The following is a 55,918-nucleotide window of genomic DNA, read 5'->3' as shown; positions in this document are numbered from 1 at the left end:
ATATATTTCTGATATAACTATATTTCCTAATACAAGTAATAATCCGTATTTAGCAAAATCTTTGAACAAGATAGTTTTATTCTTAAACTGCGTGAGCATTGCAAGCCCAATAATATTAGCTGATGCACCAATGGAAGTTGCATTTCCACCCAAACATGCCCCCATCGCAAGCGAATACCACACTGGACTCAAATTGCTAAAAATACCTGGTTGCACTACTTGTAAATGTTGAACAACGGGAATCATAGTAGCTGTAAAAGGAATATTATCAATGAATCCCGAAATTAAACTAGCAACAGGTAAAATAAACATAGAGAAAGATTTAACTGAATTGCCTGCAACTTTTACCATGATATTGGATAAATCAGCTATCACTCCAGTTTCTTCCATCGCTCCTGTAATGAGAAATAAACCAAAAAAGAACAAAAGGCTTTCCCATTCAACTTCGTTCAAAGTATCCCTCACCTGATTTGGTGCTAGTATCAGTAAAGAGAAGAACCCTGCTATTATAGCAATAGTGGAACTTTCTACACCTAAAAAGTGTTGAGCCGAAAAAGCAATTATTACTGTTACAAAAAGGATTATAGAGAGGAAAAAACTTTTTTTATCTTCAATTAAATGAGAAGTATCAAAACTTTTGATAGTCTCTTTATCAAATTTCATTTGAAGATCATTTTTAAAAACTAAAATAAAGAGCATATCCATGAATAAGAGATTAATTAATGCTATTGGGTACATAACTAAAGCGAATTCTGAAAAAGAAAATCCTGCAGCTGAAGCTATCATTATATTAGGAGGATCACCAATGATGGTTGCCATCCCTCCAATATTCGATGCAAAAATTTCACCTAAAACATAAGGGAAATAATTGACTTTTAATGAATCCGTTATAGCAAAAGTAATAGGTATAAAAACAAGTATTGTAGTAACATTATCAATAAAACCTGATATTATTGCAACTAAAAAAGTCAAGGAAATAAACAGCATATATCCGTTTATTCCAAATATTCTCAAAGTCTTAATGCCAACATATGAAAAAAGGCTGGTTCTTCGAATAACGTTTACAAAGAGCATCATCCCAAACAGTAAAAGAAGGGTGTTGAAATCTACATAATTTCTTATAGCTTCAATCTCGTCTGGGAAAACCCCGAATATAATAAGTACCGAAGCTCCCAACATAGCAACAATGGTTCTATTTATCTTGTGATTGATAATAAAAAACAATACTACTGCAAATACTATAAGGGTTATTAGTTCAGTTTGTGGCATAAATTAAAACTTCCTCCTGATGTTATTATTTTACTGTCATTAGAAACTTTAAAACTGTAAAGATAGCGGCCCTTTGCCCCACTCCCCTCCCCCTAAGGATGAAAAGAGTCTACCCCATTCGCCCCGCCCATCTAAGGAGAGAGTTCTGGACCCTTTCATCACGCAGCCCGTCCATTACGTAATCAGAAAAAAAAGAAATTTACATATATTCCTGAAATTACTATATTTCCCAATAATATTATCAAACCGTATTTTCAAAATTCCCAAAATGAAATTGTTTTTCCTTTAAATTCTGTTAAAAGACCTAACGCTATAACGTTCGCTGAAGCAGCTATTGGAGTTAAGTTCCCTCCTAAACAAGCACCCAAAGATAACGAATACCAAATGGGATCAAGATTAATAAATATGGAAGACTCAGAAATAGATAATTTTTCAATGACAGGTATCATTGCAGCCGTTAAAGGAACATTATTTAAAAAACCAGCAAAGAAGGAAGAAATTGTTAGAATCAAAAAGCTAAATATGCGTAACGAATTACCGGCAAAATCAACAAGCATATTAGAAAAAGCGCTAATGATACCTGTTTCTTCAAGTGCACCAGCTATTAAAAATAAAGCGAAGAAAAACAAAATGTTTTCCCATTCAACTTTAGATAATGTCTCCTTTAAATCCTTCGGTCTAAGAATAAATAACGAGAAAAAACCTGCAGCTAAGGCAACGGTTGAACTTTCTAAATTTAACTCATGTTGTAAAGCAAAAGCTAGGATAACTGCTCCAAACAAAAGTATAGACACGATAAATTCTTTTTTGTTTTCTACTATGTGAGATACATCAAAGTTTTTAATCGCTTCTTTGTCTATTTTAATTGATAAGTCTTCTTTGAAAAAATATATCAATAAGAGAATGGCGAATATTAAATTGATCAATGTAACAGGATACATAATAAGTGCGAACTCTGAGAAAGAATAACCTGCCGCAGAAGCAATCATAATATTAGGAGGATCACCAATTATTGTTGCCATACCTCCAATATTCGATGCGAAAATTTCCCCTAAAACAAAAGGTAGATAATTAATATTTAAGGAATCAGTAATGGCAAAAGTCATTGGGATAAAAACTAAAACGGTCGTAACGTTGTCAATAAAACCAGAAAATAAAGCAACCAAAAAAATTAGAGAAATGAATAAAGTGTAGGTGTTATTTCCGAACATTCTCAACATAGAGAGGCCTAAGAATGTAAATATACCTGTCTTTCTTAAAGTTTCCACAAATATCATCATTCCAAGCAGCAACAAGAGGGTGTTATAATCCACATACTCTTTTATTGCACCAATTTGGCTAGGAAATACCCCTGTTCCTAATAGAAAAATAGCCCCCAACATAGCGATAAGTGCTCTATCTATTTTCTGAAAAACCATTCCTACCACGACTATTATGAAGACTATTAATGATGTTATAGCATATATTGACATATAATTCCTCCGAAACGGAACCATTCTTTTTTACAAATGTTCTGAAGGGATTAGATATCCCCAACTAATTATAGTTTAAAAAAAATCTAAAGTCAAATAAATAAAAATTTCTTTATAATCCATGTTGCACTTCTCAATGACATTGATGGAAGTTAAGCATACTAATATTGTATAATTAAATTGAAGATATATAAGAAGGGTGGGCAGCGTTTGCTGCAGTATGCAAACTATGTTTTAAATGGGTTTGATTTTAGTTTGGGGGTTTTTAAGGGGGTTCCCCCCTTAACGTCCATAAAAGTAGGTGAATAAATGGCTTTTATTAAATTTATCATTTTAATTGCTATCTACTATTTATTAATATATGCAATAGGTCGACTTCTCCTAAAAAGAAAAGGTATTTCTTTGGGAAATGTAATTTTAGGAATATTCGGTATTACCATTTCAATCTTTCTTATCTATCTTTCACGAATAAACTTCCAGCAGGCAGGATTTCAAACTGGGAATTTTAAAAAAGGGTTTATTATGCTTCTAATCTCTTTTGTTTTAATATTGGGATCTTTAGGTAGTATGAGAAAGATGTCCTTTTCTGATCTCATGAAGATTCCCTACGGAAATTTTCGAAATAACAAAATTATATTATTACATGTTTGGATGGTTGTAGGCCCTACCGAAGAATTGTTTTATAGAGGATTTATCCAAGGAAATTTAAGAATGTTTTTACCAGGTTCAATTTTTTCTATTGAATATGCAACCATCATAGCAACAATAATTTTTGTTTTCGCTCACTTAAACAATCTTTTCTTTGGCAGAGAAAGTATAAAACAATTTATAAGTCTTTTGCCAGGAAGAATCATAATGGGATCGATTTTGGGATATACCTTTCAAATTTCAAATAGTTTGATCTATCCAATCATAATACATACCCTCTCAGATGGGTTAACTATAACTTACTTAATTATCTTAAAGAAACGATTTTTAAATAATTATCACTCTTAAATAACAAGTGATTAAATATTTTATTATAATTAAATTTAATATTAATATAAATCTTTTATTATCAATTAAAAACAATCATAACCATTTTTAAAAACGCTCTTGACATTATCGATTTTTTTGATATATAATTTTAATGAAAATAATAAACAACAATAGACAAAAATAAGAGTGAGGAGCGGGGCAAAAGAGCGCAAATTTTAGTAAAATAAATATTTTAGAAACTCTATAATCTTCAAAAAGATTTCAGTTTTAAAAGGGTTCAGGGCGCTAAAACAAGTTTTCAAGTTTCTAAAGATGGGAAAAACAGTGAAAAAGGAGGCGATAACAAATGTTGGAAAGAAGAAGAGACGATAGAGATAACAGAGAAGATTTGTTATCTCCTTTTGATTTCTTCAATAGAGAGTTTGAAGATTTCTTTAGATCATTGCCTTTTGGAACGACCTCTCGTGGTGAGATGGATGTTTATGAAACTGACGATGATTACATCGTAGAGTGTGAATTACCTGGTTTAAACAAAAAAGATATAAAAGTTCAATTGAACAATGATCTATTAACCATATCCGCAGAAAAAAAAGAATCCGATGAAGTAAAAAGAGGGAACGTATATAGGAGAGAAAGATACTTTGGTAGGATTGAACGAACTATAAGACTTCCAGAGTATATCGACAAAGACAAAATTAAAGCTGAATATGAAAATGGAGTTTTAAAATTAACTATACCAAAAGTTGAGACAGCTAAAGGTGAAGGAAAAGAGATCAAAATTGAATAAACATCATAATATTTAAGAAAGCAGGCGCAAGCCTGCTTTTTATAATTTTAAGTGCAAAATATTGCAAATAAATTTTCTTAATAAATCTTAATTATGGTATAATAAAAAATAAAAGCAACAACATCTAGCTAAAAGGAGGAGATACCCATGGAGCACATAGTAAAGTTCAACCTTGGAGAAGAGGAAATTGAAATAACTGATTTAACCCCTTTTCCAATCTTGCTTTGTGAGTTCTTGTATGAAGGAGATTTTGAGTTAATGAAGGCTGATTTAAAAAACAACTCAAAATTTATTGAAGAAACAAAGAAAATCGAAAAACTTGTAGAATACTTGCCCGGTTTAACTTCCAGCTTTGTGATTTATCCCTTCGTTCTTTCCGAATTTTTGTCTTATTTTTCTGAGTTTCAAATTAATTACTCCGACTTAACACATATATCTTTGAATGGACTATTCGATACGGTTTTATTGGAAGCTGATAAAAAGAACTTCGATTTCGTGAAAGATGTTGTGCATTTTATACTCAAAATTGATCCGAGTTTCGCTCCCGCCTACGAATTAATGGGTTCAGTTTTAGTAGAAAAAGGTGAGATGGAAGAAGGAGAGGAGTATTTAGAAAAAGCTGTTAAATTAGATCCTTGGAATATAGCTGCTTTGTCTGAATTAGGAGAATTATACTTTAATTTAGGCGAATACGAAAAAGCAGCTGCTATTTGGAAGAAAGAGTTAGAACTCTCTCCTAACAATTATGTAACCTACTTCATGATTTCAGATGCTTACATGCAAAAAGGGGATTATGAAAAAGCCGCTCACGTTTTAGAAAAATTTCTTAATAGATTCCCTAACAGTGTATTGGGTAAATATGAGTTATGTACTATTTATGAAAAATTATCAAGAACTACTGAAGCGAATGAACTCAAAGAGGAAATTCTCAATACGACACCTGAATATTCAACCGACATAGAGGTATGGGCTAAAGTAATGTTTGAAAATGGTAAATATAAAGAAGCTCAAAACTTTTTAGAAAAATATATAGACCAAGATAAAGAAAATGAACATTTTAAATTGCTATTGGTTATACCTTATTTAAAGGTTAAAAAATTTGAGGAAGCCAAAAGTATATATCAAGAAATAAAAGATAAGTACATGTGGTACATCTATGGGCTTGAAGAAATTCTGAACAAAAATTTGACGAAAGAGGAAATGGAAGTAATAGAAAAGGTGTAAAAAACACTGAATAAAAATAAAAAGGTTCTAATTATCGTTTTGTCTTATATAGTTGTAAATATGTTTGTCATACTCACCTCTTTTAACTGGCAAAATCTGCTTTTTGCTAATAGCCTTTTGTATATAGGGCTATATGATTATTTTACCTTTATCATTCCTGATTTAGGAATAGTAGCTATTTTGGTAATTGCATTACTCAACTTTGATTACTTTAATCTTTTTTTTACTATCATTATCTTTTTAATTACCTTTTATTATTGGCGAAATGGGAAAATGGGTTTTGGAGACGTGAAGTTTCTATCAGTCCTTTCTCTTCTTATTGGTATTTATATATTTCCCGTCATAATTGTTAGCATAATTCTAATTATTTTATCGAACATAGAAAAGAAAATCAAGAAGGTTCCATTAGGATTTTATGTAATGTTGAGTACATTCACTTTATATATTTTTAGGGGGGTTTATCATATTTTATGATATTTTTACATCTTTTATAGAAATTCCAGGTATTTTTATCTCACTCGGCATAATATTTTTAATTATCTGGTTAATAAGGAAGAAGAAACTATCTTTTCCTCTTTTAACCCTTTGCGTTGTAATCTATATATTTTCTTCTGGATGGTTTGCAAAAATAATCGTTTTACCGCTGGAAAATAGATATCCTCCAGTGGATGTTTCTCTGTTGGATAATACACAAGAAAAAGGGGTAATAGTTGTACTTGGAGGAGGAATAATTCCCGAAACTCCAAGAAAAGGATCTGGAGAATTATCTGATAGTGCTATGAAAAGAGTATATGAAGGTTTCTTGCTTTACCAAAATTTACAGGTTCCCATAGTTGTAACAGGTGGGAAACTACTAGGCACCGAGATACCTGAAGCTCAAATAATGAAAGAAGAATTGTTAAAAATGGGAGTCAAACCAAACGATATCTATGTAGAACCACTTGCCAAAAACACCAAGCAAAATGCGGAGTTTACGCTTAAACTATTGGAAGATTATGAAGTACAAAAGATATACTTAGTCACCAGCGCAATACATTTAACAAGAGCTATGAATTATTTCGAAAGTTACACAAACATCGATGTTGTTCCCGTTCCTACAGATTATAAGATTTCGCGAGAGGAATTGAAATGGTATGATTTCTTGCCCAATATGAGATTCCTAGAAGCAACTTCGTCAGCTTGGCATGAATATTTGGGATTGGTCAAATTTAAGATCAGTGACTAAAATTCAGACCGAGCCGGGCGAAGAGGGGAGTTTTTTTATCCTTATAAGTTTGACTGCAAAGTCTAAGGGACCGCAGGCCCTTTCCTTAAATGGGCGGGCTGCGGGGCGAAGGGGCGCTGTATAATAAACTTTCAAAGGAGGATCACAAATGGTTGAAAACAACAAAACACCTTACGAGTTTACTAATTATATAGTAAACACATTAAAATTATCTCCTTCAAATACTGCAATATTGTGTGTTGATTGTCAAAACGGATTTACCGAAAGATGTTCTAACGAACTTCCAGTAGTTGGAACAAATGAAGAGTGGATAGATCAGGTAAACGAGTTTTTGACTTTAATGAAAGAGAGAAATTTTAAGATTTTTGCAAGTATGGATGATCACCCTGAAAATCACATATCTTTTGAAAAATGGCCTCCTCATTGCATAAAAGGTACTTATGGGAATCAACTATTTATAAATACTTATGATTTCGTTATAAAAAAAGGCGAAGAAGTGGATGGAGATAGCTATTCAGCATTTTACAAAGACAGTGAAAGAAGAATTGAATCAGAATTAGACGAACTTTTGAGAAAGCATAAGATAGAAAATTTAGTGGTTTTAGGCTTAGCAGGAGACGTATGCGTAATAGCAACGATAGAAGATGCGTTAAAACGAGGACATAGGATATTCCCAGTAAGCCAATATATAAAAGCTGTGAACAAAAAGGATATTAAAGAAATCGTTGAAGAAAAATTTGGTAGAATAATAATCTAGGGTTTAAAAAAATACGGGGAACAACCCCGTATTCTTGGTCGGAGCGACTGGATTTGAACCAGCGACCTTCAACACCCCATGCTGACGCGCTGCCAACTGCGCTACGCTCCGGTTTACTTCAAAAAAATTATATCATATTTTCGAAAGAACGTCAAATTTTTAGGAAACATTCCGTTTTTTCAATTGATTAGGTATCACTAGGTAAAATATTCCAAGTATGCTAGTTATTATTCCAAACACAAAGAACAAACTTTTCAATGAAAAAAATGTTGCCATTATCCCAGCAAAAGCATAAGAAAAAGGCCTTAACGAATTATCTATCGTTGATCGCAACGCAAAAACTCGTCCCCTTGTGTTTTCAGGGGTAATTCTTTGAATCAAAAGATTTTCATTAATATTTCCTATCTCAGTCATAACACCTAACATCAACAAAGCAATCAATACGTAAATATAACTGTTAACTATACCAAGAGAAGCCAGGAATACTCCTGCCAAAACTGAGGATAACATTAGTGCTACGTACTTCATTTTTATTTCTTTAATGGATGATAGAACTAGGGCGGAAATAAAAGAACCTGCTCCCAACATCGTTTGCATAATTCCATACTCACCAGGACCTACTTTCAGTATCTCACTAGCCAACACAGGTAAGAAAACGAATATAGTGGTTCCAAAAAAATCATCTAAAGTTTCTAAGGTTATCAACCCTTTAAGTTGAACATTGGACCATATCACTTTAAAACCATCTTTTATATCCGAAAAAACCAAACCAGTTTTCCTAACTTCCTCTTCTTTTCTGCCTTTTTCTTCCGCTTTTATGAACATTTCAGAGACTGCCGAGAAAATAAAAGTCATCCCATCGATTAAAATTGCCCATTTTATTCCCACTAAAGACACAATCACACCGCCGATAGCCATCCCAATAAGTTGTGAAAGTCTATCTGTCATTGAAATCATGGCATTAGCTTGAGAAAGCTCATTATCGTTTACCATAATCGGGATTAAAGACAACAACGCAGGACCAAATAAAGTACCACAGATCTGTAATCCAAAAATGGTTATTATCAATACCCAAATTTGATAGAAATATGTTCCAAAGAAAATACCCAGCAAAATAAGGATTCCGCCACTTATTAAATCAGTTATAACAAGGATATTTTTCTTTTTCCATCTATCTGCCCAAACACCTGCAAAAGGAGAAAAGATAATATTCGTAACAGCTATAGTACTTAAAACAGTACTAACTGCACCTACCCCGCCTATCTCAGCTGCAGCCGACCAAAGAATAGCTATGATAAAAATAGCAGATCCGACACTGGATACTAGCCTACCGAAAAAAAGAAGTAGAAAATTACGGTTTTTTATTAAAAGTTGTAACCCGCCGGTTGAATTTGACATTTTATCTCCTCCTTTAATATTTTCAATATAATAATAAATATTCTACAAGAATTATATTATATAACATTAAAAAAGTCAAGTATTTTATTAAAATTTTTAAAGTTATTGATTAATTTGCATAAAAAAGTAACTCCCGCATGCTGCTTCGGGAGTTACCTCATAAGAGAAATTATTATTCCAATTCTTCAAACCTTGTTTCAAGCTTTTTTAATACTCCTGGGAGGGTAGTATATTCCATTTCTTCAGGTGGAAGCCTGTGTGGTTCGAAAGGACCTTGTAACCTTAGGTAATCTGCTAATTCTAAAGCTTTTTTCCGAGAGAGGTCAAAAGCAGGATCATCAAACAAATCTATAGGACCGATAAAATTACCGTGACTTATCTGGAAGCCTGCTGCAATTACACGAGGTGGCCCATCAAATCGTGTACATTGAGCATTTTTGAAAGAAACGGACATTAAAGGGCCGTTATGTGAACCACGCATCCATCCACTGACTAAATAAGGTACGCTAAAGGGTTCTAAGACCTCTCCCAAAGCTGGTAAACCCGATTGTGCTCTTACCAATGCTACTGGATCGTCTTTCCCTACATATTTTTCAGCGATAAAGAACCGCTTTTCTGTGCTTACTACTGCAACGGGTTCATCTTTAGGTAGAGGGCTAGAATCCTTGGGAAAAACCCTTTTTATAACATATTTGCTTTTTGCACCTATCAAAGATAATAAAAGATACAAATCTTCGGGACATTTGAGAAAAATTCTTTTTCTTTCTTTTATATTCCACACTTCAAATATAAATCCATCAATTAGCAAAGGGTCAATAATCAATCCTGCAGTATTGAATGGATCCGCAAAAATTTTGTATATGGGGAAGTTAAAAGAACCTGGTTCTGTTTTATCCATCATAAATGCAACTAAAGTTTCAGACCCCCGTTCTGTAAATTCCATTTCTGCTATGCCTGGCCCCATTCCTTTAATATTTCCGGTTGCCCACTCTTCTAAGCTAGGGACCCGCGGTCCCTTAAACCAAGGGGGAGTGATTTACACCGTAGTTTGAGATCTTTTTATCCCTTGGGAGATATCCTTTGATTAATTGATTTTAAAATATTTTTATAAGTAAAAATTTAATTAAAAAGACGATTTTTCATGATATATTGGTATAATATTCACTGAAGCTGATTAAATATAATTAAGCTCAATGGAGGGAATAAAATAGTGAAGTTTAAAATAGTAGTTGACAGTTGTTGTTATTTAACAAAAGAAATTAAAGAAAGATTTGATATATCGACAGTTCCATTATTTATTGATGTTGGTGATCAGCATTTTATAGATGATGAGAATCTAGACCGTGAAAAACTACTGGAGGCAATGAGAAACTCTACCGAAGTCCCTAAAACTGCCAGCCCGGGGCCTCTTCCATTTCTAAATTTATTCGAGAAATATGAAAATACCTTTGTAGTTACATTATCTAAGGAGTTAAGTTCGAGTTACCAGAATGCGGTTCTCGCTAAGAATATTTTATTGGAAGAAGCTAAAGACAAATTCGTGAAGGTGTTCAATTCTTTTAGCGCTTCTGTCGGTGAAACAATGATTGCTTACAAAATTGGTGAATTAATTGAAGCAAAACTCGGTAGGGAAGAAATAATAAAAAAAGCAGAAAAATATATAGAAGAGATGCAGACCTTATTTGTGCTTGATTCGCTAGATAACCTTATCAAAGCAGGACGTATGGGGAAATTGAAAGGTCAATTTGCCTCTTTTTTGAATATAAAACCTATTCTGGCAGGTACTAAAGAAGGTACTATAACTTTATTGGATAAAGCACGAGGAAGCAAAAATGCGATTAAAAAGCTAATTGATAAAATAGGAGAAGTGGGGAATAATTTGAAAGATAAAGTTTTAGGAATTGCTCATTGCAATGCTCTCGAGAGAGCCGAGTATATTAAAAAAGAGGCAGCTAAAAGATATAATTTCAGAGATATAATTATTGTGGAAACTGCAGGGATAAGTACAGTTTATGCTAATGAAGGCGGAGTTATACTTGCTTTTTAAAGTGAATTAGATGTTGAAAATTCCCGTCATTATTGACGGTTATAATATATATGTGGTTTTTTTGCATTTATCTTCATTTTATACAGCAAGAATAAATGCCTGTGAAAGTTTCTTTCGGTTCTAGATAAGAGATTCTTGGTTATGAACTAAAAGGGTTTTCTTCGGCATAAAAGGCTGCAGATGCTGCCCCTAAAATGCCCGCATCTTCCACTAAAGATGATTGTTCTATGGTGTAAGTGTCGACGAAACTGCTCATAACATATTTTTTCGTCATTTCTCTTAAGGGAACAAAGAGAGCATCTCCAGCTCTACTTAATCCCCCGCCGATTATTATTTTTTCAGGATTGAAGGCATGAACATAGCCTCCAATAGCCCTTGCGAGTGCATCGATGGCAAAATTACAAACTACACTGGCAAGGGGATCATTTTTTTCATAAGCCTGAAAAACGTGTTTTGATTCAATTTTTTCTTTTTTTCCGGCTAATTTTAATACAAGGCTATCCGGATATCTATCTATCAAATTTTTGGCTTCTAATGCTATATATTTGGCAGAAGAAGTAGCTTCTACACATCCTCTATTACCACAACCGCATTGTGGGCCATTTGGTACAACTACAACATGTCCCAATTCTGGGGCTAACCCATCTTTACCCGTTAAAAATGTGTTGTTACAAACAACGCCTGAACCTATGCCTGTTCCTATGGTTAAAGCGATGAAATCGTGCAAACCCTTTGCTTTTCCAAAATACCATTCTCCAAGTGCAAAGGCATTTGCATCATTTTCTAAAAAGACGTCAACTTCTATATTTTCTTTTATCAAACGAACCAATTCAAAATTGCGCCAATTTGGAAAGTTTGGGGAAAATCTCACAATTCCATTTTTTCTATCTATTGAACCTGGTGAACCTATTCCGATTGCGGAAAATTCAGTTTTTTCCGCTAATTCTTTCACCGTTTTTGTTATATTAGCTATTACCTGGGCATTTCCCATTTCAACTTCTGTAGGCCTAGAAATTTTTTTAATTATTCCTTTTTTTTCATCGACTAATCCAGCTTTTATTTCAGTGCCTCCCAAATCGATTCCTACTACCAACATTGCCATCACTCCTTGAAAGTGTATTTGCTGTCTTCTATTATATTAGCTCCCCTTCGCCCAGCAGCCCACCCTTGGACGTTAAGGGGTAAACCCCTTAAGATCCCCAAGTTCAAAATCAAAGTTTATTTTAAAAAAACTTTTTGCACAAATCTGCAAAAGGGCTCTGTCCTGTGACCTATTTTAAAACAATTTTTTTGTAGGTTTTTTGTAAGCTGTGCTTAGACTTTGTTAGCGCCCCTTCGCCCCGCTGCCCGCCCAGAAGGAAAGGGGAAAAAGGATCCTTCGCCCTGTGACCCACCCCGCACAATTCTGCCAAAAATATATTATAATAAGTTTATCAATCTATTATATCAAATGTAAAATTAATTGTTTAAAAAAAAGATGAAGTTCTACTAAACCTATCTTTTAAAAATACAAAAAATAATAAAGGGTGGAGAAAATGGTTTATGCAATTATAGTAGCAGCTGGAGAAGGAAAAAGAGCAGGATTTGAAATTCCAAAACAATTTGTAAAATTAAAAAACAAAACTATATTGAGTATGTCGGCTGAAAAATTCCAGAATTCAAAATTAATAGATAAGTTCCTCGTCGTATCTCATAGAAACTACGTAGATTTAACAGAAAAAGAGGTTAAAATCTTCTCAAAATTTGAGAATGTGGTAATTGGCGGAAGCAGTAGACAAGAAAGCGTTTATAACGCCCTGTTGTATTTGAATAAAAAAGATAATAAGCCTGATTTAGTTTGCATTCATGATGCCGTAAGACCTTTCGTTGATATTAAAAAAATAGATGAAAGCATCTACAAAGCAAAAGAAATAGGAGGGGCTGTTTTGGCAGAAATGGCAGAAAACACGGTTTCTCAAGTCAATAACGGTCGGATTTTAAAAACTTTAGAAAGATCCCAGATTTATCTGCATCATACCCCTCAAACTTTCGATTTTGCCAAATTACTTAAAGCTTATCAAAATGTGGAAAAGATCTTATCTTCCTTCACAGATGACGCATCTATATTTATTCATGCTGGTTATGAAACATCGATTGTGGAAGATCACAAAAATAACATCAAACTAACGAAAAAAGAGGATTTTGAACTAGCCAGATGTTTTTTTGAATTGAATCCTTAATCTAAAAATGTTTCAAAAACCTTGATCCCAACATCTATTACCTCATCGGGAGGCAAAAATTCAGGGTTATGAAGACCGTGGTGTTCGCCTTTGGAACTCCCTAACCAACACATTAGTGCGGGATATTTTTTTGATATAAAGCCAAAATCCTCACCCGTCATTTTTAGGCCACAGTCAATAAAATTAAATGTTTTTGAGAGTTTAGGAATAAATTTGTCGTATAGCAATGAATCGTTAACGACTTCCGAATAGAAAGACCCTTTGCTTAACGAATAATCAACCCCTGTCATGGTCTTTATCCCTGACAGTATATTTTTCATATCTTCGAAATATTTTAGGCTATTTTCGGAATTAACACCTCTGATACTTCCTTCAACATGGGAGTTCCCTGGTAGAATGTTGATCGCGCTACCAGCATTTACTTTACCAACGCCAATTACAAAAGGCTCCATAGGATCTTTTGGTAGTTTATCCAACACATCTAAAAATATGCGAAGGGCGTTCAACGCATTTTTAGATTGATGAGGAAAGGCAAGATGTGAGGAAACCCCTTCAAAATTCACAAAGAACTCAAGGGCTGAAGCAAAAAGTGTACCACGCGTTGAAGCGATGGTCCCCAGGGGGAAGTCATCGTTGACGTGTAGTGCAAAAGCCGCTTTTATATTGAATTTATCCAATATTCCACTTTCGATGACCTTTTGGGCTCCACCCTTTGATTCTTCTGCAGGTTGAAATAAAAATATTATATTTTTCTTTACTTTATTTTTTATTACGTTGATAAAAAAACCATACAAGATAGCAGTATGAACGTCATGACCACATGCGTGCATGTATTCGTTTTTTGATTTGAAATCAACGTTGGTCTTTTCTTTTATGTTTAAAGCATCGATATCTGCCCTAAAAAGAAGGTACTCATCGCCACTGCCACCACCATTATACTCAACAATAAGTCCAGTTTTTAAAGGTTTATATACGTTAATATCAACATTGTAAAAGGAAGCGGCTTCTTTTATGGTTCTTTCCAATAATTCTGTAGTTTGATACTCTTCAAGAGATAATTCTGGATTCTCATGTATTTTATGTCTCAATTCGTACGGTGAAAGGATCATTTTAAAACCTTCTCTAATTTTGTCAACATCTTTTTGATATCGTTATATTCAATATTTAAAGGAGGCAGTAGACGAATCACACTATTATGAAGTACATTCAACAAAAGGCCCTCTTGTAGACCTTTTTCCCTCATTTGAGGGTCCTCTTCTTTTAACTCTATGCCAATCATCAAACCTTTACCTCGAACTTCTTTTACTTTTTCAAAATTTTTCTCTTTTAAATATTGCATTATGTAATTTCCTTTTTCTTCAACATCTTTCAGAAGAGAAGGGATGTTTTCCACAACGAACCTAGCTCCCGCAAGGGCTACAGGATTTGGAGCAAAAGTTGAGCCGTGTTCTCCTTTTTCAAAAGCCTGAGATAGATTTTCAAGAAATATCGTACCTCCCAAAGGTAAACCGCCGCCTATGGATTTCCCAATGGTTATAATATTAGGAGATAGCCCAAAATGCTGGTATGAAAAAATTTTTCCCGTTCGCCCAAGTCCAGCTTGAACCTCATCGCAGACTAAAATAAAATTATATTTCCTTTTTAAGTCCTCTATCAAAGATGCAAATTCTGGTTTGATTGATACTATTCCGCCTGATCCCAGAATCGGTTCTACAAAAACAGCCAACGTTTCTTCTCCAAATAGATCGAAGTATCTACTTAAATCCTCAACATCGTTATACTTCAGTTCTATAGTGTTGGGAAGCAAAGGTTCAAAGGGCTTTCTTAGATCTTTAAAACCGTTTATAGAAAGTGCACCTAAAGTTCTACCGTGAAAACCATTCTCGAAAAAAACGATCTTATTCCTTCTATCTGTTGCTCTTTTTTTAATAGCTTTTAAAGCAGCCTCTGTTGCCTCTGCTCCAGAATTACTGAAGTAAACTGTACCATTCTTCCCCGTGAAATTAACTAGTTTTTCTGATACGAAAATGGCATCTTCATCGAGAAAAAAATTAGAGGTGTGCATATATCTATCCATCTTTTCCTTCAAAGCTTGTAACAAAGATGGGTAAGAATGCCCAAAACTCATTACCCCTATTCCAGCAAATGTGTCCAAAAACGCTTCCCCTGTTTTATCGTAAATGTAACAACCTTCCGCTCTATCTATTTTTATTGGAAATGGGTTGTAGACTTTTAGTAGGCTCATAAATCAAACTCCTTTGCTAAACTTTCAACAGCTTTTTGTTTATACTCTTTTGGAATCAAACATGAAATTTTTATTTCCGAAGTAGTCACCAAAAAAATAGGGATATCTTCAATAGCCTTAAAAAACCGGGAAGCCACCCCTCTTGCCTTTTTCATACCTATTCCGACTACTGAGATTTTAACTAAATCATTTTTAAAATCGATAAAATTCTCTTGATAATTTTTAAGGGATTCATTTAAAAGTTCTCTAAAATTATCGATTACACTGTCTACGATGCTGAAAGAGATATCAACTTTTTCATTGTTTTTTATGATGGATATCATGTCTATATTTAAGTTTTTGTTGGCGGCGATTTCAAAAATTTTATTAATAAAAAAATGGCCCGTTGGAAGATTAAAAATAGTGACTTGAATTTGATTTTCATCCACACTTAAACCGGTTAAAACAGGTTCTTCTATATATTCGTTGTAATTATCGACCACGTAACTTCCCTCCTCATCTGAAAAAGACGATGCACAGTATAACTCCACATTAAACTTTTTAGCGATTTCTACCGACCTTGGGTGCAATACTTTTGCTCCTAAAGCCGCCATTTCTAGCATTTCATCGTAAGTAACGTACTTTAATTTTTTTGCTTGGGGATAAATCTTTGGATCAACGGTATAAATACCGGCAAAATTACTGTAAATTTCACATTTAACGTTTAAAGAAGCGGCTAAAGCCACCGCGGAAGTATCAGAACCCCCTCTTCCCAAGGTTGTTAAATCTCCTTCTTCTGTAACACCTTGAAATCCTGTAATAACTAAAACATCATTGTTTGTAAGGTTTTTGTGGATTGTTTCTTTATTTATTGCTTTGATCTGAGCCTCATTATAGTCAGAAGTAGTCAATAAACCTAATTGAAAGGCATTCATGGATTTTGATTTGATACCTCTATCGTTCAACATCATCGATAACAGAGAGGCACTGATCTGTTCTCCTGTAGCTAAAAGCATATCCAATTCTCGTGGCTCAGGATTTTTAACTGTTTCTTTAGCTAATGCTATCAACCTATTGGTGGTCTCTCCTCTTGCAGAAACCACAACTAATACTTTAAACCCTTCTTCTACTTTGTTACATATTCTCTTGGCAACATTGTTCAACCTTTCAGAATCCCCAAGAGAACTTCCTCCGTACTTTTGAACTATCAATTTCATTAATAATCCACCCCGGTAAATTTATATAAATAAATTATTTCAGTTTTCTAAGCCCTTCTATAAGTTGCGTTTTGGCTTTTGTTTTATCGTCAACCTTCTTAATGAATTTTGCAGGGACTCCTGCTACCACAGAGTAAGGTTCGACATCAGAAATTACAACAGAACCTGCTCCGATTATTGATCCCTCACCTACTTTGACCCCTTCTAATATCACTGCGTTAGCTCCAATAAGAACATTATCCTCAATCACCACTGGTTGAGCACTTGGTGGTTCTATTACTCCTGCTATAACTGCTCCTGCACCAATATGGCAATTTTTACCTATTTGAGCCCTTCCTCCTATAACAACATTCATATCTATCATGGTGTTTTCTTTAATACAAGCTCCTATATTGATGACGGCACCCATCATAATAACACAACCGTCGCCTATCTCCACAAGATCCCTTATTATAGCACCTGGTTCTATTCTCGCGTTGTATTTAGATAAATCTGCCAAAGGTATAGCTGAATTCTTTCTATCTCTTTCTATCCTGTAATTAATTATAGAATCTTTATTATTCTCATAAATTGTTTTGAAATCTTCTTCTTCGCAAAACAAAATTCCGAATTCATCGTTACCATAAAATTCTACATTGGAAAAATCTACTTCTTTGAGGTTACCTTTAATGTAAACCTTTAAAGGATTCTTTTTCTTTGAGGTTGCTATTAAATTTATTATTTCTTCGGTGTTCATGATGACCTCCTATTAACTGTTTTAGCGCCCTTTCGCCCCGCTCCCCACCCATTTTATGGAAGGGACCTGCGGTCCCTTAGACCCTAGTGGGGGAGGGCTCCGCCCTGTGACCTGATCCGCTTAAATTACATCTGTAAAGGTAAAATACCCATTCTTTTTGTTGGTTACAAACTCTGCGGACTTAAGGACCCCTTCTGCGAAGGCTCTTCTTGATAAAGCCCTATGAGAAATACCGAGAACTTCGCCCAAGTTCGCCATGTACAATACATGATCTCCTGCTACATTCCCCAACCTTAATGAGCTTATAGGTACATCTTTATCCAAGCTTTCTTTTATCATCTTGGCTGTTCCAGAAGGCTTATCTTTTTTAAATCTATGATGTGTTTCAACTATCTCAATATCCCACCCGTCGATTTTATCTTTCAAAAAGTCCACCATCTTTAGAAACAATTGTATGCCGATCGAAAAGTTGTAGCTTTGAACTACAGGTACATCTTTAGCTAAAGCCTTTAAAGCTTCAATCTGCTCATCTTGAAGCCCTGTTGTTCCAATGATCAATGGAACTTTAAATTTTTTCACGTAATCTTCAGTTTTTTCAAAAACTTCGGGAAGTGAAAAATCGATAATAATTTGGGGTTTTTCTTGAAAATGCTCACCATCTTTATCGTATCCCCAGACAAATTCATGGTTCTTCTCCTCAAAGAGGTCTTTTATCTCTTTTCCCATTCGTCCTTTGTATCCGACTATGCCTATCTTCATAGGAGATTCAACCTTTCCATCTCTTCTTTGAGAAGTTTCTCTGTTTCTTGGCTTGCTTTTACCAATGGTAATCTCACGACATTTTCACATAAACCTAACAAAGAAACGGCGTATTTGACAGGAATGGGGTTGACCTCTTTGAACAATAGTTTGTTGAGTTTCATAAATTGATTGTTTAATTTTCTTGCCTTTTCTAAATCGTTGTTAAGAATGCTATGAGTCAATTCAACGAAAGATTTTAGGGCAACATTGGATGTAACTGAGATAAGCCCATCTCCACCTAAGCTCATTATAGGAAGAACTTGATCATCGTTTCCGGAAAATACCTTAAGAGAATCTGGTTTTATTGAAAATAATTCTACTATTTGTGATATATTACTGCTCGCCTCTTTCACCCCTATTACATTTTTACAGTTTTCGTGGATAGAAACGGCTGTTTCTGGATTTATATTCATGCCAGTTCTCGAAGGAACGTTGTACATTATTATTGGTAAAGTTGTTCTTTCAGAGATGTACTTAAAATACTCTACCAATCCTTTTTGCGTGCTCTTATTGTAGTAAGGGGTGACGATTAATAAACCATCTGCACCAGCACTTTCAGCCAATTTATTGTTTTTCAAAACGTGATTCACGTTATTTGTCCCCGTTCCCACAATAACGGGAACCTTTTTATTGACAATTTCTACTACGGTGTTGACTATTTTTTCTCTTTCTTCCTCTTCAATAGCAGGTGCTTCTCCAGTAGTTCCTAAAACTATTAAACTGTCAACACCGTTATCAAGCTGATATTTAACAAAAGTTTTTAATGAATTATAATCGACGTTTGTTTCCTTGTCGAAAGGTGTGATAATAGCTGTTCCAACACCAGTAAACATTTGGAATTCCTCCTTTAAAGTTTTATATCTCTGTTTATAGCGCCCTTTCACCCTGCTTCCCACCCGTTTTAAGGAAGGGACCTGCGGTCCCTTAGACCCTGGTGGGGGAGGGCTTCGCCCTGTGACCCTTTTAAAACAATTTTTTTGTAAGCTGCGCTTAGACTTTGTTAGCGCCCTTTCACCCCGCTTCCCACCCGTTTTAAGGAAGGGACCTGCGGTCCCTTAGACCCTGGTGGGGGAGGGCTTCGCCCTGTGACCCTTTTAAAACAATTTTTTTGTAAGTTGCGCTTAGATTTTGATAGCGCCCTTTCACCCCGCTCCCCACCCGTTTTATGGAAGGGATCTGCGGTCCCTTAGACCCTGGTGGGATAGGGCTCCGCCCTGTGACCCTTTTAAAACATTTTTTTGTAAGCTGCGCTTAGTCGTTATTTGCGCCCCTTCGCCCCGCAGCCCACCCATAAGGAAAAGAGATCTTTCCCTTTCACCCCGCGGCCCGCCCGTTTTTAAGGAAGGGACCTGCGGTCCCTTTAACCCAGCTTGCTTACCATTATGGAAGGGACCTGAGGTTCTTAAAATCTGCTCCCCACCCACAATTGGATTAGAAATTGAAAGTTGCAAAGTAATCATCCAACGTTTCGGCTCTTCTTATCATTTTGAATTCTCTATCTTTGGTGAACAAATACTCAGCAGATCTTAATTTTCCATTATAGTTATATCCCATGGAGTATCCATGTGCACCAACATCATGAAAAACTAAGACGTCTCCTCGTTCCAATTTTGGTAATAATCGATTTGTTGCGAGTTTGTCGTTGTTTTCGCATAACGATCCCACTACATCGTACAACTCTGTTTTTTCATCAGAGTTTTTATTTAAAACCGTTACATGATGATAAGCCTTGTACATAGCGGGTCTCAATAAATTTGCAGAGTTAGCGTCAATTCCCGCATATTTTTTGTAAGAATCTTTTATATGCAAGACTCTTGTAATGAGGTAACCATTAGGACCCGTGATGTATCTCCCATGCTCCATATATATCTTTGGAGGTTTTAGTCCATTTTCCAGTAAAATATCCTCATACATTTTTTTTATTTGACGTGATATGTAGTATATATCAAGTTCCTTTTCTTCAGGTTTATAAGGTATACCAAAACCGCCACCGAGATTAATGAATTCAAAATCTATCCCCAATTTTTTATTCACTTCCACAGCGGTTTCAAAAAGAAATTGGGCGACTTTTATGATATTTTGAGGGTTCAATTCGTTTGAGATCAACATCGCATGCAGTCCGAATCTTTTAACCCCATAATCTTTAAGTCTCGCGAAACCATTTATAAGATCTTTTTTTGGTACTCCAAATTTTGATTCCTTTAAATTCCCTATTATCTCGTTCCCAAAATCCCCGCCTGGATTATATCTGATGGACATCAAGTCAGGCAACGCATGCTTTTCTTTTAATAAATCAATGTGACTTACATCGTCAAGATTCAAAATAGCGTTTAAAGATAAAGCCTTTTCATACTCTTGCAATGGGGTATCATTGGATGTAAAGAGAATCTCACTATTCACGAACCCGCTTTTTTCTGCTGCCACCAGTTCTGCCATTGAGCTGCAATCTACTCCACAACCTTCTTCTTTTGTGATCTTTAATATGTTGGGATTAGGGGTTGCCTTCACAGCAAAAAACTCTTTGAAATCAGCCCAAGAAAAAGCATCTTTTAATGTTCTTATTCTATTTCTTATACCTTCTTCATCGTAGAGATAAAAAGGTGTTTGTACGCTCTTTAATAAAGTATTTAACTCTTTCTCTGAAAAGGGAAGTTCTTTTTTCAATCCCTGCACCTCAGTTCAATTCCCTGTGTTTTTGAAGTATTCTAATTGCATTGGTAGCAGCACCAACTCTTATATTATCCGCTATAACCCACATCAAAAAGGTTTTTTCTTCGATCTTTCTTATTCTAGAGACAAATGTAATATCACTTCCCGCAACTTCTACGGGGGTGATTTTTTCCTCGTTGTACTCGACGTTTGGAGTTGATTCAACCAATTTTATAATATCATCAACAGAAGAATCCAACTTTGTTCTGAAGAAAATCGATTCAGAATGTCCGTAGAGTACAGGCACTCTAACGGTGGTTGGAAATATTTTCATCTCTTTATCAGAAAAAATTTTTCTAGTTTCGTTTATCATCTTTTCTTCTTCAAAAGTAGACCCATTCTCTTTTTTTTCTCCTATCAATGGTATAACGTTGTTCTTTATAACCCTTGGAAAATGTTTCACTTCGTTTATCCCTTTTTCTTGGTTTAAAAGTTCGATTATACCCTTGTTTCCAGCGCCAGATACTGCCTGATATGTAGAGACAACTATCTCTTTTAAACCTAACTCACGATGTATGCCATTAAGGGCCAAAACCATTTGAATGGTTGAACAGTTAGGGTTTGCAATTATTCCTTTATAATTTTTCAACAACTCTGCATTAATTTCTGGAACAACAAGTGGAATCGTTTCGTCCATCCTAAATTGTGAAGAATTGTCTATTACAACATTTTCGGATTTTTGTGCTATGGGAGCGAATCTTTTTGACACCGAGGCGCCTGCCGAGAAAAAAAGGTAATCAAACTTCTCTTTCATATTTTCTTCTTGTAGCTTTTCCACGGTATATCTTTTAGAACCGACCTCGATCTCTTGCCCTTGAGACCTTTCCGATGCAAACAAACGCAATTCGGAAATTTCGTTTATTAGTTTGTATTCTTCAAATAACTTTAAAAATGTTCTTCCTACCTCACCGGTAGCTCCTACAACTCCGACTTTCAAAAAAAGCACCTCCAAAAAATCGAAGACCTCTCACAGTGGAGAGGTCTTAATAATAAGAAAATATTTTTTCCCATTTTCAGCGGCTCTCCACGTTCTTCACGTGACAGTTATGTAGGTATTCCCCACATACCCAGAAGTCAGAAGATGAGGGCTTTCTTCTTACTTCTTCGGCAACCTCGCCTTTCGCTTCTTCTAAAATACCCTCTACAAACAGAAGAAGTTACTCTTCTCGGTTGCGCCTCCGCTTTAAATAATTAACTTTGTTATAAGATAACATATTCAAATAACACAAAGAATAACAAAAAGTTACTTTTTGATTATTGTTGAAATTATTGTTTTAGTTTATTCCAAGCATACTATCTATTTTGTTTTTATCAAAACCGATTATATAATGATTTCCAATTTGAATTACCGGTGTCCCCATTTGATGAGTTCTTCGAACTAATTCTTCTGCCGCTTTTGCATCTTTTGAAACATCAACTTCTTTAAATTTTATTCCTAAACCTCTAAAATACGATTTGGCTTTTCTACACCAAGGACAACTTGGAGTTGTATAAACCTTTATCTTTACATGTTGCATGTTGTTCTTCCACCTCCTATACCCTATATAGGTATTTTTTATTATAATAACAGAATTTTATAATATTTCTTTTAAGAAGAAGTAAATATAATTTTGTAAAATAGAGATATATAAATATCAATTTCACGTTTAAAACACGAGGTGATGAACAACGGACTATATTTTTAATTATCCTAAAACCCCAATAAATTACAAAGTAAGAGATGAAAACGATTATTCTGTTTATACTTTCGACACGGTATATACTGACCCTATCTACAAAGAGAACGAAACTCAGGTCATTCATATGTTTAAACCAGAACAAAAAGTTAAAGGAGATATAGTCTTTCTGCACGGTATTGGACCCAACAACGTTCCATACCTTGAATGGTACGGGAGGTATTTTAAGAAATTTGGCTACAGAACAAGTGTTGTGATCCTTCCTTACCATCTAAGTAGAAAACCAAATGATATAGAAGATGGTGACCCTTATTATTCACCCGAGCCAAAGGAATGCACCATACTTTTTCACAATTCTGTAAAAGACGTTCGAAGGACAATAGATTTACTTGAAACCTTCGATGATTTTTCCGAAAATCACTTGTACTTAATGGGGGTATCTTTTGGAGGAATCATTGGTACAATGGCTTTAGCTCTCGATAAGAGGATTAAAAAAGGAATCTTGATGATCACAGGTGGGAATTGGAGATGGATAAACTTTTACTCACCATATACGGAAAAAGTCAGGGAAAGATACGCAAAAGAAAAAAATTCTTTTGGTTGTGATTCCGAGGAGTTTTGTAAAAAATTTAGAAGTGATGCGGCAAACTTTGTAAAAAATAATATCAATTCTATAGATGATATATTCCAAAAAACACCTATCACTTGTTATCATTACGACTCTCTGAGTTATGCTAAGTTCGTTAATCAACCTGTCCTTTTTATAAAAGCTCTTTTCGATAAGATCATGCCACATAAAGCCACAAATGACCTTCAACATTTATTACCAAATAAAAAAGTGAAAAGTTTATTGGCAGGACATAAATCAAGTTATATATTCAAAAGAATCGTGGGGCGTTGGGTGATTAATTTTATAGAAAAAGACCAACCCCAAGAGATTTGGGAGAAAAGTAATAAAAGAGAAGAAGTTTTAGAATCAAACCGTTAGATCCAAAGTTAATCCTAAAATAAACTCCAAATCTAAAGAAGAGCTGTTACTTTTATAAATTTCTAAAGAGTGAAGGGTGTTGAGTAACTTTTTTATTTTTTCAGGGTCTGTTTCGGCTCTTAATTCATTCATTATTTTTTGAATTTCTTTTTCGATCCTTTGCTTTATATCTTCCGTTTCGTTGACTTTTTTCTCTGTATTTTGCAGTTCATAAGCGGAATCTTGTGGAGTACTTTTGCTTATTTCTTTTCTATACAGAATAACAGCTTTAGATTTTCCTCCAACGGCGGCCAAAAAACCCCCTCTTCTTTTAAGATTAAGGTCGATGTCTGTATATATAACAATTCCACCTTTTTTCAGAGCCTGAGATTTAAATTGATTTATATTTCCCAACTCATGGGCCGCCACCCTAAGTATACTCAAAGATGCAGGAGAACTATTAGACAACCCTGGTTCACCTGGGTCTAATTTGTAGCCCAAGTATGGGTTAAAATTCTCTGGTTTGATGGAATCAATCATAAAATCACCTTTCTCTTGGAGGGATAGAGACGAATAAAGGATCTTACATTTTACTGATTGAGATAAAAAAAGATTGTATAGTAAACTTACATCACAAAGAGATAAAGATCAATAAAGGTTTGTATGCCTATATAGGTTCCGCTATGAAAAACCTCTACCAAAGAGTGGGTAGACATATGACTTTCAAGGAGAAGGCATATCAAAAACACTGGCATATAGATGGTATTTTAGAGAACAAAGCAAACAAAATAATATTTATCGCTATGCTACCTTCACACAAACGCCTTGAAGAAGATATCTCCAAAGAATTTGCCCAGAAATTTCAGTTTATTGAAGGTTTTGGTGCATCTGATTTAACTGTAAAATCAAATCTTTATCTCATTGATAATATCGACTATTTTTTTGAAATTATTAAAAACTTTATTCTCTAAGGATAGTCTTAATCGTCATTCTTATTCTTACTTCATCTATTATATCGAAAACAATATCAATTTTACCTTTTTCCGAGTTGTTTTTTAAATTTTGATAATTTCCTTCTATTTGCATTTCATCTATTTCGATATTGGGTGTAGACATACTCAAGTTAACGATTTGTTTGCCTTTACTGAAGTTTTTCACACTGATCAAAAGGTCTACTATTCGGGAATTTGCCGATTTAACTTCAACATCAGACAATTTTTCTATTTTATACTGTACATCCCAACTCTCACCTAAGTTTATCTTGAACGTGTCTCCAACGGGAGTATCATTAATGTACGCTAACTTTATTGGAAAACTTTCACTATCGAATTCCTCATGGATCCAAACCTTTCCCGAAGGTAACTCTATTCCTAAACCATTGTATTTCGTGTTTTCTACGTGTCTGATTATCTCGGTTTTTGTATAATTTGTTATATTGGTGTACAAAGAAAAATTAATTACGTTTCTGTCTTCATATGACAATATATCGTTTTGGGATATCCTAACGTTCATTAAACTATTTTGAAAATTGACTCTTCCAAGATTCATTGTATAAGTTTGACTTAGAATTGCTTCTTGTGCAACTATTTCAAAATCATCTTCACTTGCCATACGTGTGTTACTCAATAACTTTGTACTCTCTAAGTAATCGCGAGGAGACAAGTTAAGATATTCGTTGACTAAGTATAGATTGGTTTGCCCAACAGGAACACCGTTGATTTGAACGTTTTTGCTGAAAGTTCCGTCATTTTTCATTTCATAGATAATTTCCCATGAACCCTCTCCCTTTAAAGCAATTACGGCGTTCTTAGGGTTTTTCAATAAAATTTGAGTAGGGGGTTGAATCTTATCTTTATTCTTTTCATCGGTAACGCACCAACGATTTAATTGAGGATTGAAAAATAGAATTTCATTTGTTCCAACAATCTTGTAAATGTCCTCATCTATAGCTTCGATAGATTTTTGAGTGTAATCTTCCAATGAAGTGATCTTAAAAGGGAAATGTTGATACACCTTTTTGAGTTCCCAAGAATCCACTCCACTGATCCAAAGCACGTCAAAACCCTCAGGAACAAAGAATGAGGTTTCGTTAGAAACTGTATAGAACAGTTGAACATCTTTAAAGATAAAGGTATAATTCTCAGAAAGAACCGTTATACTTAAAAAAACGATGAGCATAAAAAATACATACATTTTCTTCATGAAATTCATCTCCTTTTGATTTATTAAAAGGACCTGCGGTCCTAGCCCAGTAAGGGGAGAGCTCCGCCCTGTGATCCTTTTTTAAAAGCAGAATTTTCTTTATAAAACTATCTATATCTATAGCGCCCTTCCCCCGCTCCCCACCCATAAGGATAAAGGAGCCCTTACCTCTTCGCTCCGCATCCCGCCTTTTTTTATTGAATATGATATTTTTCAACTAGATCATCGAGTATCTCTCTAGCAATAGGTGCTGCACCAGTGGATCCCATCCCTCCATTTTCTATAATGACCACAATCGAGTACTGTGGGTTATTTGCTGGTAAAAAACCAGCGAACCATGAATGAGCAGGTTTTCCACCTCCTACTTCTGCGGTACCTGTCTTTCCGGCTACAGTTATGGGGAAATCGCTAAACGATTGATAAGCAGTACCTTCTTCACCAGGTGGTCCACTGAATGAGGTTACTTCTACCATACCTTGGTAAATGTATTTCAGATATTCTTCGTTCATTTCGTAAGAATCTCTAAGTAAAGGCACATTTTGATTTATGATATTTCCAAAAGCATCTTCTTCCTTTTTAAATAAGCTGAATTGATAATATTCACCTTGTGTAGCAAGAATATTATATATTCTTAGAATTTGAAGGGGAGTCATTGTGACGTAACCTTGACCTATATACGTTAATAATGTTTCTCCTGGATACCATATGGTATCGAATTTCTCATATTTCCATTCTGGATCTGGAAAGATACCAGCTTTTTCATTTGGTATTTCTATGCCTGTTTTAGAGGTAATATCAAATCTATCCGCAACACTATTCAAGTAGTCTATCCCCAACTTTTCTCCAAGCCAATAATAATAAGAGTTAACCGATGCCCTCAGGGATTTCACCAAATCGGTTTCACCATGTCCCAATGTATACCAATCGTAATAAGATGCGATAATGTTACCTTGAGAGTTTTTTAAATCGTATCTTCCAGTCGAATTTATGGTTGCTTGTGGAGATATACCCCCTTCAAGGGCAGCATATGCAACAAAAGGTTTTATAATAGACCCGGGTGGATACAATGCAGATGTAGCTCTATTTAACAAAGGCATATTATTATCATTCAAAATTCTTTGAAACTCTAAATTACTCATTCCTTGAGCAAACAAATTAGGATCTACGGAAGGATAACTAACAAATACTAATATTTCTCCGGTTTTTGGTTCTGAGATTATCACCGAACCATTGTAGTTATTTTCTTTTAAATAATTGTATGCCTTTATCTGTAAATCTAAATCTAATGTCAAATAAATATTGTTTCCATTAATAGAATGTGCGTTGGCTATAGTAGGTGAAACGGATTCATTTGTTGCAATATTGATCATTTTGTACCCTGGCTGACCCTGTAATTTTTTATCAAACACCAATTCCAATCCTGACCTTGGAGTACCTTCATTGTCAACATAACCTAAGACATGGTATAAAGATTCGTGGGCATACTTTCTTATATATCTTTCTTCAACTTGTAGATTTTTGTCAATATTTGCTATCTTTTGAGCTGTCACTGAATTTATTTCCAAATTCACTCTTTTTTGAAAATTTAATTTATCTATTACGGTATACGGATTATCTACCACACCTTTTAGAACTTGGTACAATTCAGCTTCTGTTTCTTCACTCAACGTTCCTCCTAAATTCGTTAAATTATATATCCTTTGGTTCCATGCCAACAAATTCCCATTTCTATCGTATATATTTCCTCTTTTAGGAGAATCTTTTACAATTCTTGTTGATAACTCTTGAACTTCCATCGTGTATTTATTCCAGTTTAAAATCTGCAATTGAAATGATCTAGCAAAAAGTAATATAATACCCAGAAAAAATAAAGAAAACAATATTTTAACTCTTTTTTCTTTCATCCAAAACCAGCCTCATGTTCATAAAATATAATACAAAGATGATTATCATGTCTAAGAAAAAAGGATAAAGAGAAGAAGTAATGACACTCATATACAATGACAAAACACCCGTGTATATCAATGCTTTAATTAAAGTCATTTCCAACTGATGTAAGAAAAAGTTGATGAGAAGGAATATAGCGAAAAATATTATCGCGAGGAATCCCAATTCAAACCTTGAATTGAAATAAAAAATAGTATATATAAATACGAAAAAAAGAAGTCTATGGTCATCTTTTTCAAGATTTGACACATATAAGACAATTATAGGAAAGACAAAAAAAAGAATTTCTCCTAACCATCTATCAAATGAAGCGGTAATTAGAGCTAATAAAAAATAAATCAAATACATCATATATTCTCACTTCTTCTGTTTAGTAAGGAAAAAAGTACACTAAAAAATCATCAATCACCAGAGGGTTGAAAAGATAAAGGTCTCCATATTTAGAAACAATTTCACCTGATAAAAATATACCTTCTTTTTCTACGCTCTTTACATAAGCCGGAAGATCTATGTCTAGGTGTTCTTTCATTACAACATTATAATTATCAGGTATTTCGACCAATAAATTGCCTTTATCTTCTTTTATTAAAACATCTACAACCCCTATTTTTCCAAAAAATTGTTGGTTCCCCCAACCTAATTTTCTCACCACTACTCTATCTGAGAATGTATTTTCAACAAAACCCAAAAGATTTCCATCTGTAGAAACAGCTAAATAACCTTTTTCTAAATTACCTTCATTGTTCGTTAAAACGTTAAAAGAACGATTAGTTTCATTTAAAATTATACCTCGAGGGATCGTTAAATTTATATTTTCACTACTTTTACTTTCAATTATATAAAGAGGCTCTTTTTTGAGTTCATCTAAGATACTAGAAATTTTTTCAGCGCTTACATTCCTTTCCGAAATTTTAGAATGAAACAGTGAAAAAACCATATCAAACGAGTATGTTAGCGGATCTAAAATACCACCTAAGTTCTCAAAAGTATTAAATAATATTGAAATAAAGATCAAAATTACTAAAAATAATATCCCAAAATATCTCATATTAAGCTTTTTGAGATATACTTTTTATAAGATTAATCTTGTCAATAACCATTCCAGCCCCTCTAGCCACACAAGTTATTGGATCATCCGCTATTACAACTCTTATCAACGTTTCTTTTTCTAGCAACTCCTTTATACCTTTAATCATCGCTCCTCCACCAGCTAAAAATATACCTCTATTAACGATATCATACAAAAGTTCAGGTGGAGTTTCTTCAATGGCCAATTTAATATTTTCAACTATCTTGGAAACAGGGACTCGCATTGCATTTCTTATCTCTGAGCCTGTGATCGTAACACTCTTTGGAAGTCCAGATAGAACGTCTAAGCCTATCACTTCCATACTTAAATCACTGTATTGGGGGCTATCAAAAACATTACCAATCTCAATTTTTATCCTCTCAGCGGTTTTTTCTCCTATTACCATATTGTATTTTGATTTTATGTGATTGATAATTTCTTGATCGATCAGATCTCCCGCTACCCTTATAGATTTGGATAATACAATATTTCCTAATGAAATTACAGCTATTTCTGTGGTACCTCCACCTATATCTACAATCATATTACCGGATGGTTCTTCTACATCTAAACCAGCGCCAATAGCCGTTGCCATAGCTTCTTCAATTAAAAAAGCTTTACTAGAACCGGCATCCAAAGCAGCTTCTCTCAGAGCATTTCTTTCTACTTGAGTTGCATCTGTAGGTATTCCCACAACTACAGATGGTTTAAAAAAGCTAAAACCATTCAATGCTGTGTTTATAAAGTATTTAAGCATAGTCATAGCGACATTATAATCTGCTATTACACCCTCTTTTAGTGGTCTAACGGCGATTATATTAGCAGGTGTTTTTCCAATCATTTTCTTAGCTTCTTTTCCTACTTTAAGCAATTCTGACGTTTCTTTATTGATAGCTATAACGGAAGGTTCATTTAGAATTATCCCTTTACCTTTCATATAAACTAAGGTGTTTGCTGTTCCCAAATCGATACCAAGATAAGGCCTCAAATACGATCGCATTATATAAAAGTCCTCCTTAAAAGTATATTATGCTCTCTTTAGAAACTCTAAAAACTGTGTTAGCGCCCCTTCGCCCCGCAGCCCACCCATAAGGAAAAAGAAGGTAAGGTTTCGCTCCGATGCCCACCCATAAGGATAATAAGGGTTTGCCTTTCCCTTCTGCAGCATACACATTTTATTTAGAATATTCCTAATCAGCTAACTAATAATTAGTATAACACAAACAACTCATTATTGATGTTGTGGAAACATAAATGTAAATTCTCGTAATTGACAAATATAAAATAAAAATTTATAATATTAACCGACTTGTTTAATTAACTGTGCATTTTTGATAGTTTATTGGAGGAACCTTGAATGCAAATAGGTGAAAAGATAAAAAGTCTTAGAATAATGAGAAACATGACCCAAGAGGAACTCGCAACTAGATCTGATTTAACAAGAGGTTTTATTTCCCAAGTTGAAAGGGATTTAGCTTCCCCAACTGTTGAAAATTTGGAAATGATACTAAGAGCCTTAGGAACAGATTTGAAAGATTTTTTTTCAAATCTTGAAAATAAGGAAAAGATTGTTTTCACAAAAGAAGATCGAATACCTATATATGATACACCAAAAGGAGTTAAAGAAGAACTTCTTTTAACAACGTCGGAACCAAAAAATATAGAACCTTCTTTAGTGGTTTTGCAACCAGGTTGTTCGACTGATATCGAAAAACCCCATGAAGGTGTGGAATTGGGATATGTGATCGAAGGAGAGATAGAGTTATACCTCAACAAAGAAGTTTATCTAGTACGTAAAGAGGAAACTTTTTTTTATTCAGCCAATAAGAAACATTTCATAAAAAATAAAAGTACTTCAAAAACAGCAACTCTAATATGGATAGAAATATTTTAAAGGAGGATTGAGAGATGGCAAAATCCCTAGGAAGACATTTAATATCAGAATTATACGATTGCGATGAAGAGATACTAAACGATGTTCAACAAATAGAATATTTAATGAAAAAAGCAGCCATTGAATCGGGGGCAACAATAGTTACTTCTACATTTCATAGATTCTTACCACATGGGGTAAGTGGAGCAATAATTGTTTCTGAATCTCATTTGGCAATACACACTTGGCCTGAATATAATTATGCTTCTTTAGATATATATACTTGTGGAGATTCTGTCGATCCATGGAAAGCTTTTTACTATTTGAAAGATGCTTTAAATTCAAAAAGACAGGAGAGTCAAGAATTTAAGCGAGGAGTCTTTTCTACTATTGGAATTCCTGAAAATTCGTTGCATAAAGTTGAGGTGAGTTGATGGCTGAAAATAATTATACCTTTCCACATACTATTTTTACCGAGTATGATAAAGCACATAATGTGGGAGTCTTTACAGAAACAACTAATCATATTTATACCGAGCAAACAGAATATCAAAGAATAGATATATACGAAACCCCCGCGTTTGGAAAACTATTCTCGTTAGATGGAGTCATTATGACGAGAGATTCAGATGAATTTGTTTATCATGAAATGATCTCACACGTTCCTTTGTTCATACATCCTAATCCCAAGAAGGTTTTGATAATCGGTGGAGGGGATGGAGGAACTGTCAGAGAAGTATTGAAACATGATTCAGTAGAGAAAGTGGTTCTTTGTGAATTGGATAAAAAGGTTATAGAAGCTGCTTTAAAGTATTTACCTAACATTTCTTATGAGTTAAAAAATCCAAAGGTGGAATTGGTTTATGAAGATGGGAGTAAATTCGTTTCTCAATTTAAAGATGAATTCGACGTTATATTGATTGATTCCACAGATCCCACTGAAGGTGAAGGAGGACTGCTTTTCACCGAAAAGTTTTATCAAAATTGTTTTGAAGCCTTGAATGAAAATGGAGTTTTTTCCGCACAAACCGAGGAGCCTTTTTTAAAGAAAGAATGGATGGTAAGAGCGTATAGGAGAATCAGCAATACCTTCAATATAGCACGATTGTATATGGGTTATGTACCTCAATATATGCCGGGTACGTGGACATGGACGTTTGCCTCAAAAAATTTGGATCCAATAAAAGATTTTGACCCTGAAAAAGTTAAAGAGTTTAATAAAGAACTTAAATACTACGATGAAGAAGTACATGTTGCATCTTTTTCTCTACCTGTTTTTGTAAAAAAATTAATTAGTGAATTCAGTAAATAATGACGGACAATTGTCCGTCTATTTTTCTAAAACAATCAAACTACGTATATATTTGTCTTATTATATATTTTTTCTAGTTCTGAATAGACGAATTCGATCATTTCACTTTTTAATTCCTCAGGGTAGGTGGATACACCATTTGTGGTTTGATAAGGAAAAAAAGCAATCGGGGATTTAAAAAACTTTTTAAATCTTTTTAGATAGTCAACTGGAATTCTAAATACTCCTAGTGTAATTGCGTTAATCTTTTGTAGGTTAATTTTTTTAGATATCGAGTTAATAAACTCCTTGTATTTCTCTTGCCAATTTTCTCCGATATAAAGTATAGGATCCAACGCTAAATTGATTTTCCACCCTTTTTGTAGCAATTGAGATATAGCCATTAACCTTCTTTCTAAAGAGGGGGTGTTTTTTTCATATTTTTCTATTACTTCCTGTGGGGATATGCTCCATGTAATGATCAAATTTTCTAATGGAGAGTAATTCAGGAATTTTTTATAATTGGTTGATTTAGTGCGGATTTCTATAGTTATCAGAGGGTTTGCCTCAGCAAAATCTATCCATTCTTTTAAAAATGGATAGATTCCTTCAAAAAGAAGGATGTCTGAATCATACGATATACTTAGATAAATTTTTCCTTGACCCCGTTCGGGGCGTTCTTTAATCTCGTTTATCAATCTGCTTAATTCATGAAAGTAATCTGAGAGATTAACAAAGAATAAAATGTGGGAAGAGAAGTTCATGCCTTTCAAATAACAGTAATCGCAATCGAATAGACAATTAACTATGAAATTTGTGTAGTAGAAATTTTGTTGTTCAAAATCATGGCACAAAGGTGACCCTTTATAGATAAAATCACCCTTGTTAACTGCCAGAATCAGAGACGGTGAGAGCTTTTGTAGAAAAGGGTTTTGGTTTTTCCTGGAGAATATTTCATTGTAATTATCAATATAGACTATCTTACTTTTGTTGAGTTTGCTTGTAATTTCATTGGTTAGTGGATAATTTAAAGCATCTTTTTCGATGTAGATGTGTGAGAAAGTTTCATTTGTATAGTTTTGTTTTGAGATCTTCAAAAATCGCATCCCTTTCTTTTTTACTTTTCGGAATGTAGTTAAAATATTCTTTTAAGAATAAAGGACTTACTTTTTTATTCGATTTGAAATATGCATATGCATTTTCAAGTTGTTTGGTCTGTGAGAACGTTAGTTTCAAAGTAATAGATATCTTTTTTATAATTTCTTCGTCTTGTTGTTGAAGAATAGGTTGAAATAACTTTAGTAGAGAACTCACCAATTTTGTGAAAGAAAAAATTTCTTCTAATTTATCGTAAATCAACTCATCTATATATTTGTTAGTCAGTTTTTCTAATGGTTGATTTTTACTCACTTTATCAGAGACTATTTTTAGCACATATACCTGATGCACAGGCAAAAATTTTGAAGCAATTTCAAAAAAAGCCGATGATTCCATATCGACTAGATCTTCTTCAAATTCATAATTGCTGTGGAGAGTATCTATACTTTGTATAGAGCCTTCTTTTAGGTTGTGTTTGACTAAGATATCCGTATAGTACTTTCTTTTTTTCTCATAATCTACTACTTTATTAACTAAAACTAGATCGCCTACATTAAATTTGTTATTTAAACTACCGCATATTCCTAAATTTATTGCATAATCACTATGGTTAAGATCCTTTAAGGTATCTTTCAATAAATAAGATGTAGCTCCGGCTGCATTGATTTTTCCTACCCCTGATATTACAAGATGAACTTCTTCGTTTTGATAAGTCTCAAAAGGTCTATCTGTTGTTTTTTTTAAATTTAAATATTTTATTATCGCTCGTGCTTCAATGTCTATTGCAGAGATTATATAAAGCATGTAATTCCCTCAGAACAGTTTCTTTTCTCTCAAATTGGCTTTTTCTTTTTGCTGGGTCAGACTTTCCACCTCGCCACCTTCGAGAGAAAAAGTGATTTCGTACGATCCATCGATCAGTAAAAATATATTCACTTTTAATTCATCTACATACTTTTTTAGAATCTCAAATTCTAGCTTTTGGTCTGAAGAAAATTTGAAGTGTATTTTATCGTTTTCAATTTCTGGATTTGAATAAAGCAAAGCGAAGTATATCGCCATGTTGGACTTCTTTTCATGTGGGTCACTGAAGTAATCAAGGATTTTCTTCATAATTGGGTGTTGAGTTTCGTTGGGAACGGATTCTGTGGCTACTTGTTTTCTATTTGGAGTTTTTTTATTTTCATGGGGCAAAGGCACGGAAGTAGTTGAATTTTTGTACATGAAATCTAAGATCTCCACATCGAAAATCAACCTTTTATTTTCACTGTATTTTAAATCTTTAAGTATATTGTTGAAGGCACCCATTAGTTGAATTAAGTTATCTTTTTTATTAGTAATTAGTGATTCAAATATGTATTCTATGGCCTGCTCCAAAAGAATTTCTGGATCTTTTCCTAAATTGAACAGATCTTCAGATTGTGCCAAAAATTCATCAATTTTTGAATTATAGACATTTTCTACGAATTGAGCGATAAAATTTTCATCGAACAAACCTAATATTTCAAGGGTATCTTGATGGGTGATCTTCATCTCTCCAAATTTTTCTACTTGTTCCAACATAGATATGGCATCTCTCATCCCACCTTTTGCCCTTTTAGCTATGATCTGCAGGGCATCTAACTCATATTCTATACCTTCAGAGCTTGCTATATTTTTCAAACCTTCTACTATATCTTTCTGACCTAAATTTTTGAAGTTTATAATTTGAGCCCTAGAAATGATGGTATCAGGAACTTTTTCCAAATTTGTGGTCGCTAAAATAAAAACGACATGTGAGGGTGGTTCTTCTAACGTTTTTAATAGCGCGTTGAATGCTTCCCTTGTCAACATATGAAATTCATCGATTATATATACTTTGTATTTCCCATAAACAGGTCTGTAATTGGAGGAGTCTCTGATGTTTCTAATTTCGTCTATTCCTCTATTCGAAGCCGCATCCATTTCTATTACATCCAAAAAACTGTTGTTGTTTATAGAAATGCAGTTCTCGCATTTATTACATGGATTGTATCCTTGAGGATCCTTACAATTTAATACTTTGGCGAGTATCCTGGCTGTAGTGGTTTTTCCTGTACCCCGTGGTCCCGAAAAAATATATGCATGAGAAACCTCTTGCTTGTTTAAAGCATTTTTGAAGTATTTTACTACATGAGGTTGTCCTAAAATTTCATCAAAATCTAAAGGTCTGTATTTTCTGTATAAATTGTTGTTCATAAAATTCCCTCCGAATTGCCAACAAAATTTAAATTGTACACCTTGTTTTTCAATAACGATAAAACAACATCTTTGTTATTTTCTGATATTTCAAATATAAAATAGACTTCGTCTGAAAATTTTTGTTTGGTTATTTTGAAGTTATTTTGTTTTTGCATGAGGTTTTGTATGAAGGAAAAATTACTGTAATCACATTTTGCCTCGTAAATAAATGTCTTCTCATAGGTAACCACTTTAGAAGCTTTAACAACCTCTTCAGAAGTTTTAGAATATGCATCTATTAAACCCCGAATCCCTAATTTCACTCCTCCAAAATATCTCGTAACAACTAGTGCTACGTTTGATAGACCAAATTTTTCAATTACACCGTAAATAGGTTTACCCGCGGTGCCTGATGGTTCGTTGTTATCAGAGTAATTAGAGATTTCTCTTCCTTCCTCATGCACTTTATAAGCCCAACAGTTGTGTGTGGCGTTATTATATCTTTTAGAAATTTCTTTTACAAATTTTTGTGCTTCATCGATCGAGTTAACCTTTGCGATATTTCCAATAAATTTTGATCTTTCTACAGTGTACGTAACTTCGATCGGATCTTTTATGGATTTATAATTCAAAATTTATCTTGATCTTCCCTTCAAAATCATCGGTAATGTTAAATTTATTAGCCGCATTGGATTGGTTGGCAGAAACCTCATAGAATCCTGAGCTATCAACATGCAACAATAATTCGCCTTTTTTAACTTCAGAGTAGTTCTTCACGAATCTAACGACTTCTTTTATACCATTTATTTCAACAGTTACCTCTTTGCCTATATCTAAATGCTCAAGATAGTTGGAAGATAAATTAGTTTCTATATTACCAAAATCATCTGAATATAAATAATCACATATTACTTTGTTATCTTCAATGATAGGTTTTTGCACATCGAAAGTTATTAATTTTTCAGTTTTTGGTCCAAAATGATCAATACTAATACCTTTAGAAATGTATGCAGCTACTGGAGCAAATATATCACGCCCGTGAAATGTTGATGAATAATCAGTTTTATAGAAAAATCTATTGTCGGATAACTCAACAGATTCTTTAACTCCGAACTCTTGCATCAAAAAAGTAAATAACCCGTTATCTGGTCCAACAAAATAATAGTTGTACTTTGACGTTTTTAAAGCGATCGGTTTCCTGGAGCTACCTACGGTTGGATCAACAACACACAAAAAGACGGTCCCTTCTTCAAAATCTCGAGCAGCTCTTAAAATTAGAGCTGCATATTTCCTTATGTTAAAATGTCCTGCACTATGGGTTATATCAATTATATCAGTATTTTTATTTATCCTTTTTATAACGGATTTACACACGGAGACATAATACGAAGAAAGCCCCCAATCCGTTAAAAAGGCTATATGATTCATCGAATTATACCTCCCCTATGTTTCTTGTGTAGCTCGTAATAAAAGTAATGATGCCACACAGAAAACAATTCCAAAACCTAATAATATTAGAATTTCAAAACCTAGATCACTTAAGCCATACCCTAATACCGTTATTTTTCTCCAGCCATCTAAAGAGTATTTAACAGGAAATAGGTTCGCTATCTTTTCAAGAATACTTCCTGTAGGTATTGGGATCAAAACACCACCAAATACCAACATTCCTCCTATCATTGCCGTTACAAGAAAAGAAGCAGCACGAGCCGTTTTTAAAAAAGAAGATAAAAACAAACCAAAAGAGGTGAAAGAGAATACAGATACTAAAACGAGTAAGATCAAATTCCATGGATTAGCTTGTGATTCAACACCAAAAATTCTGAACATATACCACGAGAACATCCCGGCAACGAAACCTATTATTATGTACGATATTATTTTTGATAAAATGAATTCCCACGTTTTTAATCCGTTTGATATATATAGATCCAGTAATCCAACTTCTCTAGCTTGACCGATGGAAGAGGCTATTCCTATCATAGATAACAAAAGGATTACAACCACCGCTACGATAGGAGCAAACATATCATTAATCCCTAAATTTGTGGTTGGAGAAACAACCAAAGAACCATCCGAGGCGCTTGGTATAAGCATTTTTATCTCTGGCTTGGGCCTCGTTTCATCGATTCCAATACCTCCTTGAAGTAAGAACTCGGTAGTGGAGCCCACTTTTATTTCGGGTATCCCTGCAAGCTCATCAAAAACAGCTTTAAAACCGGTATAAACCATCATACTATTCTGAATTTTGTGAGGATTTGGTATGATGTATAAAACCGTTTGATTACGATCGATCAGATCTTGCGTAAAACCCTTTGGAATGATCAGTATTGAATCATAATTTGCCTCTCTAATTATTTGATTCAATTGTTCATCATTTTTAATTTCGATGGTGTTCTCAAAATTCAAAAATTGTTTTATCAAAATGAAACCGAAATTACCTAAAAGACTGTTATCTTCATTGTATAAGGCTAATTGGAAATCTTGCGCCATATCAGCAGGATAGAATGAAGAGCCAAAATAGGCTAAAATAACAGGTATTATAATACTTAAGATTAATACTCCTCGATTTCTCAATACTTTCTTTATCTCATACCATGACATCTTTAAAATTTTCATTGTCTATCTCCTCATTTCTTCTAAATGCTCGGATATTTTAAGTATGATACTTGGTGCCTCGTAAAAAGTCAGGGACTCATCTCCCACCAAAAGATATAACCCATAGGTGTTTATATACGGTTTATGCATCGTACTCATATTACTTGGCCAGATGAACATATCTCTTATTTTCGGGTAGTACAACTCTTGTTTCTTTTGCAATTTGAACATTCCGAAATCATCTATTTCGTTATAATCAATGAACCTCGTGTAATTCCCACTTCCCAACTTAGTGTTGAAAGCTATACCTTTGTCTGAAAAACCAAATGCGGCAGTAGATAAATTAGTTAATTGGTCGATGTTTCTAATCTGCCCCATTCCAAAAAAACATATTTCAAAATCCCAATCTTCCTTGGAATGGCCAGTTTCTTTTATATAATCTTTCAAATCGTCAACTATTTTTTCATCTCTTGAGGCAACGAAAATCAAAATTGCTGCGAAAGAGATATATAAAAATATCGGTATATTTGATAGCCCAATTATATTCATAAAAAGTTGTGAGATTAATAAGAGCGCTCCTTCTGTGATGAATGGTTTTGATCCCCTCTTTTTAAGTATAAAATATGAAATAATTAATGCAAGAGATGATATCCCAAAAAAGTACCATCCTTTTATGAAAAATTGTGTTAAAGGGATTAGCCCAAAGAAAATAGAAACTAACCGATACATATATTTTACCTCCTACTTTCCAACGCAGAATGTGGAAAAGATTTTATCAAGTAATTCTTCAGTATAATTTTCACCAGAAAGTTCGTAGATCTTTTCAAGTGCTTTTCTTACGTCGTACATAATTACATCGTTAGAAAAACCTTTCTCAAGCGAATTGATGGCGTTTAAAACGTATTCTTTAGACGATTCTAAGGTCATCTTTTGCCTTTGGTTAGTTAGAGTTGGCTCTTCTATGTTGACTTTCTCAAAAAACTTTTCATATATCTTATCTTCCAAAGTTTTAATCTCTCCGTTCTTTGCAGAAATCATAACAAAATCATTTGGATTTTTTTGTTTCAAAGGGAGATAATTACTCTCTTTAAAATTAGGAGAATCCGATTTATTCAATACAATTATAACAGTTTTTTCCCCCAATTCATTTAATTTAGTATAAATTAGTTCATCTTCCTGTGTGAAAGGTGTTGTACCATCCAAGACAAACAAGATTAGATGAGAATTCTTTATGGAATTTATGGTCCTTTCTATTCCAACCCTTTCCAACGTGTCTTCCGTGTATCGTATTCCGGCTGTATCTATAAGTTTTAAGTATATACCGTTTATGTTCAGATTTTCTTCTATTGTGTCCCTAGTTGTTCCTGGAATATCGGTTACAATCGCTCTGTCTTTTCTCAGAAGGGCGTTTAATAAGGTGCTTTTCCCAGAGTTCGGTTTTCCTGCTATAACTGTTCTGACACCTTCAACGGCTATAATACCGTTGTCAGCCTCTTTTAGTATTTGATCCATTTGATTGAAGATATAAACTAATTTGTTTTTTAAATTGTGATCTTCCAGTTCTATTTCATCGGGATAATCCATTTCTACCTCGATCTGGGCAGAGATATTTAGCAAGCTGTTTTTTATGTCATTGATTTTTTCGGAAAGGGCATTTTTAAGTTGGTTAAAGGACGCTTTTAAAGAGATTTCAGTCTCTGAAGTAATTACATTGTTTACAGCTTCCGCTTTTATGAGATCCATTTTACCGTTTAAAACAGCACGTTTTGTAAACTCCCCAGGTAAAGCTTGTCTTGTCCCATATTTTATAATTGTATTCAGTACAGCATAAGTGATAAGTTTACCGCCATGGCAAAATATTTCAAGCATATCCTCTCCTGTGTAAGAGTAAGGTTGAGCATGGTAAACCCATGTAATCTCGTCGACTTTTTCTCCTTCTTTATCGTAAAGCCAACCATAGTACATCTTCTTAGGGGTATATTTTTCCCTTTTTAATGCTTGGTCTATTATGTTTTTAACGTGATTGCCTGAAATTCTTACCACCCCTATGGCCCCTGTACCAACTGGGGATGAAATAGCAGCTATTGTATCATTCAACATCTTTGTCACCTCTTATGAAAAAACCTTTTCCATATATTTCATATGGTCTTTTGGCCCATAACTTATGAGCTCTTTCGTTTCTGGATAAAAGGTAATCTTTCTTGAATATTTGTTGTATTTTTCAATGATAGGATTTACATCATTTTCGAATTTAAAAGATATGTATGTATCTCCTATTTCTATCTCTCTAATCCCTTCCATATTGGCTTTAACTTTTATCAGTGCATACTGAAATAATCTTTCTACCTCTTGTGGAAGTTTACCGTATTTATCGCGTATTTCGGATCTTATATCCTCAATATCATCAGGTGTTTTAGCTACAGACATCCTTCTATATATTCGCATTCTTTCAATAGAATTAGGTATATAAGATTCAGGAATAACTATGGAACCTTTTATACCTTTTATCTCCGTGTAGGTTTGAGGTCGTTGAATCTCTTTTTCCTTTTTGATTCCAAATTCGAATAAAAGTTTATTCAACATTTCATGGTAGAGATGAAAACCTATCGCGTTTATATGACCTTTTTGCTCTATTCCCAATATATCCCCGTAGCCACGAATTTCTAAATCTCTCAAAGCGAGTTTTAATCCACTTCCTGGTTCGTTATATTTTTTGATGGCTTCCAGCCTTTTTTTGGTTTGAGGAGTGATTTCTTTTTTAAATAGAAAGTAAACGAAAGCTCTTCTGTTAGATCTTCCAACTCTTCCTTTAATTTGATATAACTGAGAGATCCCATATCTTTCTGGATCGTCTAGGATAAGGGTATTAACATTAGGTATATCTATCCCATTTTCTATTATTGTCGTTGATAAAAGTAGATCGATCTTTCCATCATACAAATTGTTTATAGATTTTATAAACTCCTTTTTTGATGTTCCTCCATGCACCATTGTTATCTTAACTTCAGGAACGAGGCTTCGTAATTTTTTGTACAGTTCATTCAATTCTCGCACTCTGTTGTGGATATATATTGTTTGTCCACCTCTAGATTTTTCTCTCAAAATAGCCGTACGTACTAACTTATCTGAATATTTCCCAATAAATGTTTGAATGGGTAACCTACCCAACGGAGGGGTTGATATCGTGGATATGTCTCTTAATCCGCTAATAGACATGTATAAGGTTCTGGGGATAGGAGTGGCACTCATCATAAGGAAGTTTACTCCTTCGCTTAACTTTTTGAATTTCTCTTTTTGAAGTACTCCAAATCTTTGCTCTTCATCTACTATGACTAACCCAAGGTTTTTAACCTGTAGTAAATCCGATAATAAGGCGTGCGTTCCTATTACTATATCTATTTGGCCCTTTTTTATGCTTTCAAAAAGTTCTTTCTTTTCTTTCTGAGTTTTATGACGAGTAACTAAAGCTATCTTAATTCCAAAAGGATCCATTCTTAATTTGAAATTTTCGTAATGCTGTTTAGCAAGTATCGTTGTAGGAGCTAATAGCAGCACTTGATAGTTCGAAACAACCGTTCTAAAAGCCGCTCTCATAGCAACCTCGGTTTTACCAAATCCAGAATCACCTGACAACAATCTATCCATAGGTTTTTCACTTTCTAGATCTCTCATAACTTCATTGATACTCTTTTCTTGGTCAGGTGTCTCAACGTAAGGAAAGGTTTCCTTGAATTTTGCTTCCAATTCAGAATCTCCGAATAGTTGAATACTTCGTTGATTTTCTCTTAGAACATAGATTTTTTGAAGTTCTTCGATCTTTAGTTTAATTTCTTCTTTTACTTTTTGCTTAGTATTTTTCCACCTTTTGCTATTCAAAGAAGATATTTTAACTGATTCAGGGTCTCCGATGTACTTGGATAGTTTGTCTAACCTACCTACTGGGACATAGACCTTTGAATTATCAGAATATTCTAATGTCACAAACTCTCTCAAACCCAAAGTGGTCTCAACTTTGTTAACGCCATGATATATTCCTATTCCATAATCTTCGTGTACCACCAAGTCCCCTTCATTTAGATCTTCCCAGTCAAGAAGAGGTATATATTCCAACCTTTTGTCTCCCTTTTTGGGTTTGATAAAATAAATCTTTTCCAGTGTAAGTTTTACTTCTTCGTAATTTATTTTGTTCAAAATTTCAAGGTTATGTCCTGAAAACATTTTATATATTTTCCGCTTTAGTTCCGTGTCACACATTTCATAGTTTTCTTTTTCTTTTTCCGAGTAAGAGTTTATAATTTCTTCTTTGTTTATTAAATAAATATCTCTGTCTTCATTTAGATAACTTAATATTGTATTTTTGTCTTTGTAAAAGATTCCTGGAAGGGCATTGAATTGATCAAGGGTTAAAAACTCTTCTTCATTTGTTACAGAGGTATATTTTTTTAACCTTCCCTCATAAATTCTTAAGTTGCGTTCAGATTTGAGAATTTCAGATCCAGGAATTATCTCTATTTCTTTTAGATTTTCAATAGATCTTTGAGAATAAGTATCGAAAAAAGATATTCTATCTATTTCGTCATCCCATAACTCTATTCTTACAGGTTGTTCGTAAATTGGAATAAAAAAATCCCTTACAAAACCTCTTTTAGAATATTCTCCAGGACTAGTTACCTCTTCTGAAAGGTTGTATCCTAAGTTGTAAGGAACATTAGATTCAAGATCGAACGTATCTCCAACTTTGATCTTTTTGCTTACAAATTCATTTTTAGGTAAGGTGTACTTTATTAAAGATGAAAAAGTAGTTAAAACGGTGACGTTCTTTTTCGTTAATAAGGCATATAATGTTTTCATCCTATTTGCTTTGATGTTTGGAGAGATATCCAAATTTTCAAATGGAAATATGTCAAAACCCGGATAAATGAAAATTTCTCCATCCTCATCGAAATCTTGGAGATATCCATCCGGTAAAACTAAAATTTTCTGTTTGTTGACTTTTTTTATCGAGTTTAGAAAATTTACAAGTTCTTTTCTAATCAATTCAACATTACCTCCTGATAAACTTCAAATACTTCTTATTGTTCTCAGAATCAAAAAAAACGGCACAATCAAAGTAGTCAGTAATGTCTGCTTTATTATTTTTGAGAAAACATATTAATTTTTCACCTTTCCAATAGTAATTTATCTCTTCTGCTATGGGAACTTTAACATAAAAACCTAGGAACGATAGTTTTATCTTTTGTAATTTTTTTGATGATGCAATCTCCTGTGCCAACTGTAGAATGTATTCCTTCGAAACAGGCCTTTTTAAAACTCTTCTAATTGGTTTAATTACTATTTTTTGAGGTGTGCTTTCTTTAATATTAAATTCTATCATTTTTGTCGTATTTAGGGTTGTATTCGTTGACATTGGCACGTTTATTAAACTAACCCCTATCTTGATTTCACTATCTTTTATATTTATACCAGATAAAGAAGAATTTTTAATTATACTAATCTTAATAAAATCAAAATTAATTATTTTTTTTGGTAAAAGTTGATCTGTTTCTTCAATAAAGGTTATTCCCCCTTCAGCCCAAGGGAGTTCTTTTATCTTTACTAATTCATTTATATCAATGGTCTTTATTTTAAGGTTTTGAGTTTTTGAGGATAGAAGTTGATACTTTATACTCTGGAAAGATACGAAATTTATATGAATATCTAAAGAAAGGTTAGCTTGGTTGATAGTTATTTTTCTTTGGAAGAACATATATACACCAAAGCCTCTTTTAAGCGAGTGAATGGTTCAAAGATATCAAAAATTTCTATATAGGATTTGAGTTTCTTCAATGTAAGTGAATCCAACAGTTTCGAAGAGTAGAATCTTAAGCTCGTATTTTGATTTATAGGTATTATACCTTCTTTTTCTTTAACCTCAAAGCCTTTACCACTGGATACTTCCATTATATACATTATAACTTTGTCAATATCAATATAATTTATTAGATCACTATCATCCGTTAGTATTAAGTCTACATCGTGAGGGGAGTATAATTCTTCGTTACTTAATATTTGAAAGGCTAAATAATTTTTTAGGTTTGATCCATAAATTATTTTTTGGATTTTGGAAGGTTTTATTGGTTCCGTGTATTTAAAGGAAACAGGGATTCCATTTTCATTGAGAACCAATAATCCGCCGGAAAACATTTCGTCTTCTGATTTGTATATTGTAAAATAACCTAGCATATATTTCTCCTTCCATACCTGGACGTTAAGGGGTAAACCCCTTAAGATCCCCAAGTTCAAAATCATTTAAAAACATAGTTTGCACACTACGGCAAACAGAGCTCCGCCCTTTGACCCTTTTAAAAACAGACTCTTCTTTTGGAAACTTAATTGTTTATAGGATTTTCCTGTAAGCTGCGCTTAGTCTTTATTAGCGCCCCTTCGCCCCGCCGCCCACCCATATGGAAAGGGCCTGTCGCCCTTAGACCGCCAGGTAGGAGGGCTTTACCCCGCTCCCCACCCATAAGGATAGATACTTATAACCTTAAATCCAAAAGTTTACCTCTGTATTCATCTACCACATGCCTCTTTACAGTACCTTTGTTTTCATTACTTAAAGACCTCTGAGAGGAAATCCCAGTGGATGATTTATTATCAACATTTTTCTTTTCAACTTGGTCTTTATTTTTTATCCTTTTTTGTAGGTTTTGAGAATATTCACTCGCTTGTTTAACTAGTAACATATTTTTGGCTGCATCGTAAGAATGAGATATTGCTTGAACATTATTTGCTACATCTATAGATTTGGTTACCAATATTTGTAATTCGTGAAGTGAAGCCATATTTATTCACTTCCTTGAATCATTTTTTTTAATTTAACCAATATTGCTGAATGCAACTGAGAAACCCTCGATTCGCTTATTTCCAACACACTTCCTATTTCTTTAAAGGTTAATCCTTCGTTGTAATATAGAGAAAGTATAAGTTTTTCTCTTTCTTTTAATTTGTCGATGCTTTCTTTTAATTTGTCATGTAAGATATCTTTATAAGCCAGTATTTCAGGATCGTTTTCTTCTTGTGTAGCTTCAACCCAGTTGTCTTCATCATTGTTTAAAAAGTATTCATCCAGCTGAAGAATCTGCCTTTTACTCAAGGAGAACTTTATCTTGTCAACATCGTGTTTCTCAATACGAAGTTTTTCTGCCACTGAATTATCGTCTATGTACTCATTATCTTTACATTCATAAATTAAATCTTCATACTTTTTTACTAAACTCCTTATCTCTTTTGGAAGCCAATCTATCCTCCTTAGATAATCATACATAGAACCCTTTATCCTTTTTAGTGCATAGGTGTAAAAAGAAGTACCTTTCTCCGGATTGTATCTCTTATATGATTGAAGTAATCCTATAATCCCCTCCTGAATCAAATCCTCTACGTCTATATTTTTAGGTAAAGTGGTTTTTAAATTCAAAGCTATAATCTTTATTTTAGGCAAAAATTCCATTACCAACTGTTCTTCATTAATCTTGTATTTCATTCATTTGCCACCTTAAATTACTGTGATTTCTACCTTTTCTCCTCCGCCAACCTTCTTAACCTTTAGTTCCCCATTAGCAATGTTAAATTCAACACTTCGGGCTCTGTTCCCCCCACTGTCCTCAGCAATTATTTTTATGTTGTTTTCTTTTAAAATCTTTCTAACCGCATCAACATTCTTACTTCCTACATTTAAAGAATTATTTGAGTTTTTGAACATCGCCGCTCCTCCCGCTATCTTGGCTTCAACGTATTTAAGGTTCCCACCTAAATCTACAATTCCATCTATTATCGCTTTTATGCCTGTGTCTGCATATTTACCGATCTTTTCATCCTTTTTGCTGCTTCTGCTTTCAGGAAGCATGATGTGGACTAACCCCCCGATTAGGTTTTTTTTATCTCGTAAACATACAGCCACACAGGAACCTAAACCTAATGTGACCAAAATAGCCGGATTTTTATCTACTATGTATTCACCAATGCCTATTATTTTCTTCTTGCTCTCAGTCATTATTCGTCCCCATTCCTAAGGTTTTTAATAATTTTATAATATTTTTTTCGTCTGATAAATATATCAAGAAGCCCTTTACGTTTCCTTCATACTCTTCAATACTTATATCTGTTCGAATTAGGATTACAAAATCGCTACCTTCAGTAACCATAAGAGAAGATTCAGAAACTATCGCCGTTAACATATCCACGGTAATTTTTGGGGGCAAAGAATGTATGTTCAAACCTGTGAAATTAGAAATGGCAGATATATAAGAGCTACACATAATATTGCCAACTTCACCAATGGCCGAAGATGTCATTTCATCAATTTGGGTTAAATCTTCAGGTCTGGGTAGCATTAGCAGCTCTAAGATTTTTTTTGTTTCTTGGGTTCCAAGTAGAAATAAAATAGCTCCATGGAGTTCTCCACCAATTTCTACCATAGACCCCGTTGTTACGTCTTCAGGATCACTAAACTCTTTCCATAATTCTGAAATAGGTATGATTTCAGTGGAGGGAACCGTGATATCAATTTTCTTGTTCAACATCGTTGAAATAGCCGTCGCTGCATTCCCCGCACCTATGTTTCCTAATTCTTTCAATGCATCCAATTTTTGTTCGCTGATTTCATCATAGATTGACATTAAACTTCCCCCTTTTTAAACAAAAACCGTCAAAGATTACATTAGATCTTTTTATATGACTCACGCTCTAATTTGAAAACGAACCTCACCAGCTCTTCTTCTTTTTCTCTTGTTAAGTTTAAAAACTTAATTCCATAAATGTATTCTCCACTTGTAGTTTTCTCAATAAATCTAACAACCTCTGATTCAGTGTCTTCAAGTCTTACCTGTTTTTTTAAAGCTAAATTTATTACTATCTTTTGCCCGACTTTCAACTCTTTAGAGGTAACGATAGCCAATCCTCCTGCACTAAAATCTTTAGTTATAAACCGGTATTGGGTGGGTTGAACGTTCTCCTGGTTTTTACTATTTTCTTGTCCCTCTTTGAGATAAAAGGTACCCTCTTCAGAAACGAGGATTCTTGCATGTTGCCTTCTTTGTACTCTAACAATTGTTTCAGGAATATTTATAATAAGGTATCTTATATTTCCTTCTTTTCCATTGCTGTAAATTTTGCTTCTAAATAAATAAACAGCCCTTGAAGAATATGCTCTTACTTTTAGATCTGTACCTCGAAAAATTTTCAGATAAGCCCCTTTAAAAATAGGCATTCCAATTTTAGCTAGATTACTGTTGAAGTCATATTCATAAAGGATACTTTTATAAATTCCTTGAATTCCTTTTTCTTGAATCTCTAAATCCAAGGGCATATTAGTGTATAAAACATTCTTTGAGCTTACTTTTTCTACAAAATCAGACATCTTAAACCCCTTTTCTATCTATTGTATAGTGCCCCTTCGCCCCGCTGCCCGCCCTTCTAAGGAAGGAAGCTGTGGCCCCCTTCGCCCCGAGCATCAATGTCCTTTCCCAAACATCTCTTTCAATCTCCGTGCAAAATTGTTATGAGAAGAGGTTTTGATATTCAATATATTGGAAGTTATCTTTTTTATATCTTTTGAAAATTTACTGTTTTCTTTCAATGAAATTAAAGGTATCTGTCTCTTCACGCTCAAATGAACGTTTTCATCGTAAGAAATTTCATGAAAATTATTAATTTCTCTGTTTAAAAACCTCTTTGTGGTTCTATTTAAGACAGATTTAACCATCTCTACTTCGTTTTTATTTTTGATCATGTTAAGTATTATCTCTATTTCTCCATTTACATTCAAAACCGATAAGGCTTTTAACAAGGTGTAGGCGTTAACCACCGCTGTGGGTTCTGGGATCGTTATTAGAAATATCGTATCCGAATTTAGATAAAAATTATTGAGCTTTTCAGAATAACCTGCACCTACATCTATTATAAAAAAATCTACTTCTTTTAACAAATTTAAAAATTCGTCCATTATCGAATCATTAAAATTATTTTGAAAGATCTTCCAATCTGTAAAATCAAAACCACTGCTTATTATCTTAACACCATAATCGGTGTCTTGAACACACTCATTGAAGGTGACATTGCCCTTCATATATTCGCTCAACGTGATTTTCACAGTGTTTCCCATCAGAATAGAAGCATTTGCGAAACCTGCATCTGAATCAAATAAAAGTATTCTTTTCCCATGTGTAGCCAACTCAGTAGCGATATTCACTGATAATACCGACTTACCAACTCCACCCTTTCCACTCACAACTGTTATAATTTTCGTTTGTGTGTTAGAAAATTCTTCTCTTAAACTAGCTGCCTGATCTCGATATATACGGTTCATTTAAATACCTCCTCCACTGCTGAACGGGTCAGCCATTCTTTAGAAGGAAACTTCAAATCTTCAGGAACTCTTTGACCATCTGTTATCCCCAACAAAGGTAATTTAGAATATTCAAGAAAAGAAAATATTTGTCCAAAAGATGAGGTTTCATCCATCTTTGTAAAAATTAATGCGTTGGGTTCAAGATAAGAAAAGTTATCGTAAATATGTATCATATCTTCACAATTGGTGTTGGAAGATACCAACATTATATTGTAATCGGGGTCTACTACATCTTTGAACACTTTGAGTTCACCCATCTGTAAATTGTTCTTATGGCTTCTTCCGGCTGTATCTATTAGAATTACATCAAAGTCCAGAAGTGATTCCAAAGCAATTTTGAGGTCAGAGGGGGTATAACAAATATGAAGCGAAATATCTAGTATATCTGCATAAGTTTTTAGCTGATCTGTTGCAGCTATTCTGTACGTGTCGATTGTAATTATTGCAATTTTTTTATTCATTTTTTTTAAGTTAGCGGCTATTTTGGCTAACGTGGTCGTTTTTCCTACGCCTGTGGGACCTATAAACATAACTTTATTCTTTATATCCCCGAAATTTAAAATTTCTAAGCTTTGATAAAGCTTTTTTTCAAATCTGGTTCTTATAATCTCTTGATTTTTCCAATTTTCTTCAATTTTTAAGTCGTTCAATTGGTTTAAAAAGGCTTCAATGAAAGTTCTTGAATACGATTTTTCGTATAGCTTATCCTTTATATCTTGAAGATAGAGATTGTTTGCTTCCATTTTTTTATTCAACTTTTCAACCATTTTCATCAACTCTTCTAATTTCAAACTATCTTTGATATTACTTTCAGAAGGTTCCTTTTCATAGTATTGATGGTAAAATGCTTCTGCACTTTTGTCTATCTTAGAAGATATTTCTCTACTTGTTTTTATAAACTCTGTTAAACCATCTTTCGAATGTTTGTCACTGGAGTCTTTTTCAATGTTTAAATTCGATGGTTTAGATGTCTTTTGTTCTTTTTCTTTTTTTCTATAAAATTCGGGTGTATTCCTTTTTATTAGGTCATTTAATGTATAGGTATTATCAGATTCTTGTGGGTATTTTTTTGATTTTTGAGGATTGTTTAGAGAATTTTTGCTTTCTTCACTCAAAACAGTTACTTCAATATATTTTTCTCCACCGATTCCAAAAAAACCCCCTTTTTTCACTTTTTTTGTGTCTAAAATATAAGCATCTTCTCCAAATTCTCTTCTTATCTTTTCCATCGCTTCAGAAATTGTTTTTACGGTAAGTTTTTTAATTTGCATCGGAACTCTCACCTTCTATTTTCACTATTTCGTTTACGTTGAGAGAAGTATCCGAAGGTATTTCTTCGTAGGCTATAATATTGATGTTTTGAATAAATTTCAATATAAATCTGGCAAAGGGATATCTTATGTTTTTTGAACAAATTAATATAGGATTAAACCCTTTCATCATCATATTTTCCAGAGATTTAGATATTCTTTGTACCAAAATATTTGAATATTCTGGTTCGAGTATTATAATTCTCCCCGAATCAGCTTCTTTTATCGATTCGGATAACTTTTTCTCTATAGATGGATCCAAGGCGGTAACGTGTAGTTCTCCGTCGTCAGACCTTAAATTTTCCGCTATTTGCCTACCTAAAGACCTTCTAACATACTCTACTAAGTTCTCAATATTGTTTCCATATTTATCGACTGCCTCTATCAGACTTTCAAAAATTAAGGGTAGATTTCTTATTGAAATCCTTTCATATAATAGTTCACTTAAAACTTTTTTTAGTTCATGCATTTTGAGCATTGTTGGAATAAGGGTATCTACAAGATTGGCATAATTAACTCTCAATCCATCGATTAATATTTCTAATTCTTTTGTTCCAATAATTTCGTGAGCATATTTTTTGATGGTTTCAGAAAGGTGCGTGGCGAAAACGCTGGGGGCATCAACTGTTGTATAACCTTTTTCTATAGCCTCCTCTTTTAAACTTTCATCTATCCAGAAGGCTTGCAAACCGAAAGCAGGTTCTTTTGTTTTTATTCCAGGTAATTCTTCAGAAGCCATGCCTGAGTTTATAGCAAGAAGCCTATCGGGGATCAATTCGAATCTACCAACTTCAACACCTCTCAATTTAATAACGTATTCGTTTGAACTTAAAAGAACGCTGTCCCTTATTCGAATGGGAGAGATAACTATACCCAATTCATACGCTAATTGTTTTCGAACAACGGTTATCCTATCTAATAGGTCTCCGCCTTGATCTGGATCAGCTAAAGGAATCAATCCATAACCAATATCTACCTCAATTGTATCTCCTTGTAAGACTTCTGAAACTTCTTCTGGAGTTGTTAGGGGTGGGGCAAAACCGCCAGGAACACCCCTTTTTTCACCTTTTGGTGCGGTTGAAGCTCCCATTCCTCCCCCGCTCGAACCCGTTGTTTCATATGCTAACTGGCCTTCACTCACTCTATTAACGTAAGCTATGAAAAGCAAACCTCCTCCTAAAATCAACGATGGAAAAACTGGAATTGGTGTTAACATACCTAAAAATATTATTATTCCACCGGCTATATTCAAAACCCTTGTGTCAGAAGTAAGTTGTTTTATTAAATCTACCCCAAAATTATCTTTTGAAGCAGCTCTTGATACTATCATACCAGCTGAGGTTGAAATTAACAACGCAGGAATTTGAGCAACGAGTCCATCACCAACAGTAAGTAAAGCAAATACTTCCGCTGCCTCTGCGATCGTCAGTCCCTGCTGTAACATACCAATTATTAAACCTCCAACTAAATTTATCAGAGTTATTATTAAACCGGCGATCGCATCCCCTCTCACAAATTTACTAGCTCCATCCATCGCTCCATAAAAGTCGGCTTCTCTTCGTATGTCTTCTCTCCTTTGCCTAGCTTCTTCTTCGTTAATCAGTCCTGAAGACATGTCAGCATCTATACTCATTTGTTTGCCAGGCATGGCATCCAAAGTGAACCTTGCTGCTACTTCCGATATTCTTTCTGTTCCTTTAGTTATTACAAGAAATTGTATTATAACAAGGATCAAAAAGATAATTATTCCCACAATATAATTTCCACCGACAACAAAGTCACCGAAGGCTCTTATTACTTTTCCTTCAAAATTCTTACCGTTTAATAGTATCAAACGAGTAGACGAAACGTTTAAGGCCAATCTAAAGATGGTCATAACCAATAACAAAGATGGAAAAATAGATATATCCAAGGCCCTTTGCAAATATAAGGTAGCCAATAAGATTATTATCGAAACGATTATGTTCAATAGTTGCAAAAAGTCTAGCAAAAAGGTAGGAATAGGTATAACCATTAACACAACTATTCCCACGATAAGTATGGAAATTCCTACATCTAACCCCTTTATTTTGAAATTCATCGCTTTAAACCCCCCATGAATTAATAACTGAGCTTGTAGACGTAAGCTAGTACCTCTGCAACTACGGTGTAGAGATCTTCTGGTATTTCTTCGTTTAAGTCAACTTTCTCATAAATTTCTCTTGCTAAAGCAGGTCTTTCTAAGATTGGGATTCCATGTTTAAAAGCAATATCTCTTATCTTAAAAGCGACTTCGTCTTTTCCTTTTGCTACAACTATCGGAGCATTCATTTCTTCTGGTTTGTACTTTATAGCAACTGCATAGTGAGTAGGATTGGTAACGACAACGTCCGCTTCGGGAACTTTTTGCATCATCCTACTTCTTGCTAAATTTCTCATCAATTCTCTTTGTCTTTGTTTAATTTCAGGGTTTCCTTCTATTTCTTTTCGTTCTTGTTTGACCTCATACTTGCTCATTTTTAGCTCTTTTTTATATTCATACCTCTGGTACCAAAAATCAAACAAACTGAGAAGAAGTAAGGCTATTCCTAATTGAAACAGTATATTAATAACTAAATCAAAAATCACATTAAATGAAAAAGCAGTTTCTTCCCCTGCCAAAGAGAGTATTTTATACCAATTGGCTCTTATTATATTATAGGTTAACAATCCTAGTATGGTTAATTTTAAAAGAGCTTTTACAAGTTCCATTACAGATCTTAAAGAAAATAACCTTTTGAATCCTTTAATAGGGTTTATCTTGCTTAGATCCAATTTTAAAGATTTAAAAGTAAACAAAAATTTGGTTTGGATCATTCCCAAAAGGGTAGAAACTACAACAGCAACAACAAAAAACAGAATCAATTTTATGTATAAGTTCATATGTGCGCTAATCTCATATCCAAGCAAATCTGTTGGTGAAAAATCTAAATCTAAAGATAAATAATCGTAAAACATCTTAAAAATATCATTAAGTAATGGTTCAAATATTATCCACAAAAAAAGCGAAATTGACAAAAAACTTACCGCCATATTAAATTCATTCGATTGAGGGATGTTCCCCTCTTCTCGAGCTTTTTCTAAGCGCCTAGGTGTGGGATCTTCAGTTTTATCTGGATCTGCAAAAAGTTGAAGGTTTATTGAAATAGAAGGATCATTGAATTTTTCATCCATTCTATTAGTTGAAAGAATAGAGTAGTAAACTGATCTTCCCAAATCAATATCACTCCTAAAAAAAGTAAAAATCCTACCAGTATTTCTAGTGGAATACCCACCATAAAAACATTTACCTGAGGTATCAATCTAGAGACTATTCCCAAAGCAACTTTCAAAAGGATCATAAATGCGATAAATGGCATCGAAAGTTGAAGGCCTATAGTGAATACATCGAATAATTTTTGAGAAAAAACCATAAATCCATCAGGCGCCAGACTAAAAACCACAGGAACCTTGTTGAAGGAATCAATAATTATTGAGTATAAAATTAACGGTCCTTTAAGTATAAAAAAAAGCAACATACTGAACAAAAATGAAAATTCCGAAATTAAAGAGATCTCATCGCTAGTTACAGGATCGAAAACATTCGCCATTGCAAATCCCATTTGTATACCTATCGTTTCCCCGGCAAATTGAAAGGCATAGAACAAAATATTGGCTATTAACCCTACACTACTCCCAAAAACAAAATTCATCAACAAATAAAAAATTATCAACAAAGGAGGTGAATTTATAGGAAAAGTTCCGTTAACCTCAAATAGCACCAAATAAGAAATAAAAAGCGTTATAAAAACTTTCACATGAACTGGAACAAAACGAGTACTAAAAAAAGGAATAAAAAAAGTAATTCCAGCCAACCTAGCAAAGATGAAAAAATAAACCCATAGATGGTATGTCAGATTTTCCAGCACCACCTAAATCATTCCCAAATAATAAGTGAATAATTCGAATGAAAAATCTGATATGTTTTGCATTATCCACGAGAACATTAAAACCAACGAAAGAAAAGTTATTATAATTTTAGGTGCAAATGTCAACGTCTGTTCGTGAAGCTGTGTAACGGCTTGGAAGATACTAATAATCAACCCCACCGCTACACTTATTATTAAAATTGGAGAGACTACTTTTAGAAAGAGAAGTATACCGTTTTCAAAAATCTCTATTAGTACCTCTTCACTCATGAGATCATCCTCCCACAAAACTCCTTACTAATCCTCCAATTAAGAGATCCCATCCGTTTACCATCACGAAAATCATTATTTTAAAAGGTAAAGAAATCAGAATCGGAGGTATCATGATCATCCCCATAGATAACAGAATACTTGCTACCACCATATCTACTATTATAAAAGGCAAATATAGTAATATACTCATTTTAAATGCGATTTCTAATTCGCTTATTGCAAATGCGGGTACAAGAATTTGAAAAGGAGTTTCTTCGATATTATCTATCTCTATATTCATTGAAGATGAAAGCATATAGATATCGTCTTCATTTTTATGGGCCACAATCTCTGAAATCATGAAATCTTTGAATTGTTGCCAACTAATTTGTATTGCTTCTTGATAGTCAATCTCATTTTGGTTGTAAGGGATAATTGCCTCTTGATACACCCCATTAAAAACAGGAAACATTATCATTATGGTTAAAAAAAGGGCCAAAGCCAACATTACTTGATTTGGAGGAGCTTGCCTGGTGCCCATAGCTTGTCTCAAAAAGCTTAACACAACAACTATTCTTGTAAATGAAGTAAATAACATTAAAAACCCTGGGGCTAAGGACAAAACGGTTACGATTAAAAGTATTGTCAACGTCGGCGTTAAAGTGTTAACTTCTTCATTCGGGTTTATCTGTATATCTACCCCTGGGAGTTGAACAGTATTTTGAGAATAAACTAAACTAAAAGATATGATAAAAAGAATAAGAGTTATTATTGCCTTTACTTTTTTAATTTTTCTTCTTCCCTTCCCCTTGAAATTTTATCTTTTTTCAGTATATTAGAAAAGGTTTCAAGAAATTTCGGGTGTTCATTCATAATTTCCTGAACCTCATCTTCTTCTAACTTTCTTATTATTTCACTGGAATTGGAAGTAGCCAATATAATGTAATATTCTTTAAAAACTTTCAATACTCCAACATATAAATTCCTATCTAGATAATATTTTTTTACCATCTTAACTTCTTTGCTTTTAGGACCCTTTTTTAATGTTTTAGCCAGTATATAATAAAATACCACAAGAAGTATGATGAGTAAAATTATGGCTACGAACCAAAATGACACATTAACCAAATTACTACTAGGAGTTGCATAGTCAGTGGGCATTTAAACTACTCCAACTTTTGTAAAGCTTCTATAACCCTATTAGCTTGAAATGGTTTCACAATAAAATCTTTTGCACCAGCCTGAATGGACTCTATAACCATAGCTTGTTGCCCCATGGCGCTACAAACTATAATCTTGGCATTAGGGTCTATTTTCATGATTTCTTTTGTAGCTTGAATACCATCTTTAACAGGCATAGTTATATCCATTGTCACAAAATTTGGATTAAGCTCTTGATACTTTTCAACCGCTTCTTGACCGTTGCTAGCTTCCCCTACTACTTCATAATTTGCTTTAGTTAATATGTCTTTTAACATCATTCTCATAAAAGCAGCATCATCCACTATTAAGACAGTTTTAGCCATTAAAACACCTCCGAAGACTTTAAAATTTTTATTTTTTAAATTCGGCTTCTAAGATACTTTCTAAATCAAGATATACTATCAGTCTGTTTTCTATCTTTATAACCCCTTTAACTTTATCTGAGTAAACAGACTCTTTTGATTGAAATTTTTCCAATTTGTTGGGATCGATGGAAAGAACATTTTCAACCTCATCCACATACATTCCTATTTCCTCTTCGTTTATTTTTAACACAAGGATATTTTCATAAATGTGGTCATCAGGAACTTCAATCCCTAAAATTTTGGTTAATTCGATAACGGGAACTATTCTTCCTCTTAAATTAATTAAACCAACTACAAAGTATTTTGAATTCGGAACGGGTGTTACGTCAGTCTTATCTACAACACTTTCTATATTCTCTACTGGCAAAGCATATTCTTGATCCACAATTTTGAAAGAAAGAACGTCTTCCATCATATATTTCCCCCTCTTTTACAACTATTTATAACACTTTCGAAAATATAAAACTTGCTTTTGCGCCCCTTCGCCCCGCA

At 33.9% G+C, this 55,918-nt stretch carries 57 protein-coding genes, 1 tRNA gene, 1 pseudogene and 1 riboswitch; of the genes and pseudogenes, 13 read left to right on the top strand and 46 right to left on the bottom strand.

The features are described 5' to 3' along the window. Both AA81_RS09070 and AA81_RS09065 read right to left on the bottom strand, forming a co-directional pair. Window positions 1-1,269: ArsB/NhaD family transporter (locus AA81_RS09070; RefSeq protein WP_103898850.1), on the bottom strand; the 1,269-nt coding region annotated here is incomplete at its 3' end. A 254-nt stretch (window positions 1,270-1,523) separates the two neighbouring features. Then, on the bottom strand, window positions 1,524-2,741 hold the full coding sequence (locus tag AA81_RS09065; protein ID WP_245863551.1) for an ArsB/NhaD family transporter: 1,218 nt from the start codon (window positions 2,739-2,741) through the stop codon (window positions 1,524-1,526). 309 nt (window positions 2,742-3,050) lie between these two features. On the opposite strand from AA81_RS09065, the gene AA81_RS09060 reads away from it, so the two are divergent. The 6 genes from AA81_RS09060 (at window position 3,051) to AA81_RS09035 (ending at window position 7,712) form a co-directional block, all read left to right on the top strand. After that, window positions 3,051-3,737 carry a CPBP family intramembrane glutamic endopeptidase gene (locus tag AA81_RS09060; protein WP_103079601.1) on the top strand — a complete coding sequence of 229 codons (687 nt, stop codon included), beginning with the start codon at window positions 3,051-3,053 and terminating at the stop codon, window positions 3,735-3,737. 328 nt (window positions 3,738-4,065) lie between these two features. Further along, a complete protein-coding gene (locus tag AA81_RS09055; protein WP_103079600.1) occupies window positions 4,066-4,506 on the top strand; it encodes an Hsp20/alpha crystallin family protein in 441 nt (146 codons plus the stop codon). A gap of 147 nt (window positions 4,507-4,653) precedes the next feature. After that, window positions 4,654-5,730 (top strand): tetratricopeptide repeat protein, encoded by a 1,077-nt coding sequence (locus tag AA81_RS09050; RefSeq protein ID WP_103079599.1) that lies wholly within the window; start codon window positions 4,654-4,656, stop codon window positions 5,728-5,730. 60 nt (window positions 5,731-5,790) lie between these two features. Beyond that, the gene (locus AA81_RS14885) at window positions 5,791-6,204 is read left to right on the top strand and encodes a prepilin peptidase (RefSeq protein WP_369333232.1); all 414 of its coding nucleotides are present in this window, start codon (window positions 5,791-5,793) and stop codon (window positions 6,202-6,204) included. A gap of 205 nt (window positions 6,205-6,409) precedes the next feature. Further along, window positions 6,410-6,955 carry a YdcF family protein gene (locus AA81_RS09040; protein WP_169926385.1) on the top strand — a complete coding sequence of 182 codons (546 nt, stop codon included), beginning with the start codon at window positions 6,410-6,412 and terminating at the stop codon, window positions 6,953-6,955. A 148-nt stretch (window positions 6,956-7,103) separates the two neighbouring features. Next, the gene (locus tag AA81_RS09035) at window positions 7,104-7,712 is read left to right on the top strand and encodes an isochorismatase family protein (RefSeq protein ID WP_103079596.1); all 609 of its coding nucleotides are present in this window, start codon (window positions 7,104-7,106) and stop codon (window positions 7,710-7,712) included. A gap of 35 nt (window positions 7,713-7,747) precedes the next feature. Here AA81_RS09035 and AA81_RS09030 read toward each other — a convergent pair. The 3 genes and pseudogenes from AA81_RS09030 to AA81_RS09020 form a co-directional block, all read right to left on the bottom strand. Next, window positions 7,748-7,823 (bottom strand) — tRNA-Pro (locus AA81_RS09030). A 48-nt stretch (window positions 7,824-7,871) separates the two neighbouring features. Continuing rightward, window positions 7,872-9,110 carry an MFS transporter gene (locus AA81_RS09025; protein ID WP_103079595.1) on the bottom strand — a complete coding sequence of 413 codons (1,239 nt, stop codon included), beginning with the start codon at window positions 9,108-9,110 and terminating at the stop codon, window positions 7,872-7,874. 172 nt (window positions 9,111-9,282) lie between these two features. After that, window positions 9,283-10,092: pseudogene (locus tag AA81_RS09020) on the bottom strand (fructose 1,6-bisphosphatase); the annotation flags it as partial. 228 nt (window positions 10,093-10,320) lie between these two features. On the opposite strand from AA81_RS09020, the gene AA81_RS09015 reads away from it, so the two are divergent. Continuing rightward, on the top strand, window positions 10,321-11,157 hold the full coding sequence (locus AA81_RS09015; protein ID WP_103898849.1) for a DegV family protein: 837 nt from the start codon (window positions 10,321-10,323) through the stop codon (window positions 11,155-11,157). A 139-nt stretch (window positions 11,158-11,296) separates the two neighbouring features. Here AA81_RS09015 and AA81_RS09010 read toward each other — a convergent pair whose 3' ends face one another. Beyond that, complete coding sequence (locus AA81_RS09010) at window positions 11,297-12,253, bottom strand: ROK family protein (RefSeq protein ID WP_103079593.1); 957 nt, start codon at window positions 12,251-12,253, stop codon at window positions 11,297-11,299. A gap of 439 nt (window positions 12,254-12,692) precedes the next feature. Here AA81_RS09010 and ispD point away from each other — a divergent pair, with 439 nt between their 5' ends. After that, the gene (gene ispD, locus AA81_RS09005) at window positions 12,693-13,376 is read left to right on the top strand and encodes a 2-C-methyl-D-erythritol 4-phosphate cytidylyltransferase (protein WP_103898848.1); all 684 of its coding nucleotides are present in this window, start codon (window positions 12,693-12,695) and stop codon (window positions 13,374-13,376) included. Here the strand turns inward: ispD and AA81_RS09000 are convergent. The 9 genes from AA81_RS09000 to AA81_RS08955 all read right to left on the bottom strand — a co-directional run bounded on the left by AA81_RS09000 (window position 13,373) and on the right by AA81_RS08955 (window position 22,580). Then, entirely contained in the window at window positions 13,373-14,485 is a 1,113-nt protein-coding gene (locus tag AA81_RS09000; protein WP_103898847.1) for an amidohydrolase, read from the bottom strand. The genes ispD and AA81_RS09000 overlap by 4 nt on opposite strands. After that, window positions 14,482-15,621 (bottom strand): aspartate aminotransferase family protein, encoded by a 1,140-nt coding sequence (locus AA81_RS08995; RefSeq protein WP_103898846.1) that lies wholly within the window; start codon window positions 15,619-15,621, stop codon window positions 14,482-14,484. The genes AA81_RS09000 and AA81_RS08995 overlap by 4 nt, the downstream gene beginning before the upstream one ends. Beyond that, window positions 15,618-16,817: an aspartate kinase gene (locus AA81_RS08990; RefSeq protein WP_103898845.1), complete on the bottom strand. Its 1,200-nt coding sequence runs from the start codon at window positions 16,815-16,817 to the stop codon at window positions 15,618-15,620. The genes AA81_RS08995 and AA81_RS08990 overlap by 4 nt, the downstream gene beginning before the upstream one ends. Window positions 16,818-16,851: 34 nt before the next feature. Next, a complete protein-coding gene (gene dapD, locus AA81_RS08985; RefSeq protein WP_103898844.1) occupies window positions 16,852-17,553 on the bottom strand; it encodes a 2,3,4,5-tetrahydropyridine-2,6-dicarboxylate N-acetyltransferase in 702 nt (233 codons plus the stop codon). Window positions 17,554-17,673: 120 nt separating this feature from the next. Further along, window positions 17,674-18,312 (bottom strand): 4-hydroxy-tetrahydrodipicolinate reductase, encoded by a 639-nt coding sequence (locus AA81_RS08980; protein ID WP_103898843.1) that lies wholly within the window; start codon window positions 18,310-18,312, stop codon window positions 17,674-17,676. Beyond that, on the bottom strand, window positions 18,309-19,187 hold the full coding sequence (dapA, locus tag AA81_RS08975) for a 4-hydroxy-tetrahydrodipicolinate synthase (protein WP_103898842.1): 879 nt from the start codon (window positions 19,185-19,187) through the stop codon (window positions 18,309-18,311). Before dapA ends, AA81_RS08980 begins: the two co-directional genes overlap by 4 nt. A gap of 598 nt (window positions 19,188-19,785) precedes the next feature. Then, the gene (gene lysA / locus AA81_RS08965) at window positions 19,786-21,027 is read right to left on the bottom strand and encodes a diaminopimelate decarboxylase (protein WP_103898840.1); all 1,242 of its coding nucleotides are present in this window, start codon (window positions 21,025-21,027) and stop codon (window positions 19,786-19,788) included. Window position 21,028: 1 nt separating this feature from the next. Next, window positions 21,029-22,000: an aspartate-semialdehyde dehydrogenase gene (locus AA81_RS08960; protein ID WP_103898839.1), complete on the bottom strand. Its 972-nt coding sequence runs from the start codon at window positions 21,998-22,000 to the stop codon at window positions 21,029-21,031. 72 nt (window positions 22,001-22,072) lie between these two features. Beyond that, a riboswitch (Lysine riboswitch) is annotated at window positions 22,073-22,252 on the bottom strand. Between the two features lie 85 nt (window positions 22,253-22,337). Then, window positions 22,338-22,580: a glutaredoxin family protein gene (locus AA81_RS08955; protein WP_103079583.1), complete on the bottom strand. Its 243-nt coding sequence runs from the start codon at window positions 22,578-22,580 to the stop codon at window positions 22,338-22,340. Window positions 22,581-22,866: 286 nt separating this feature from the next. On the opposite strand from AA81_RS08955, the gene AA81_RS08950 reads away from it, so the two are divergent. Further along, window positions 22,867-23,727: an alpha/beta fold hydrolase gene (locus AA81_RS08950; RefSeq protein ID WP_103079582.1), complete on the top strand. Its 861-nt coding sequence runs from the start codon at window positions 22,867-22,869 to the stop codon at window positions 23,725-23,727. On the opposite strand, the gene AA81_RS08945 is transcribed toward AA81_RS08950, so the two are convergent. Continuing rightward, window positions 23,716-24,246 carry a hypothetical protein gene (locus AA81_RS08945; RefSeq protein WP_103079581.1) on the bottom strand — a complete coding sequence of 177 codons (531 nt, stop codon included), beginning with the start codon at window positions 24,244-24,246 and terminating at the stop codon, window positions 23,716-23,718. The genes AA81_RS08950 and AA81_RS08945 overlap by 12 nt on opposite strands. A 23-nt stretch (window positions 24,247-24,269) precedes the next feature. Here AA81_RS08945 and AA81_RS08940 point away from each other — a divergent pair, with 23 nt between their 5' ends. Beyond that, on the top strand, window positions 24,270-24,677 hold the full coding sequence (locus tag AA81_RS08940; RefSeq protein ID WP_342750135.1) for a GIY-YIG nuclease family protein: 408 nt from the start codon (window positions 24,270-24,272) through the stop codon (window positions 24,675-24,677). Here the strand turns inward: AA81_RS08940 and AA81_RS08935 are convergent. The 4 genes from AA81_RS08935 to AA81_RS08910 all read right to left on the bottom strand — a co-directional run bounded on the left by AA81_RS08935 (window position 24,667) and on the right by AA81_RS08910 (window position 29,924). Next, entirely contained in the window at window positions 24,667-25,908 is a 1,242-nt protein-coding gene (locus AA81_RS08935) for a hypothetical protein (RefSeq protein ID WP_103076109.1), read from the bottom strand. The two genes, AA81_RS08940 and AA81_RS08935, sit on opposite strands and share 11 nt — an antisense overlap. 194 nt (window positions 25,909-26,102) lie before the next feature. Beyond that, window positions 26,103-27,812, bottom strand: coding sequence for a penicillin-binding transpeptidase domain-containing protein (locus AA81_RS08925; protein ID WP_103898837.1), 1,710 nt, complete (start codon window positions 27,810-27,812; stop codon window positions 26,103-26,105). Window positions 27,813-28,225: 413 nt separating this feature from the next. Next, entirely contained in the window at window positions 28,226-28,870 is a 645-nt protein-coding gene (locus AA81_RS08915; RefSeq protein WP_211292687.1) for a hypothetical protein, read from the bottom strand. Window positions 28,871-28,904: 34 nt separating this feature from the next. Beyond that, on the bottom strand, window positions 28,905-29,924 hold the full coding sequence (locus AA81_RS08910) for a rod shape-determining protein (RefSeq protein WP_103076104.1): 1,020 nt from the start codon (window positions 29,922-29,924) through the stop codon (window positions 28,905-28,907). Window positions 29,925-30,281: 357 nt separating this feature from the next. Here AA81_RS08910 and AA81_RS08905 point away from each other — a divergent pair, with 357 nt between their 5' ends. Genes AA81_RS08905 through speE form a run of 3 tightly spaced genes read left to right on the top strand, consistent with a single transcriptional unit; the run spans window position 30,282 to window position 32,109 of the window. Then, entirely contained in the window at window positions 30,282-30,818 is a 537-nt protein-coding gene (locus AA81_RS08905; RefSeq protein ID WP_103076103.1) for a helix-turn-helix domain-containing protein, read from the top strand. Between the two features lie 14 nt (window positions 30,819-30,832). Further along, window positions 30,833-31,231 carry an adenosylmethionine decarboxylase gene (gene speD / locus AA81_RS08900; RefSeq protein ID WP_103898835.1) on the top strand — a complete coding sequence of 133 codons (399 nt, stop codon included), beginning with the start codon at window positions 30,833-30,835 and terminating at the stop codon, window positions 31,229-31,231. Further along, window positions 31,231-32,109 carry a polyamine aminopropyltransferase gene (gene speE / locus AA81_RS08895; RefSeq protein WP_103898834.1) on the top strand — a complete coding sequence of 293 codons (879 nt, stop codon included), beginning with the start codon at window positions 31,231-31,233 and terminating at the stop codon, window positions 32,107-32,109. The genes speD and speE overlap by 1 nt, the downstream gene beginning before the upstream one ends. 35 nt (window positions 32,110-32,144) lie before the next feature. Here speE and AA81_RS08890 read toward each other — a convergent pair whose 3' ends face one another. From AA81_RS08890 to AA81_RS08765, 26 genes are all read right to left on the bottom strand, one after another. After that, window positions 32,145-33,185: an SPL family radical SAM protein gene (locus AA81_RS08890; RefSeq protein WP_211292686.1), complete on the bottom strand. Its 1,041-nt coding sequence runs from the start codon at window positions 33,183-33,185 to the stop codon at window positions 32,145-32,147. Then, entirely contained in the window at window positions 33,154-33,990 is an 837-nt protein-coding gene (locus AA81_RS08885) for a 5'-methylthioadenosine/S-adenosylhomocysteine nucleosidase family protein (protein ID WP_103898832.1), read from the bottom strand. Before AA81_RS08885 ends, AA81_RS08890 begins: the two co-directional genes overlap by 32 nt. A gap of 9 nt (window positions 33,991-33,999) precedes the next feature. Then, window positions 34,000-35,403 carry a DNA polymerase III subunit gamma/tau gene (dnaX, locus tag AA81_RS08880; RefSeq protein WP_103898831.1) on the bottom strand — a complete coding sequence of 468 codons (1,404 nt, stop codon included), beginning with the start codon at window positions 35,401-35,403 and terminating at the stop codon, window positions 34,000-34,002. Then, the gene (locus tag AA81_RS08875) at window positions 35,400-36,017 is read right to left on the bottom strand and encodes an IMPACT family protein (protein ID WP_103898830.1); all 618 of its coding nucleotides are present in this window, start codon (window positions 36,015-36,017) and stop codon (window positions 35,400-35,402) included. The genes dnaX and AA81_RS08875 overlap by 4 nt, the downstream gene beginning before the upstream one ends. Then, window positions 36,007-36,813, bottom strand: a complete 807-nt coding sequence (locus AA81_RS08870; RefSeq protein WP_103898829.1) for an SAM hydrolase/SAM-dependent halogenase family protein — start codon at window positions 36,811-36,813, stop codon at window positions 36,007-36,009. Before AA81_RS08870 ends, AA81_RS08875 begins: the two co-directional genes overlap by 11 nt. A gap of 15 nt (window positions 36,814-36,828) precedes the next feature. Further along, window positions 36,829-38,004 carry an ABC transporter permease gene (locus tag AA81_RS08865; RefSeq protein WP_103898828.1) on the bottom strand — a complete coding sequence of 392 codons (1,176 nt, stop codon included), beginning with the start codon at window positions 38,002-38,004 and terminating at the stop codon, window positions 36,829-36,831. Window positions 38,005-38,007: 3 nt separating this feature from the next. Next, the gene (locus AA81_RS08860) at window positions 38,008-38,712 is read right to left on the bottom strand and encodes a hypothetical protein (protein WP_103079566.1); all 705 of its coding nucleotides are present in this window, start codon (window positions 38,710-38,712) and stop codon (window positions 38,008-38,010) included. Between the two features lie 12 nt (window positions 38,713-38,724). Next, the gene (gene mnmE / locus AA81_RS08855) at window positions 38,725-40,083 is read right to left on the bottom strand and encodes a tRNA uridine-5-carboxymethylaminomethyl(34) synthesis GTPase MnmE (protein WP_103079565.1); all 1,359 of its coding nucleotides are present in this window, start codon (window positions 40,081-40,083) and stop codon (window positions 38,725-38,727) included. Between the two features lie 12 nt (window positions 40,084-40,095). Continuing rightward, window positions 40,096-43,020 carry a DEAD/DEAH box helicase gene (locus AA81_RS08850; protein ID WP_103898827.1) on the bottom strand — a complete coding sequence of 975 codons (2,925 nt, stop codon included), beginning with the start codon at window positions 43,018-43,020 and terminating at the stop codon, window positions 40,096-40,098. Window positions 43,021-43,027: 7 nt separating this feature from the next. Next, on the bottom strand, window positions 43,028-43,729 hold the full coding sequence (locus AA81_RS08845) for a hypothetical protein (RefSeq protein ID WP_103898826.1): 702 nt from the start codon (window positions 43,727-43,729) through the stop codon (window positions 43,028-43,030). Beyond that, window positions 43,708-44,205: a hypothetical protein gene (locus AA81_RS08840; RefSeq protein WP_103898825.1), complete on the bottom strand. Its 498-nt coding sequence runs from the start codon at window positions 44,203-44,205 to the stop codon at window positions 43,708-43,710. Before AA81_RS08840 ends, AA81_RS08845 begins: the two co-directional genes overlap by 22 nt. A gap of 296 nt (window positions 44,206-44,501) precedes the next feature. Then, a complete protein-coding gene (locus AA81_RS08835) occupies window positions 44,502-44,807 on the bottom strand; it encodes a hypothetical protein (RefSeq protein WP_103079561.1) in 306 nt (101 codons plus the stop codon). A gap of 2 nt (window positions 44,808-44,809) precedes the next feature. Next, window positions 44,810-45,505 (bottom strand): sigma-70 family RNA polymerase sigma factor, encoded by a 696-nt coding sequence (locus AA81_RS08830; protein ID WP_103898824.1) that lies wholly within the window; start codon window positions 45,503-45,505, stop codon window positions 44,810-44,812. Between the two features lie 12 nt (window positions 45,506-45,517). Further along, window positions 45,518-46,015 carry a chemoreceptor glutamine deamidase/glutamate methylesterase CheD gene (gene cheD / locus AA81_RS08825; protein ID WP_103898823.1) on the bottom strand — a complete coding sequence of 166 codons (498 nt, stop codon included), beginning with the start codon at window positions 46,013-46,015 and terminating at the stop codon, window positions 45,518-45,520. Then, a complete protein-coding gene (cheC, locus tag AA81_RS08820; RefSeq protein WP_103898822.1) occupies window positions 46,008-46,640 on the bottom strand; it encodes a CheY-P phosphatase CheC in 633 nt (210 codons plus the stop codon). The genes cheD and cheC overlap by 8 nt, the downstream gene beginning before the upstream one ends. A gap of 41 nt (window positions 46,641-46,681) precedes the next feature. Beyond that, window positions 46,682-47,380: a flagellar brake protein gene (locus tag AA81_RS08815; protein WP_103898821.1), complete on the bottom strand. Its 699-nt coding sequence runs from the start codon at window positions 47,378-47,380 to the stop codon at window positions 46,682-46,684. A 93-nt stretch (window positions 47,381-47,473) separates the two neighbouring features. Further along, a complete protein-coding gene (locus AA81_RS08810; protein ID WP_103898820.1) occupies window positions 47,474-48,328 on the bottom strand; it encodes a P-loop NTPase in 855 nt (284 codons plus the stop codon). After that, window positions 48,325-49,641 carry a flagellar biosynthesis GTPase FlhF gene (gene flhF / locus AA81_RS08805; RefSeq protein ID WP_103898819.1) on the bottom strand — a complete coding sequence of 439 codons (1,317 nt, stop codon included), beginning with the start codon at window positions 49,639-49,641 and terminating at the stop codon, window positions 48,325-48,327. The genes AA81_RS08810 and flhF overlap by 4 nt, the downstream gene beginning before the upstream one ends. Next, entirely contained in the window at window positions 49,631-51,760 is a 2,130-nt protein-coding gene (gene flhA / locus AA81_RS08800; RefSeq protein ID WP_103898818.1) for a flagellar biosynthesis protein FlhA, read from the bottom strand. Before flhA ends, flhF begins: the two co-directional genes overlap by 11 nt. 20 nt (window positions 51,761-51,780) lie before the next feature. Next, window positions 51,781-52,914, bottom strand: a complete 1,134-nt coding sequence (gene flhB, locus AA81_RS08795) for a flagellar biosynthesis protein FlhB (protein WP_245863547.1) — start codon at window positions 52,912-52,914, stop codon at window positions 51,781-51,783. Beyond that, a complete protein-coding gene (fliR, locus tag AA81_RS08790) occupies window positions 52,836-53,606 on the bottom strand; it encodes a flagellar biosynthetic protein FliR (protein WP_169999712.1) in 771 nt (256 codons plus the stop codon). The genes flhB and fliR overlap by 79 nt, the downstream gene beginning before the upstream one ends. 3 nt (window positions 53,607-53,609) lie before the next feature. Beyond that, window positions 53,610-53,876, bottom strand: a complete 267-nt coding sequence (fliQ, locus tag AA81_RS08785) for a flagellar biosynthesis protein FliQ (RefSeq protein WP_103898815.1) — start codon at window positions 53,874-53,876, stop codon at window positions 53,610-53,612. Window positions 53,877-53,880: 4 nt separating this feature from the next. Then, on the bottom strand, window positions 53,881-54,648 hold the full coding sequence (gene fliP / locus AA81_RS08780) for a flagellar type III secretion system pore protein FliP (protein ID WP_169999714.1): 768 nt from the start codon (window positions 54,646-54,648) through the stop codon (window positions 53,881-53,883). Next, the gene (locus AA81_RS08775; protein ID WP_103898813.1) at window positions 54,636-55,019 is read right to left on the bottom strand and encodes a hypothetical protein; all 384 of its coding nucleotides are present in this window, start codon (window positions 55,017-55,019) and stop codon (window positions 54,636-54,638) included. The genes fliP and AA81_RS08775 overlap by 13 nt, the downstream gene beginning before the upstream one ends. A gap of 5 nt (window positions 55,020-55,024) precedes the next feature. Next, window positions 55,025-55,384, bottom strand: a complete 360-nt coding sequence (cheY, locus tag AA81_RS08770; protein ID WP_103898812.1) for a chemotaxis protein CheY — start codon at window positions 55,382-55,384, stop codon at window positions 55,025-55,027. Between the two features lie 28 nt (window positions 55,385-55,412). Continuing rightward, the gene (locus AA81_RS08765; protein ID WP_245863545.1) at window positions 55,413-55,841 is read right to left on the bottom strand and encodes a chemotaxis protein CheW; all 429 of its coding nucleotides are present in this window, start codon (window positions 55,839-55,841) and stop codon (window positions 55,413-55,415) included. Window positions 55,842-55,918 lie beyond the last annotated feature (77 nt).

Source organism: Petrotoga halophila DSM 16923 (assembly GCF_002924615.1).
Note: the sequence above shows the minus strand (reverse complement) of the source record. Positions and strands in the feature narration are given on the sequence as shown.

Bases quoted from the DNA above. Each gene is read 5' to 3' on its own strand.
- AA81_RS09065 (WP_245863551.1), bottom strand. From the start codon at position 2,741: ATGTCAATATATGCTATAACATCATTAATAGTCTTCATAATAGTCGTG.
- AA81_RS09060 (WP_103079601.1), top strand. From the start codon at position 3,051: ATGGCTTTTATTAAATTTATCATTTTAATTGCTATCTACTATTTATTA.
- AA81_RS09055 (WP_103079600.1), top strand. From the start codon at position 4,066: ATGTTGGAAAGAAGAAGAGACGATAGAGATAACAGAGAAGATTTGTTA.
- AA81_RS09050 (WP_103079599.1), top strand. From the start codon at position 4,654: ATGGAGCACATAGTAAAGTTCAACCTTGGAGAAGAGGAAATTGAAATA.
- AA81_RS14885 (WP_369333232.1), top strand. From the start codon at position 5,791: ATGTTTGTCATACTCACCTCTTTTAACTGGCAAAATCTGCTTTTTGCT.
- AA81_RS09035 (WP_103079596.1), top strand. From the start codon at position 7,104: ATGGTTGAAAACAACAAAACACCTTACGAGTTTACTAATTATATAGTA.
- AA81_RS09025 (WP_103079595.1), bottom strand. From the start codon at position 9,110: ATGTCAAATTCAACCGGCGGGTTACAACTTTTAATAAAAAACCGTAAT.
- AA81_RS09010 (WP_103079593.1), bottom strand. From the start codon at position 12,253: ATGTTGGTAGTAGGAATCGATTTGGGAGGCACTGAAATAAAAGCTGGA.
- ispD (WP_103898848.1), top strand. From the start codon at position 12,693: ATGGTTTATGCAATTATAGTAGCAGCTGGAGAAGGAAAAAGAGCAGGA.
- AA81_RS09000 (WP_103898847.1), bottom strand. From the start codon at position 14,485: ATGATCCTTTCACCGTACGAATTGAGACATAAAATACATGAGAATCCA.
- AA81_RS08995 (WP_103898846.1), bottom strand. From the start codon at position 15,621: ATGAGCCTACTAAAAGTCTACAACCCATTTCCAATAAAAATAGATAGA.
- AA81_RS08990 (WP_103898845.1), bottom strand. From the start codon at position 16,817: ATGAAATTGATAGTTCAAAAGTACGGAGGAAGTTCTCTTGGGGATTCT.
- dapD (WP_103898844.1), bottom strand. From the start codon at position 17,553: ATGAACACCGAAGAAATAATAAATTTAATAGCAACCTCAAAGAAAAAG.
- AA81_RS08980 (WP_103898843.1), bottom strand. From the start codon at position 18,312: ATGAAGATAGGCATAGTCGGATACAAAGGACGAATGGGAAAAGAGATA.
- dapA (WP_103898842.1), bottom strand. From the start codon at position 19,187: ATGTTTACTGGTGTTGGAACAGCTATTATCACACCTTTCGACAAGGAA.
- AA81_RS08955 (WP_103079583.1), bottom strand. From the start codon at position 22,580: ATGCAACATGTAAAGATAAAGGTTTATACAACTCCAAGTTGTCCTTGG.
- AA81_RS08950 (WP_103079582.1), top strand. From the start codon at position 22,867: ATGTTTAAACCAGAACAAAAAGTTAAAGGAGATATAGTCTTTCTGCAC.
- AA81_RS08945 (WP_103079581.1), bottom strand. From the start codon at position 24,246: ATGATTGATTCCATCAAACCAGAGAATTTTAACCCATACTTGGGCTAC.
- AA81_RS08935 (WP_103076109.1), bottom strand. From the start codon at position 25,908: ATGAAGAAAATGTATGTATTTTTTATGCTCATCGTTTTTTTAAGTATA.
- AA81_RS08925 (WP_103898837.1), bottom strand. From the start codon at position 27,812: ATGAAAGAAAAAAGAGTTAAAATATTGTTTTCTTTATTTTTTCTGGGT.
- AA81_RS08910 (WP_103076104.1), bottom strand. From the start codon at position 29,924: ATGCGATCGTATTTGAGGCCTTATCTTGGTATCGATTTGGGAACAGCA.
- AA81_RS08905 (WP_103076103.1), top strand. From the start codon at position 30,282: ATGCAAATAGGTGAAAAGATAAAAAGTCTTAGAATAATGAGAAACATG.
- speD (WP_103898835.1), top strand. From the start codon at position 30,833: ATGGCAAAATCCCTAGGAAGACATTTAATATCAGAATTATACGATTGC.
- speE (WP_103898834.1), top strand. From the start codon at position 31,231: ATGGCTGAAAATAATTATACCTTTCCACATACTATTTTTACCGAGTAT.
- AA81_RS08885 (WP_103898832.1), bottom strand. From the start codon at position 33,990: ATGCTTTATATAATCTCTGCAATAGACATTGAAGCACGAGCGATAATA.
- dnaX (WP_103898831.1), bottom strand. From the start codon at position 35,403: ATGAACAACAATTTATACAGAAAATACAGACCTTTAGATTTTGATGAA.
- AA81_RS08870 (WP_103898829.1), bottom strand. From the start codon at position 36,813: ATGAATCATATAGCCTTTTTAACGGATTGGGGGCTTTCTTCGTATTAT.
- AA81_RS08865 (WP_103898828.1), bottom strand. From the start codon at position 38,004: ATGAAAATTTTAAAGATGTCATGGTATGAGATAAAGAAAGTATTGAGA.
- AA81_RS08860 (WP_103079566.1), bottom strand. From the start codon at position 38,712: ATGTATCGGTTAGTTTCTATTTTCTTTGGGCTAATCCCTTTAACACAA.
- mnmE (WP_103079565.1), bottom strand. From the start codon at position 40,083: ATGTTGAATGATACAATAGCTGCTATTTCATCCCCAGTTGGTACAGGG.
- AA81_RS08845 (WP_103898826.1), bottom strand. From the start codon at position 43,729: ATGTTCTTCCAAAGAAAAATAACTATCAACCAAGCTAACCTTTCTTTA.
- AA81_RS08840 (WP_103898825.1), bottom strand. From the start codon at position 44,205: ATGCTAGGTTATTTTACAATATACAAATCAGAAGACGAAATGTTTTCC.
- AA81_RS08835 (WP_103079561.1), bottom strand. From the start codon at position 44,807: ATGGCTTCACTTCACGAATTACAAATATTGGTAACCAAATCTATAGAT.
- AA81_RS08830 (WP_103898824.1), bottom strand. From the start codon at position 45,505: ATGAAATACAAGATTAATGAAGAACAGTTGGTAATGGAATTTTTGCCT.
- cheD (WP_103898823.1), bottom strand. From the start codon at position 46,015: ATGACTGAGAGCAAGAAGAAAATAATAGGCATTGGTGAATACATAGTA.
- cheC (WP_103898822.1), bottom strand. From the start codon at position 46,640: ATGTCAATCTATGATGAAATCAGCGAACAAAAATTGGATGCATTGAAA.
- AA81_RS08815 (WP_103898821.1), bottom strand. From the start codon at position 47,380: ATGTCTGATTTTGTAGAAAAAGTAAGCTCAAAGAATGTTTTATACACT.
- AA81_RS08810 (WP_103898820.1), bottom strand. From the start codon at position 48,328: ATGAACCGTATATATCGAGATCAGGCAGCTAGTTTAAGAGAAGAATTT.
- flhF (WP_103898819.1), bottom strand. From the start codon at position 49,641: ATGCAAATTAAAAAACTTACCGTAAAAACAATTTCTGAAGCGATGGAA.
- flhA (WP_103898818.1), bottom strand. From the start codon at position 51,760: ATGAATTTCAAAATAAAGGGGTTAGATGTAGGAATTTCCATACTTATC.
- fliQ (WP_103898815.1), bottom strand. From the start codon at position 53,876: ATGAGTGAAGAGGTACTAATAGAGATTTTTGAAAACGGTATACTTCTC.
- AA81_RS08775 (WP_103898813.1), bottom strand. From the start codon at position 55,019: ATGCCCACTGACTATGCAACTCCTAGTAGTAATTTGGTTAATGTGTCA.
- cheY (WP_103898812.1), bottom strand. From the start codon at position 55,384: ATGGCTAAAACTGTCTTAATAGTGGATGATGCTGCTTTTATGAGAATG.
- AA81_RS08765 (WP_245863545.1), bottom strand. From the start codon at position 55,841: ATGATGGAAGACGTTCTTTCTTTCAAAATTGTGGATCAAGAATATGCT.